Genomic DNA, 57671 nt, shown 5'->3' on the forward strand with positions numbered 1-57671 from the left:
GCGGGTCACCTGCACGCTGGCGATCGAACCCAACCCCGCGGTCGATGGAGCCGACGTCCTGCGCCTCAATGGCGACGGGCTGGAGCCGGTCTCGGTCGAGATCGACGGCGAAGGCGCGAGCGACTGGCGGATGGAAGATGGCGATCTCGTGATCCCGCTCGCCCACGAACGACACGAGGTCACTGTCGTGACCCGGATCGCGCCGGCCGAGAACAGCCAGCTCATGGGCCTCTACGCCTCGAACGGGATGCTCTGCACCCAGTGCGAGGCCGAGGGCTTCCGCCGCATCGCCTTCTTCCCCGACCGGCCCGACGTGCTCAGCACCTATACCGTGCGGATGGCGGGCCCGAAGGACCAGTTCCCCGTGCTGCTGTCGAACGGCAACCGGGTCGCGACCGGCGAGGGCGAGGACGGAACCCATTGGGCCGAATGGCACGATCCCTGGTCCAAGCCGAGCTACCTCTTCGCGCTGGTGGCGGGCGATCTCGTCGCGCGCACCGACAGCTTCACCACCATGAACGGCCGCGCGGTCGAACTGAACATCTACGTGCGCGAAGGCGACCTGCCGCGCACGCAGCACGCGATGGAATCGCTCAAGAAGTCGATGAGATGGGACGAGGAGACGTTCGGGCGCGAATACGACCTCGACCTGTTCAACATCGTCGCGGTGGGCGACTTCAACATGGGGGCGATGGAGAACAAGGGCCTCAACGTCTTCAACACCAAGTACGTCCTCGCCGATCCGGAAACCGCCACCGACGGCGACTACGACGGGATCGAGGGCGTGATCGCGCACGAATACTTCCACAACTGGTCGGGCAACCGCGTGACCTGCCGCGATTGGTTCCAGCTCAGCCTGAAGGAAGGCTTCACGGTGCTGCGCGACCAGCTCTTCAGCCAGGACATGCAGGGTGAGGCGGTCAAGCGGATCGAGGACGTGCGCCTGCTCCGCAGCATCCAGTTTCCCGAGGATTCGGGCCCGCTGGCGCATCCCATCCGCCCCGACAGCTTCCGCGAGATCTCGAACTTCTACACCTCGACCATCTACAACAAGGGCGCCGAGGTCATCCGCATGATGCGCACGATGGCGGGGCCGCAAGCCTTCCGGCAGGGCACCGACCTCTATTTCGAGCGCCACGACGGCGAGGCGGCGACCTGCGAGGATTTCGTGAAGGCGATGGAGGACGGGGCGGGGCTCGACCTTGCGCAGTTCCGCCGCTGGTACAGCCAGGCCGGCACACCGAAGGTCGAGGTCGCGCTGGCGCACGACGGCGATACGGCGACACTGACGCTCGGGCAGGAAATCCCCGCGACCCCCGGCCAGCTCGCCAAGCTGCCGATGCCGATCCCGCTGAAGCTCGCGCTGTTTGACCGCGCGACCGGCAAGCACCGCGGCGAACAGCTCGTCGTGCTCGACGGCGCCGACAAGACGATCGCGTTCGACGGGTTCGCCGATGCGCCGGTGCTGTCCATCAATCGCGGCTTCTCGGCCCCCGTGTCGATCGAGCGCGCGGTGTCCGCGGACGATCTCGTGTTCCTCGCCGCGCACGATGACGACGCCTTCGCCCGGTACGAGGCGATGCAGGAACTGATCGTCGGGCATCTGGTCGCCGAAGTCGGCGGCGGGCTGTCCGATACGGACCGCGATGCCGGGCGCGCGGCGATCGGCGGGGCGCTCGAGGCTATCCTCGCCGACGAGGGCCTCGACGACCAGATGCGCGGCGAGCTTATGATGCTGCCGAGCCAGACCTACATCGCCGAACAGCTGCTGGTCTCGGACCCCGGGCGCATCCACGCCGCGCGCGAGGCGCTGAAGGCATGGCTAGGCGTGCGGCTGGAGGATGCGCTCGCGGCGCTCCACGAGCGGGCGAGCAAGCTGTCTGACGGCATGACCGCCGAGGCCCGCGGTGCGCGCAAGGTGAAGACGCAGGCACTCGTCTACCTTGCCGCGGGCAGCCCCGAACGGGCCGCGAAGATGGCCGCGGCGCAATACGACGCCGCGACGACGATGACCGACCGGCAGGGCGCGCTGATGGTGCTGTGTGGGCTCGACGGAATCGAGCGGACGAACAAGCTGATCGATTTCTACAACCGCTACCGGAACAACGCGCTGGTGATCGACAAGTGGTTCAGCCTGCAAGCCGCCTCGCTCCACCCCGCCGCGATCGAACACGTGAAGGCGCTGGCGAAGCATCCCGACTTCTCGCTGCGCAACCCCAACCGGGTGCGCAGCCTGTACATGGCGTTCGCCGGCAACCCGCACGCATTCCACGACGCGAGCGGCGAGGGCTACCGTATCATCGCCGACCTCATACTCGCGCTCGACCCGCTCAATGCGCAGACCGCCGCGCGCTTCGTGCCGCCGCTCGGGCGCTGGCGGCGGGTGGAGCCGGGCCGCGCGGCGATGATGCGAAGCGAGCTGGAACGGATCGCCGCGACCGGGGGCCTGTCGCGCGATACCTTCGAACAGGTGAGCCGCTCGCTTGGCTGACCTCATCGAAGCGCGGGCGCTGGCGGGTCTGCCGCACGGCTTTTCGGACCAGGACGGGCTCACCGCCGCCAACCGCCCGCTGCCGGGTCCGCTGGTGACGGTGCGGCAGGTCCATTCGCCCGATGTCGCGACGATCACCGGCCCGTGGGACGACGGCGCCGCGCCGCCGGCTGCCGATGCGCTGGTCACCGAGGTGCCCGGCCTCTTGCTCGGCATCGTCACCGCCGACTGCGCGCCCGTTCTCCTCGCCGATCGCGAAGCCGGCGTCGTCGGTGCGGCGCACGCGGGCTGGCGCGGCGCGGCGGGCGGGGTGATCGGCAACACGGTCGCCGCGATGATCGCGCTGGGCGCCCGGGCCGAACGGATCGCGGCCGCCATCGGACCGTGCATCGCGCAGGCTTCGTACGAAGTGGGCGCGGACATGCACGATGCGTTTCCATCCGGGGCGGAACGGTTCTTCGCCCCGGGAAGCGCCGGCCACTGGCAGTTCGACCTGGCCGGCTTCGTCGCCTGGCGGCTTGCCGAATCGGGCGTGGGCATCGTCGAGGTCGCGGAACGCGACACCTACGCCGAGGAAGGCACCTTCCGGTCCTATCGCCGGGCGACCCATCGGGGCGAACCGACCGGCGGGCGGCAGATCTCGGTGATCGGGATCGCCTGACGCAAAGGTGCGGAGCCGGGGGCGCCAGAGCGGTCGGAATTGCGCCACAATGGCGGTTGGCAAGGTGGCAACTTGCGTTTATGCGCGCCGCAAACCGGCACTGGGGGCGGGCGCGTGCCCATCCTGCGAGTGAACCGCGAAACAGGGGCATTGCAGCTTCGGATCGTGGCCGGTCGGCAAGTATCTATCCGCTCGTTTCGTCGCGGGCGCTCAATCGTTAGGGCAAGGCACCACCGATGGCTGACACCACTGGCACCGCGAACCCCGACGCCATCCCCGGGACCGTTGCGGTCGAGGGCGAAGGCGGCGGAGACCATGTTCGCCGGCGCGACTTCCTGAACATCGCGGCGGTCGCCGCGGCGGGCACCGGCGGCGTGATCGTCCTCCTTCCGCTCATCAGCCAGATGGCCCCCAGCGCCGACGTGCTCGCGGAAAGCAGCACCGAGGTCGACGTCTCGGCGATCCAGCCGGGCCAGGCGATCAAGGCGATCTTCCGCAAGCAGCCGCTGTTCGTGCGCCGCCTGACGCCGCAGGAAATCCAGATGGCCGACGCCGTTCCGCTGGGCGATCTGCGCGACCCGCAGACGCTGGAAGAGCGGACCAAGGAAGGCCATACCGACATGCTCATCACGATGGGCGTGTGCACGCACCTTGGCTGCGTCCCGCTGGGCGCCGCCGAAGGCGAGCCGCGCGGCGAGTTCGGCGGCTATTTCTGCCCGTGCCACGGTTCGCACTACGACACCGCCGCGCGCATCCGCAAAGGTCCGGCGCCCACGAACCTCGAGGTTCCGGACTACGAATTCATCAGCGACACCGTCGTCAAGGTCGGCTGAGGCGAGAGAGAGCACCCACCATGAGCTTCCCCTGGGCCAAGCATTACGAACCGCAGACCGCGTTCACCAAGTGGATGGACGAGAAGCTGCCCCTGCCGCGCCTCGTCTACGGCGCGATCGGCGGCGGCTATCCGGTGCCGCGCAACCTCAACTACATGTGGAACTTCGGCGTGCTCGCCGGCTTCTGCCTGGTGCTGCAGATCGTCACCGGCGTCGTGCTGGCGATGCACTATGCCGCCAACGGCCTGGTCGCCTTCGCGTCCACCGAACACATCATGCGCGACGTCAACTGGGGCTGGATGCTGCGTTACGCGCACGCCAACGGCGCCAGCTTCTTCTTCATGGTGCTGTACCTGCATATCTTCCGCGGGTTCTTCTATTCGAGCTACAAGGCTCCGCGCGAGATGGTGTGGCTGCTCGGCGTGGTGATCTTCCTCCTCGCGATGGCCACCGCGTTCATGGGCTGCGTGCTGCCGTGGGGCCAGATGAGCTTCTGGGGCGCGAAGGTCATCACCGGCCTGTTCGGCGCTATTCCCGTCATCGGCGAGCCGATCCAGATCTGGCTGCTCGGCGGCTACGCGCCCGATAATGCGGCGCTCAACCGCTTCTTCTCGCTGCACTACCTGCTGCCGTTTGTGATCGCCGGCGTCGTGGTGCTGCACATCTGGGCGCTGCACATTCCCGGTTCCTCGAACCCCACCGGCGTCGAGGTGAAGCAGGAATCCGACACGATCCCGTTCCACCCGTACTACACCGCGAAGGACGGGTTCGGACTCGGCGTGTTCCTGATCCTCTACTGCGCCTTCCTGTTCTTCATGCCGAACATGCTGGGCCACCCCGACAACTACATCGAGGCGAACCCGCTCAGCACCCCGGCGCTGATCGTTCCGGAATGGTATTTCTACCCGTTCTACGCGATCCTTCGTGCGTTCACGGTGGACCTGCACATCCCGTTCACGAACATCGTCATCATCGAGGCGAAGCTCCTGGGCGTCATGGCGATGTTCAGCGCGATCCTGGTGTGGTTCTTCCTGCCCTGGCTCGACAAGGGTCCGGTCCGCAGCGGCCACTACCGTCCGCTGTTCCGCAAGTTCTTCTGGTTCGGGCTGATCCCGTGCATGGTCGCCCTGTTCTACCTCGGCGGCGCGCACGCGGAAGAACCGTACATCATGCTCAGCCAGCTGGCTTCGGCGTACTACTTCCTCCACTTCCTCGTCATCCTGCCCATCGTCAGCATGATCGAGCGGCCCGAACCGCTGCCGTATTCGATCACCGAAGCGGTGCTCGGCGAGGACAAGACCGCGGTGCTCGGCGAGAACGCCGAACCGGTCGGCGTGTGACACGGCCCTAGGGAAAGCGACAAGACAATGATCCGTATCATCGGAATCCTCGCCGGCGTGTTCTTCGCGGTCATGGCGATGTGGGCCTTCTTTACCGGCCTCTTCACCGTCATTTCGGAAGGCAAGTTCGTCGAGCCGACGGCCGAGCACGAGTTCCACCTGCCCCCGCGCGACGCGAACCTGCCCTCGGACGGGCTGTTCGGCCGCTTCGACCGGGCCCAGCTGCAGCGCGGCCTGCAGGTGTACAAGGAAGTGTGCGCCGGGTGCCACGGCCTGAAGTACGTCGCTTTCCGCGATCTCACCGCGCTCGGATATTCCGATGCCGAGGTGAAGGCGATCGCCGCGGGCTTCCAGGTTCCCGGGGTCGATCCCACCACGGGCGAGGCGAACACCCGCCCGGGCCTGCCGACCGACTACTTCCCCGATCCTTATCCCAACGACGTCGCCGCGCGCGCCGCCAACAACAACGCCGTGCCGCCCGACCTGTCGCTGATGACGAAGGCGCGCCACGACGGCTCGAACTACGTCTATTCGCTGCTGACGGGATACCGGAACCTCGACACCTTCACGATCGGCGGGAAAACGGTGAAGGAGGAATTCCCCGAATTCACCACGCCGCCCAACGGCCACTTCAATCCGTACTTCGCGAACCTCAACATCGCGATGCCGCCGCCGCTGACCGCCGCCGGTCAGGTGACTTATGCCGAGGGCAACCCGGCGCCGACGGTCGACCAGATGGCGAAAGACGTGACCGCGTTCATGACCTGGACGGCCGAGCCCAAGCTCGAGAAGCGCCGCCAGGTCGGCTTCCCGGTGCTCGGCTTCCTGATCTTCGCCACCATTCTCGCCTACCTCGCCAAGAACCAGGTGTGGGCTGCGATCAAGCCGAAGAAGGCCAAGGTCGTCCGCTGAGGACGCACGGGGCATGACCCCGGACCAGTTGAAGGACCTCGTGCGCTCGGTGCCTGATTTCCCGGCACCGGGCGTTCTCTTTCGCGACATCACGACCCTCGTCGCGCATGGCGAGGGCCTGCGCGCCAGCGTCGGTCACCTGGCCGAACGGGCGCGCGGGGCGGACCTTGTCGCCGGGATGGAAGCCCGCGGCTTCATCTTCGGCGCGGCGGTCGCCATCGAACTCGGCATCGGCTTCGTCCCCGTGCGCAAGCCCGGCAAGCTGCCGGGGCCCACCATCGGCATCGACTACGATCTCGAATACGGTACCGACCGGCTGGAGATCGACCCCACCGCCATCCCGCCGGGTGCGCGGGTGGCGATCGTCGACGATCTCATCGCCACCGGCGGTACTGCGCTGGCGGCCGCCGAACTGCTGCGCCGCGCAGCCGCGAGAGTGGAGTCGGCGCTGTTCGTGATCGACCTGCCGGACCTCGGCGGGGCGGACCGGCTGCGCACCGCGGGTCTCGCGGTCGACGCCCTGATGGCGTTCCCCGGCCACTGATCGCGCGCGCTCGCCGGACCGGCGGGCAAAAGGCGGAAACCTTCGCCCCTCCCGGTGCATTTGCGTTCGGACGGGCTTTCTGCGACCGTCAGGGGGGTAGATGGAACAGGCACAGGCTCTGGTGATCGCGCTGGTCGGCGTGCTTGGTATCGGCGCGCAGTGGATCGCATGGCGAACCGGCTGGCCGGCGATCGTGCTCATGCTCATTGCCGGCTTTCTCGCCGGGCCAGTCCTCCATATCTTCGACCCCGAGACGACCTTCGGGCCGATGCTCGCCCCGATGATCTCGATCGGCGTGGCGCTGATCCTGTTCGAGGGCGGTCTCAGCCTGAATTTCCGTGAATGGTCGCACGCCGGCAGCGCGGTCTGGCGGCTCTTCGCGTTCGGCGTGCCGATCGGCTGGTTCCTCGGCAGCGTGGCGCTCAACATGGCGGGCCTCGTGTGGCCGGTGGCGATCCTGTTCGCCGGCATTCTGGTGGTGACGGGCCCGACGGTGGTCATTCCCTTGCTGCGCGAGGCGAACGTTCAGCAGCGCCCGGCCGCCATCCTCAAGTGGGAATCGATCGTCAACGATCCCGCCGGCGCGCTGTGCGCGGTCATCGCCTACGAATACTTCCGCAAGTCGGCGAACGGATACACGGCGCTGGAGATCGTGCCACCCCTGCTGCTGGCGGCGGTGCTCGCAGCCGTGCTCGGCTACGCCGCGGCGCGCGCGATCGCGTGGTCCTTCCCGCGCGGCGTGGTGCCAGAATTCCTGAAGGTGCCGGTACTGCTGACCGTGGTGGTCGCGGTATTCGTAGGCGCCGACCTCATCGAGCACGAGGCCGGCCTCATCTCGGTAACCGTCATGGGCGTCGCGCTCGCGAACATGAACGTGCAGTCGCTGCGCAGCATCCACCCGTTCAAGCAGAACGTGGCGGTGCTGCTGGTGTCGGGCATCTTCATCCTGCTCGCCTCCAGCCTGAAGCTGGAAGACCTGCGCTACCTCGAATGGCGGTTCGGGCTGTTTCTGCTCGCGTTGCTGTTCGTGATCCGTCCGGCGACGGTCCTGCTCAGCCTGATCGGCAGCTCGCTGCCGTGGCGCGAGCGATTGTTCATCGCGTGGATCGCGCCGCGCGGTATCGTGCTGGTGGCGATCAGCGGCCTGTTCGCGCTGCGCCTCGCGGACCTCGGCTATGCCGACGGCAACATCCTCATCGGCCTGAGCTTCGCGGTCGTGGTGGCGACGATCGTCGCGCACGGGTTCACGATGAACATCGTCGCGCGGTTGCTGGGCATCAAGGGATCGAGCCGGCCCGGCCTGCTGATCGTCGGCGCGACCCGCTGGACGATCGCGCTCGCCCGCCAGATGCAGGAACTGGGCACACCGGTCACCATCGCCGATTCGAGCTGGGAGCGTCTGAGCCGCGTCCGCCAGGCGGGCCTGCCGTTCTATCACGGCGAGATCCTGCACGAAGCGACCGAGCACGATCTCGATCTCGCGCCGTACCAGTCGCTCGTCGCGGCGACCGAGAACGAGGCGTACAACACGCTCGTCTGCAACGAGTTCGCGCACGTCTTCGGCCGCGATTCGGTCTACCAGTTGGGCGAGGAAGGCAACGAGCACGACAAGAGCCGCCTGCCCGAAAGCCTGCGCGGACGGGCGCTGTTCAAGGCCGGCTTCGGGGTGGAGGACCTCCTCGCCAAGCAGGCCGAGGGCTGGGTGTTCCGCAAGACGCGGCTGTCCGACCGGTTCGGCTTCGACGATGCGAAGGACCGGCTGCCCGAGGCGGGGCAGATGCTGCTGATCGTCCGGCCCGATGGCACGCTGCGCTTCTTCACGCACGCCACCCAGCCCCAGCCGCGGGCGGACGACACGGTCATCTCGTATTCCCCTGCCGCCGAACGCACGCCCGAAGCCGCCGCGGCGAAGAATGCGGCGCGCAAGGCAGCGAAGTCCGAACGGCCTGCCGAGCGGTCGCCCGACGGTTCGCCCGACCGGCCGCGGGAGGCCACCACATGACGGAGAAGACCATGCCCCGCGGACGCGTCATCGCAAGTTCCAGCCTGATCCTTGCCGCCGGACTCGCACTCGCCGGGTGCGACCGCAGCGACCCAGCGCCCGCGCCCGTCGCCACGCCTTCGGCCAGCCCGAGCGGCGACAAGGTTTCGATTATCCGCGACGACGTAGGGATCGAACGCGAAGCGGCGACCCCGATGGTGCCGCTGGAACTGTCCATAGGGTTCGGCGACGGCGGCAGCGAGTTGCCGGAACCGGCCATTGCCGCCCTGCGCGAAGCGCTCGCGTCCGAACAGATGAAGGCCGGCGGCGCGATCACATTGGGCGGGCATAGCGACAGCGCGGGCAGCGACACCGCGAACGAGCGCGCCTCGAAGGCTCGCGCCGAAGCGGTGCGCGACTGGCTGGTCGAGAACGGGGTGGACGAAGGCCGGATTACCGTGATCGCGTTCGGCGAGCAGAACCCGGTCGCCCCCAACGCGCGCCCCGACGGCACCCCCGACGAGGCCGGCCGCGCGAAGAACCGCCGGGTCGACATGACGATCGCGGTACCGCCCGGCACCCCGCCGGCGGTGCAGGAACCCGAAGGCACGCTGGTCGACGAACTGGCCGGCCCCGACCCGTCACCCGAACCCGTCACGGGCCCGACATCGAAAGAGTGAGTTGACGGCTGCGCCCGCCCCGTGGCAATCGCGCGGCTCCGGTCGTCATCTGAGGGAGCGACCACGAGCGGGCGGGTATAGCATAGTGGTAATGCTCTAGCCTTCCAAGCTAGCTAGAGGGGTTCGATTCCCCTTACCCGCTCCAGCCCCCTCCTTCAAAGTCGCGACCCGATCGAACCGGCAGGTTCGCGGTGCCCGATTGCTCGTCGGTTTCGACGACGGTTGTTTCGGGCTGGGTTACACTGGCATAGGCCGGGGATGTTCGCGGCCATCGCTCCCGTCCGAAGCCTGCTTCTGGGCATCATGCTTCTGATGCTCGGCTCGGGTTTCATGACCTCGCTGATCGGCGTGCGGCTTCAGGCGGACGGTGCATCCTCTCTGACGATCGGGTTCGTGGCGACCAGCTATTTCCTCGGCCTGTGCATCGGTTCGATGCGCGCCGGCCTGCTCGTACAAAGGGTTGGTCACATCCGTGCCTTCGCCGCATTCGTATCGCTCTTGTCCGCCAGCACACTCGGCTATGCACTGTGGCAGAATGCCGGCTACTGGACGGGTTTACGCCTGATCGACGGGGTTTGCGTGGCAGGGGTCTACGTCTGCCTGGAAAGCTGGCTGAACGACCGCGCGGAGCCGGCAACCCGCGGCAGCGTCCTGGCCGCCTACATGATCGCACTCTATTTCGGGCAGGGCCTGGGCCAACAATTGCTCAATGTAAGTGCTGCCGCACCTGCGCTCCCCTTCGTGATATCCTCATTGCTCGTCTCTCTTGCCGTACTGCCGATCGTGCTGACCCGCATGGCGGGGCCCGACCTACCCCCCGCAGGCATGATGCGGTTGCGGGAACTCTATTCCAGTTCGCCCCTCGGCACCGTGGGCGTCGCGGTGACCGGCATCATGCTCGGAGCTTTCTACGGCCTGGCGCCCGCCTATGCCCGCGAACTCGGCCTGCCGGTGTCCGCGACTGCGAGTTTCCTTACGGCGACCATTCTCGGCGGAGTAGCGCTGCAGTGGCCACTCGGCCTGCTTTCGGACAGGTTCGACCGGCGCCAAGTCATCATCGCCACCTTCGCCGGTTCCGCGGCGACGGCGGGAGGGTTGTGGGCAGTCGGTCCGGCGGGGATCGGAACCCTCGTCGCGGCCCTGTTCGGCGGGACTGCATTCGCTCTCTATCCCCTGTGCGTCGCACATGCCAACGATCGCCTGACGTCCGCGCAACGGGTGGGGGCAACCAGTGCGCTCGTCTTGATCTACTCGATCGGCGCCGTCTGCGGTCCGCTGCTCGGTTCTGCTGCAATGACGCTCGCAGGTTCGAACGGGCTGTTTGCGATGATGACCGTCGGGGCGGGGCTCGCCGTGGCTTTCGGGGTCTGGAGGACCTTCGTCGCCGGGCCGGTTCCGGAACACGAGCAATACTCCTACCAGCCTCTGCCGCGGACGACGCCTGTTGCCGCGTTACTCGATCCGGCCTCCGAGCCAGCCGAAAAGAACCGAGGGAATTAAATGGACGATCCCGTTCTCGAAGAAGCTGCGCCGTTGAACGCGAAGCCGCGCATCGCGGTGAACCCCACGGTCTTTTTCATATCCGCCGCGCTGATCCTGGCCTTCGCGCTGTTCGGCGCGCTGGCACCCGACCGCGCCGGACGGGTATTCGATTTCCTGCAAGCCGGCATCGTCGCGGATTTCGGCTGGTTCTACATAACCGCGGTCGCCGGCTTTCTGATTTTCGCGCTGTTCCTGATGATCAGCCGGTATGGCGACGTGAAGCTGGGGCCCGACGACAGCGAGCCCGAATACAGCTATCTGTCGTGGTTCGCGATGCTGTTCAGTGCCGGCATGGGTATCGGATTGATTTTCTTCGGAGTCGCCGAACCGATCCAGCATTACGCCATTCCCCCGGTCGGCGACGGAAAGACCGTGGAGGCCGCCCGTCAGGCCATGGTGCTGACGTTCTTCCACTGGGGGCTACACGCTTGGGCGATCTACGTAGTCGTCGGCTTGGCGCTGGCCTACTTCGCCTTTAGGCGCGGTCTCCCGCTGACGGTGCGTTCGGCTCTCCACCCCTTGATCGGAGACAGGATTTACGGTCCGATCGGGCACGCAGTCGATATCTTCGCCGTTCTCGGGACGATGTTCGGCGTCGCGACGTCGCTGGGACTGGGCGTGCTGCAGGTGAATTCGGGCTTCGCCTACCTGTTCGGTCTGCCGGTCGGCGCAGGGGTTCAGATCGCGCTTATCGCGGCGATTACGGGGATGGCCACGCTGTCGGTCGTGATGGGGCTCGACCGCGGGGTGAAGCGCCTGTCGGAACTCAACATCGTTCTGGCCGGCCTGCTGCTCGTGTTCGTGCTCCTCGCCGGTTCTACGGTCTTTCTCCTGCAGGCCTTCGTGCAGAATATCGGGACGTACCTGGGCGAGGTGATCCCGCGCACATTCCGCATGTATGCCTACGAACCCAATCCGTGGCTCGGCGACTGGACACTGTTCTACTGGGGATGGTGGATCGCCTGGTCGCCGTTCGTCGGGATGTTCATCGCGCGGATTTCGCGGGGGCGAACGATCCGTCAGTTCGTCGGCGGCGTGCTGCTGGTGCCCGTGCTGTTTACCTTCTTGTGGATGACGGTTTTCGGCAATACGGCGATCGAACTCGATATGACCGGAGTGGCGCCTGTCGCCGACGCGGTCGCGAACAACCTTCCCACCGCCTTGTTCGAAGTCCTCGGGCAGCTTCCGTTCTCGGCAATCGCCTCGGGTATCGCGACCTTGCTGGTCATCACGTTCTTCATCACTTCGGCCGACAGCGGAGCCTTGGTCATGGACCTCATCGCATCCGGCGGAGCGGAGAACCCACCGGTCTGGCAGCGAGTGTTCTGGGCGGTGTGTTCGGGCGGGATCGCCGCGGTCCTCTTGATGGCGGGGGGCCTCCAGGCACTGCAAACCGCCGCGATCACGAGCGCGCTTCCGTTTGCCTTCGTCATGATCTTCATCTGTTATGGGCTCCTGCGCGCCTTGCAGATGGAGGGGCGGAGCACGGCCACGGGTGCCGGTGCGGTCGCGATGCCACCCGCCGGGGGGGGCGGGCCGAGCTGGCAGCAACGGCTTGGCTCCATCGTCGAGCATCACGGGAAAGACGAATTGCTGGCCTATCTCGACGGGGTGGCGGCGCCTGCGATGTCGGCGGTGGCCGAACAGGTTGAAGAAGGCGGGCTTTCGTCCGCCATCTCTCGTAAGGACGAGTCCCTGACGCTCTCGATCGACCACGGCGAACGGGGCACTTTCGCCTATACCGTTCGGGTACGCGGCTTCCGCACCCCCAGCTTTGCATGGATCGAACCCGGCAAGGAAAAAGATCGCGAGGAGCGGCATTACCGCGTTCTCGGACGCTCCAGCGAAGACGCCCAGGGTCACGACATCACGGGATTTACGGCCGACCAGATCATCCACGACTTCCTTGCCCGGTATGCCCACTTCCGGCAGGCCACCCAGAGCATGCCCAACTGAAACTGCGATTGCCCCCAGCGGGGCGGGGTACCGTAGACCGCTTCGAGAGGTGTGCCCGTTCGGTGGCGTGGCCGCGCTTGCTCCTCCGTGTTCGAGCCCGCATGAGGGGCCGGTCATGACCAGCGACGCGCTCTCCATCGCCCAGACCTACCGCATGGCGGCCCGTGCCGCGCTGGCATCGCGGCTCGAAGCCGCGTCGATCGACGAGGAGCAGCGTGCCGCCCACGGCTTCGCGTGGATCGCGACCAGCGTCGCCGCGCTCGAGGCGGTGCACGAATGGGCCGGGCGAGCAGGCGATTCGAACCCGGTCGATCGGATGGTGGCGGACCTCGCGTTCGCGGAGACGCTGGGCCAGCTGGCGGGCGGTTTGCCGATGGGGCAGAACGAGATCTTCCGTCCCGAAGACCTCGGTCTGGAGGGCGAGGCGAAAACGCTGCGCGCCGCCGCACGCGACATGGCCATCGACACGAAGCGCCTGCGCACCGAACTGGTCGCCGCCCTGGTGCAAGGCGTGTGGCCCTCCGAGACGCTCCACGATCCCGAACTCGACGCCGTGCGCGACCAGTTCCGCCGCTTCACCGACGCCGAAATCCTGCCCCATGCGCACGGCTGGCACCTCGCCAACGCGCTGATCCCCGACGCGACCATCGCTCGGATGGCCGAACTCGGAACCTTCGGCGTGTGCATCCCGGAGGAATACGGCGGGCTCGGCCTCGGCAAGCTGGTGATGTGCCTCGTCAGCGAAGAGCTGTCGCGCGGATGGATCGGCGCGGGCTCGCTCGGCACCCGGTCGGAGATTGCGGGCGAGCTCATCCTCTTGGGCGGAACCGATGCGCAGAAGGCCGAATGGCTGCCCCGCATCGCGTCGGGCGACATCCTGCCGACGGCGGTCTTCACCGAGCCCGACACCGGCTCGGACCTCGGCTCGCTCCAGACCCGCGCGGTGCGCGGCGACGACGGCGGATGGCGGATCGACGGGACGAAGACGTGGATCACCCACGCCAGCCGGTCCGACCTCATGACCCTGCTCGCCCGCACCGTGCCGGACGCGAACGGATACGCCGGGCTGTCGATGCTGCTCGTCCCCAAGCCGCGCGGGACCGAAGCCGACCCGTTTCCGGCCGCCGGCATGACCGGCAGCGAGATCGAAGTGCTGGGATATCGCGGGATGCGCGAATACGCGCTGTCGTTCGACGGCATGACCGCGCCCGCCGACGCGCTGCTGGGCGGCGAGGAAGGCAACGGGTTCAAGCAGCTGATGCGCACGTTCGAAGGGGCACGCATCCAGACTGCCGCCCGTGCCGTCGGGGTCGCCCGCCGAGCGCTGGAGCAGGGGCTCGGCTACGCGGTGGACCGCAGGCAGTTCGGCAAGGCGATCGTCCATTTCCCGCGCGTGGCCGACAAGATCGCGATGGCGCTGGTCGACATGGTGACGGCGCGCGAACTGACCTACGCCGCCGCGCGCGCGAAGGATGGGCACAAGCGCTGCGACATCGAGGCCGGCATGGCCAAGCTGCTCGCGGCCCGCGCGGCGTGGAGCAACGCCGATGCCGCGCTGCAGATCCACGGCGGTAACGGCTACGCGCTCGAGTTCGAGATCAGCCGGGTGCTGTGCGATGCGCGCATCCTCAACATCTTCGAAGGGGCCGCCGAGATCCAGGCGCAGGTCATCGCGCGCGGCCTGTTGAAAGCGCAGAACTGATGAGGGCGACCGGGATGGGCGATTACACCGCATGGATCGGGCGCGAGGAAATGGCGAACGACAGGGTCGATGCCGGGCTGGTCGCGCGCTGGTGTGCCGCGCTCGACCGCGCTGCGCCGCAAGGCGGGTTCGCGCCGCAGGGCATCCACTGGTGCCTCGGCCTGCCCCGCGCCGCGACCGCCGATCTGGGCGCGGACGGCCACCCGCGGCGCGACGGTTCGCCGGCAAGCTTCCTGCCGCCGGTTGCCCTGCCGCGCCGCATGTGGGCGGGCAGCAGCGTCGAATTCCGCCGCCCCTTGCGCATAGGCGAGGAGGTCGAGCGGCGATCGGTCGTGAAATCGATCACGCCCAAGTCCGGCAGCGCGGGCGAACTCTGCTTCGTCGAGGTCGCTCACGAGACGTCCGGCGAGGACGGCCCGGCGATCGCGGAGGTCCAGACCCTCGTCTACCGCGAGGCCCCGCCCCCCGGTTCGCCCCCGGCTCCGCCTCCGGCGGGCGCGGGCCGCTTCGATGCTGGGGGGTGGAGCGCGGTGCGGACCCTCGTCCCCGATGCGCCGCTGCTGTTCCGGTACTCCGCGCTCACCTTCAACAGCCACCGGATCCACTACGACCTGCCCTACGCCCGCGAGGAGGAAGGGTACCGCGGCCTCGTCGTCCACGGGCCGCTTACCGCCACGCTGCTGCTCGATCTCGCCCGGCGTGAACTGGGCGAGCAGCCGCTGGCGCGGTTCGCCTTTCGCGGACTGTCGCCCGCCGTCCACGGCGAGCCGCTGCATCTTGCCCTGCGAACGGGCGACGGGGGCGAACTCGAACTCGGCGCGTTCGCCGGCGACGGACGACCGGTCATGAGCGCCACCGCCCGCGCCGCGACATAAAGCGCGCGGACCGACCGCAGGTGCCCTGTTCCCTTCCGGAGCGCGCGACCCTATCGCCGCAGCGACGAACTGGAGAAGACCCATGAAGACCCGCGCCGCCGTTGCCTTCGAAGCCAGGAAACCGTTGGAAATCGTCGAGCTCGACCTCGAAGGACCGAAGGAGGGCGAGGTCCTGGTCGAGATCATGGCGACTGGCATCTGCCACACCGACGCCTACACCCTCGACGGCCTCGACAGCGAAGGCATCTTCCCCAGCGTGCTGGGCCACGAGGGGGCCGGCATCGTGCGCGAGGTGGGGGCGGGCGTGACCTCGGTCGTGCCGGGCGACCACGTGATCCCGCTCTACACCCCCGAATGCGGCAAGTGCAAAACGTGCCTGTCGGGCAAGTCGAACCTGTGCACCGCGATCCGCGCGACGCAGGGCAAGGGCCTGATGCCCGACGGGACCACGCGCTTTTCGTACAAGGGCCAGCCGATCTACCACTACATGGGCTGCTCGACGTTCTCGAACTTCACCGTCCTGCCGGAGATCGCGGTCGCGAAAATCCGCGAGGACGCACCGTTCAAGACCAGCTGCTACATCGGCTGCGGGGTGACCACCGGGGTCGGCGCGGTGACCAAGACCGCCAAGGTGCAGCCGGGCGACAACGTGGCGGTGTTCGGCCTCGGCGGCATCGGCCTCAACGTGATCCAGGGCGCGAAGCTCGCCGGCGCTAACGTGATTCTCGGCATCGACATCAATCCCGAGCGCGAGGAATGGGGCCGCAAGTTCGGCATGACCCACTTCCTCAACACGAAGGGGATGAGCCGCGAGGACACGATCGCCAGGATTGTCGAGCTGACCGACGGCGGCGCAGACTACAGCTTCGATGCGACCGGCAACACCGAAGTCATGCGCACCGCACTGGAATGCTGCCACCGGGGGTGGGGCACCAGCATCATCATCGGCGTGGCCGAAGCGGGCAAGGAGATCGCAACGCGTCCGTTTCAGCTTGTCACGGGCCGCAACTGGCGCGGCACGGCGTTCGGCGGGGCAAAGGGCCGGACCGACGTGCCGCAGATCGTCGACATGTACATGGATGGCCTCATCCAGATCGACCCGATGATCACCCACGTCCTTTCGCTCGAGGAGATCAACAAGGGCTTCGACCTGATGCACGCGGGCGAAAGCATCCGCAGCGTGGTGGTCTATTGATGGAGCAGGTTTCGGCCAATCGCAGCCACGGCGGCACGCAGGGTGTCTATACCCACCCCTCGCGCGAGGCGGGCACGCCGATGACGGTCTCGGTCTTCGTGCCCGGCCATGCGCCCGGTGCGAAGCTGCCGGTGCTGTGGTACCTGTCGGGGCTCACCTGCACCCACGCCAACGTGACCGAAAAGGGCGAATACCGCGCCGCCTGCGCCGAACACGGCGTGATCTTCGTTGCGCCCGACACCAGCCCGCGCGGCGACGGCGTGCCCGACGACGCGGCGTACGATTTCGGCCAGGGCGCGGGGTTCTACGTCGATGCGACCGAGCAGCCGTGGGCCGCGAACTTCCGGATGCGGTCCTATGTCGAAACGGAGCTGCCCGCCCTCATCGCGGCGGAGTTTCCGATGGCCGACATGGACCGGCAGGGCATCACCGGCCACTCGATGGGCGGGCATGGTGCGCTGACCATCGCCTTGCGCAATCCGGACCGCTTCCGCTCGGTCAGTGCGTTCTCTCCGATCGTGAACCCAATGGACTGCCCGTGGGGCGAGAAGGCGCTCGGGGGGTATCTGGGGGACGACCGCACTGCGTGGCGCGCATACGATGCCTGCGCCCTGATTGAGGACGGCGCCCGGCTGCCGGACCTGCTGGTGGACCAGGGCACCGCCGACGATTTTCTCGAAGACCAGCTCAGGACCCACCGCCTCGCCGAAGCGTGCGACGCGGCCGGCATCCCGGCGACGATCCGGATGCAGGAGGGGTACGACCACTCGTACTACTTCATATCGACTTTCATGGCCGACCACGTCGCCTGGCACGCCGAGCGGCTGGGGTAGGGCGCGAGCGAACGGCCGGCGAAGGCCCGCCGTCAGTCGGCGACGGGGAGCTCGACCCGGAACGTGCTGCCCTCGCCGGGCGCACTCCTGACCAGGCAAATCTCGCCGCCGTGGAGTTCGGCCAGCTGCTTCACCAGCGACAGCCCGATGCCGAGGCCGTCGCCGACGATCCCAAGATCGTGGTCGGCCTGCTCGAACATGTCGAAGATCAGCGACTGGTGTTCGGCCGGGATGCCCACGCCGTTGTCGGAGATGGTGATGTGCAGCCGGTCGCCCGCACGCGCGGCGACGACGTCGATCCGCCCGCCTTTCGGCGTGTAACGGGCCGCGTTGCCGACGATGTTACCGACGATCTGGACGAAGCGCGCGGGATCGACGTCGAGCATCACCGTCTCGTCCGGCGCTTCCACCGTCAGGGTGTGGCCCGCCGCCTCGATCGACGGCCCTGCCACCGCCAGCGCGGCCGGCAGCACGTCGGCCAGCGCCAACGATTCCCGGCGGAGCGCGATCTTGCCCTGTTCGATGCGGTTGATGTCGAGCAGGTCGTCGACCAGCCGGGTCACGTGGGACAGCGTCTGCCGCATCGAGGCTTGCACGGTCTCGATCGCGGCCGGGTCGCTGGCCCGTTCGAGAATGTTGAGGCCGGCCGTCAGCACCGCCAACGGGTTGCGCAGCTCGTGCGCGAGCACCGCGAGGAACCGGTTCTTCTGCCGGTCGGCAGCCTGAAGCGCCGCGCTGAGCGTCGCCAGCTCGTCGCGCTGGACGGTGATCTGCCGGCGCTGGAGGAAGAGGTCGAGGAAGACGTCGGCCTTCGAACGCAGGATGTCGGCCTCGATCGGCTTCTGGATGAAATCGACCGCCCCCGCCTCGTACCCGCGGAACCGGCGCGCCGCATCGCCGCTGCCGGCGGTCACGAAGATGATCGGAATATGCCGCGACCGTTCGTTGGCGCGCATGAACTCGGCCAGCTCGAACCCGTCCATGCCCGGCATCTGCACGTCGAGCAGCGCGAGCGCGTATTCGTTGGCGAGCATCAGCTCGAGCGCATCCTCGCCGCTGCGCGCCGTATGCAGGACCAGCCCGTCGCGCGCGAGCAGCGCCTCGAGCGCGAGCAGGTTCTCGGGCAGATCGTCGACCAGGAGGAATTTCGCAGGTTCGGTCATCGCTCGGTCATCGTCAGGAGGGCGGCGGGAATGTCTTCGAGAGGCAGCGCGCGGGCGGCGGGGCAGGCGGCGCGGGCAGCCTCGGGCATGGTGACAACTTCGGCGGTGGCGGGCTCCTGGACGAAGGCCGTGCCGCCCGCCGCGCAGACCGCCGCGAGCCCGCGCGCGCCGTCGTGATTGGCGCCGGTGAGCACGATGCCGGCGAGCCCCGCCCCGAACGCGTCGGCGGCGCTTTCGAACAGGACGTCGATCGCGGGGCGCGAATGGTTGACCGTCTCGTCCGACGACAGCGCCAGCGTCGATCCGGCCTCCACCAGCAGGTGATAGTCAGGCGGCGCGAAATAGATCGTGCCGGGCACGAGCGGTTCCTTGTCCTCGGCCTCTTTCACCGGCAGCCGGCACTTCTTCGCGAACAGCTCGACCAGCGCGTTCTCCTTTCGCGGGGGAACGTGGACGACGACCATGACAGGGGCGGGAAAGCCCGGCGGCAGGGCGGGCAGGACGATGGACAGTGCCTGCACCCCGCCCGCCGACGTGCCGATGACGACCGCGGCCAGGGTCATCGCAGGGCCTTTCGGTAGATCTTCTCGGTTCGCACGAACTCGGTGAACAGGTCGGCATGGGCGGAGAAGCGCAGGCTCTCCTTCGATCCGATGCCGAGGAAACCGCCGCGCGCAAGCGATTCGCCGAACAGGCCGACGACGCGGTCCTGCAGCTCGCGGTCGAAATAGATGAGGACGTTGCGGCACGACACGAGGTGCATCTCGCCGAACGCGGCGTCGGTCACCAGGCTGTGGTCGGAGAACACCGTCCGTTCGCGCAGCGACTTGTCGAACACCGCGCGGCCGTAGTCGGCGGTGTACCAGTCCGACAGCGAGGAACGGCCGCCCGCCAACCGGTGGTTCTCGGTAAACAGGCGGATGCGGTCGAGCGGATAGACGCCGGCCTGCGCCGCCCTGAGCGCGGCCGGGTTGATGTCGGTCGCGTAGAAAATCGTGCGGTCGGCGAGCCCTTCCTCGGCGAACAGGATCGCCAGCGAGTAGAGCTCTTCGCCCGCGCTGCAGCCCGCCACCCAGACCTTGAGCGAGGGATAGGTTCTGAGGTGGGGCACGACCTTTTCCCGCAGCGCGCGGAAGTAGGACGGGTCGCGGAACATCTCGCTGACCTGTACGGTGAGGAAATCGAGCAGGCGGGGCAGCAGCGTCTCGTCGCGGAGAACCGCCTCCTGGATCGCGGAGATCGTGCCGTATCCCAGCTGCGCGCGGGCCTGCAGCAGCCGCCGCTTGATGGAGGCGCGGGCGTAGTGGCGAAAATCGTAGTGATAGTGATGAAACACGGCGTCCAGCAGCAGCTGGATTTCGACGTCCTCGACGCTTTGCGCCATCACCGCGGCATCCATACCCGCACCAGCGACAGCAGCTTGTCCACGTCGATGGGCTTGGCCATGTAATCGTTGGCGCCGGCATCGATGCACTTCTGCTGGTCGTCGGGCATCGCCTTGGCGGTCAGCATCACGATCGGCAGCTTGCGCCACCGCGCATCCTCCCTGATCGTGCGCACGGCGGTAAGGCCGTCCATGACCGGCATCATCACGTCCATCAGCACGAGGTCGATCGTCTTGTCGGGATCGCCGTCGGCATCGGCCAGCGCATCGAGCGCTTCCTGCCCGTTGCGCGCGATCCGGGTCAGCGCGCCGCGCGGTTCGAGAACGCTGGTGAGCGAATAGACGTTGCGCACGTCGTCCTCGACGATGAGGATACGGCGACCCTCCAGCGCGGCGTCGCGGTGGCGCGCCTTCTCGATCATCCGGCGCTGTTCGGGGGGCAGGTCCGACACCACGCGGTGGAGGAACAGCGATACCTCGTCGAGCAGCCGCTCGGGCGATTTCGCGCCCTTGATGATGATCGAACTCGAATACCGGCGAAGCCTCTGCTCCTCGTCGGCCGACAGGTCGCGGCCGGTATAGACGATGACCGGCGGCAGCGCGGCGCCGTCCTCCTCGCTCAGCGTTTCGAGCAGGGTGAAGCCCGAGGCATCGGGCAGCGACAGGTCGAGGACCACGCAGTCGTAGTGCCCGCCGCGCAGTTCCTCGAGGCATTCGGCTGCCGTACCGACCCCCACGGTCTCGACATCCTGCGATCCCAGAAGCTTGCCGACCGCGTCGCGCTGGACCGCGTCGTCCTCCACGATCAGCACCCGGCGCATGCGCGACGCCAGCTTGTCCTGCAGCTTGCCCAGCACCTCGGCCAGCTGTTCGCGCGGGGCGGGCTTTTCGAGAAAGCCGATCGCGCCCAGCGCCAGCGCCGTCTGGCTCTGGTCGGACCCCGAGACGACGTGCACCGGGATGTGGCGCGTTTCCTCCTGATGCTTGAGCCGGTCGAGCACGGTGAGCCCCGACTGGTCGGGCAGCCCGATGTCGAGCACGATCGCGTTCGGCCGGTATTCGCGGGCAAGCTCGATCGCCTCCTCTGCGGTGCCGGCGATTATGCACTGGAAGCCCATCTCGCGCGACAGGTCGCACAGGATGCCGGCGAAGGCGGGATCGTCCTCGATCACCAGCAAGACCCGCTTGCCCTCTGCCAGCGCGCCGCGATCGTCGTCGACGATGGCCGAGGCCGAAGCTGCGGCCGGCCCCGTCCGGCCGTGGGCAAGGGCCGGAGCGTAGGCCAGAGCGGGGGAGGCGGACGGTGCGCGACCGGGCGCGTCGTCCGTATCGCCAGTGGGGGCGACCTGGCGCGCTTCTACCAGCGCGGGATCGTAAACCACCGGGATCGTTACGGTGAAGGTGCTGCCCTTTCCTTCCTCGCTGTCGAGGCGGATCGTGCCGCCCAGCAGCCGCACGAGCTCGCGCGAGATCGACAGACCCAGTCCGGTGCCGCCGAACTTGCGGCTGATCGTGCCGTCGGCCTGGCGGAACGCCTCGAAGATCGCGTCGCGCTGGTCCTGCGCGATGCCGATGCCGGTGTCGGCGACCGCGATATCGACGGTGTCGCCCTCGCCCTTCGCAAGCGTTAGCGCAACACTGCCCGCCTCGGTGAACTTGATCGCGTTCGACAGCAGGTTCTTGAGCACCTGTTCCAGCCGCATCCGGTCGGTCTCGATCGAGCGCGGGGCACCGGGCGCGACCTCGATGGCGAGGTCCAGCCCGCGCTGCTGGGCGAGCGGATCGAACACCTTGCGCAGGTCGGCGACGAGGCGGTCGGTCGCGACGGGGGCCGCGGCGATCTCGACGTGCCCCGCCTCGATCTTCGACAGGTCGAGGATATCGTTGATGAGGGCGAGGAGATCGTTGCCCGACGATTCGATGGTGCGGGCGAACTTCACCTGCTCGTCCGACAGGTTGCCTCCGGTGTTATCGGCCAGCAGTTTCGAAAGGATCAGCAGCGAGTTGAGCGGCGTGCGCAGCTCGTGGCTCATGTTGGCGAGGAAGTCGGACTTGTACTGGCTCGCCTGTTCGAGCTCGCGGCTCTTGAGCTGGAGGCGCGCGGCGGCGCGGGCGATATCGTCGCGCTGGCCCTCCAGCAGCTCGGCCTGTTCTTCGAGCTGGGTGTTGGTCTGCTCCAGCTCGATCTGCTGGAGTTCGAGGCGGGCCTGCGTTTCCTTCAACGCGTTGCCCTGTTCCTCCAGCTCCTCGTTGGAGACGCGCAGTTCCTCGGTCTGGGCCTGCAGCTCGCCGGCCTGCCGCGTGGTTTCTTCCAGCGCATCCTGCAGGCGTTCGCGAAACCGCGCCGAGCGCAGCGCGACCCCGATCGAGCCCGCGATCGTCTCGAGCAGTTCGCCGACACGGTCATCGGGCGCGTCGAAGAAGCCGAGCTCGATCACGGCGTTGACAGTGCCTTCGTTGAAGGCGGGCGCGACAACCAGATGGCGCGGTACGTCGTTACCGAGCGCCGATCCGATCTTGAGATAGCCGGCGGGAAGGTCGGTGAGGGTGGTCGGCTTCGCGTCCGCGGCGACCTTGCCGAGAAGTCCTTCGCCCACCGTGAAGGTCTCGGGCACTTGCGCGGTATCGGGTACGCCCAGCACGGCGGCGCGGTTGAAGGTGCCGCCTTCGCCCTTGAACAGCGCGGCGGCGTTCGCCCCCGTCCGCTCGGCGAGGAAGGCGAGGACGGCGGAGGCCAGCTGGGGGACGGTCTTTTCGCCACGCATCATTTCGGACAGGTCCACCCGCGCCGTCTGCAACCAGGCCTGGCGGGCGCGGATACGGTTGCTGCGCGCCAGGAGGATGAAGATCGCGATGGTCAGGCCGATGCCGATGAGGCTCGTGACGACCGCGCTGACGACCGCAGTTCGCGATGCGGCCGCCAGATCGGCTACGCGTTGCTGGCGATCGGCCGTTTCCACGCGCTTCATCTGCGCCACTTCGGCGCGGATGGCGTCCATGGCGATCTTGCCGCGGTCGCCGTCGGTCAACGCGATGGCAGCGGCGAAGCCTTCGTCCTGACGGGTCCGGATTGCCGTTTCCGACAGGCGGAGCGACCGTTCGACTGTCGAACGCACCCCGGCGAGGTTGGCGTGCTGGACGCTATCGCCCTGCGTCAGCCTTTCGAGATCGGACAGGTTCGCCCGCGCCGCCGTCACGCCGGCGGCGTACGGTTCGAGATAAAGTTGATCCCCCGTCAGCAGGTAGCCGCGCTGTCCGGTTTCCGTGTCGAGGGCGGCGACGAGAATATCGTCGAGCGTCGTCAGGACCGCGTGCGTGTTCCGGATGCGCGCCTCGTTCGCGCGCATGTCGAGGATGTTGGACCAGGCGGCGATCGCGCTGACGAGGAAGAAGGCAATGCCGAGGACGAGGCCGGCGATGGCCCAGCCTGTGGCGTTGTCGCGCAATTTCAAAGTGGTCGTACGGGTCTGCAAGATACCGCATCCTGGCAAGTTCGCGCGAGCCATAGGGACGGGGACCGTCGCCAAGCAACCTCAATCGGCCCGCGGCTGCGCAAGCGACCGGTGTTCAACGGCGCTGTGCCGGTCTAGGGGCCGCGCGCGCTTATGCCGTCCACCTTCCACGAAACCGATCTCGCTCGCCTCGAACGCCGCGGGCGCAGGCGCACCCTGGCGTTGGCCGAGGGTGTCGACTTCTCGTCGAACGACTACCTCGCGCTCGCCGGATCGCCCGAACTGCGTCAGGCGGCGCAGGACGCCTTGCGGCGCGGGGTTCCGCTGGGCTCCGGCGGATCGCGCCTCCTGCGCGGCAATCACGCCGAGCACGAGGCGCTGGAGGATGCCGCAGCCCGGCTGTTCGGGTCGGCCGGCGCGTTGTGGGCCGGATCCGGTTATTCGGCCAACAGCATGCTGCTGGCCGCGCTGCCGCAGCCGGGCGACCTCGTCGCTTACGACGCGATGGTTCACGCCAGCGCGCACGAGGGCATGCGCCTGTCGCGCGCCGAATGCCGCGCCTTCGCACACAACGACCCCAGCGCGGCCGCCGACACCATCGGCGCATGGCGGGCAGAGGGCGGGCGGGGGACGCCCTGGATCGCGTTCGAAACGCTTTACAGCATGGACGGCGACACCGCCCCGGTCGCGGAATTCGCGGCGCTTGCCGAGCGCGAGGGCGCGATGCTGCTGGTGGACGAGGCGCACGCGGTCGGCGTCTGCGGACCCGGCGGCAGGGGGCTCGCGGCCGATCTTCACGGGCGCGCCGACACCATCGTGCTGGCGACCTGCGGCAAGGCGCTGGGGTGCGAGGGCGCGCTGGTTCTCGGCCCACGACTCTACCGCGACTTCCTCGTCAATCGGGGGCGGGGCTTCATCTTCTCGACCGCGCCGTCTCCGTTGATTGCGGCAACCCTGCGCGCCTCGCTGGCAATCGCGGCGCAGGCGGACGACCGGCGCGAGCGGCTGCGCGCGCTCGTCCGCCATGCCGCCGGCGTCCTCGAACCGCTGGGGATCGAGCCGAGCGGGTCGCACATCCAGCCCATCGTCATCGGCGACGATCTCCGCACGATGGAGATCGCAGGGCTCTTGCAGGCACGCGGGTTCGACGTGCGCGGCATCCGCCCGCCGACCGTCCCGGAAGGCACGGCGCGGCTGCGCGTCTCGATCACGCTCAACGTCGGCGAAAGCGACATCGACGACCTCGCCCAGGCATTGAAGGACATCCTGTGACACGACCCATCGTGGTGACCGGAACCGATACCGACATCGGCAAGACCGTGTTCGCCGCCGGCCTCGCGGCCTTGCTCGGCGCGCACTACTGGAAGCCTGTGCAGGCCGGGCTGGCGGATGGCAGCGACAGCGCGCGGGTGGCCGCGCTCGGCCTGCCGCCGGAAAAGGTCCTGCCCGAGGCATACCGCCTCACCACCCCTTGCTCGCCCCACCGGGCTGCCGAGATCGACGGCATTGCCATCGATCCCCGTGCGCTCGCGCTGCCGCGGGTTGATGGTCCGCTGGTGGTGGAGGGGGCGGGCGGCGCGCTGGTCCCGGTGACGCGCGGCCTTCTCTACGCCGACCTGTTCGCGCGCTGGGAGGCCCCGGTCGTCGTCGTCGCGGCGACTGCGCTCGGCACGATCAACCACAGCCTGCTGACGATCGAGGCCTTGCGTGCGCGCGGCGTGTCCATCCTCGGCATCGCCTTCGTGGGCGATGCGGATCCGGACAACGAGGCGACCATCTGCGCCATCGGCCAAGTGGCGCGTCTCGGCCGTCTCCCCTGGCTCGATCCGCTCGATGCCGACACGCTGGCCGCCGCCTTCGCCAACGCATTCGATCCGGGGCACTTCGCATGACCGGCTCGCCCATCTGGCATCCCTTCACGCAGCACGGCCTCGGCGAGCCCATCCCTGAGGTGGCGCGGGCCGAGGGCTCGCTGCTCCATCTCGCCTTGGGCGAAACGGTGATCGACGGCATTTCGTCGTGGTGGGTGACGACGCACGGCCATGCCCACCCGCGCATCGCCGAAGCCATCGCCCGGCAGGCGGGAGAGCTCGACCAGATCATCTTCGCCGGCTGGACCCACGAGCCGGCCGAACGGCTGGCTGGGGGCCTGCGCCGGATCATGCCCGCGAACCTCACCCGCGTGTTCTTTTCCGATTCCGGATCGACCAGCGTCGAGGTCGCGCTGAAGATGGCACTCGGATACTGGCTGAACCGGGGCGAGGACCGCCACCGGATCGTGGTGATGGACGGTGGCTATCATGGCGATACCATCGGGGCGATGTCGGTCGGCGCGCGCGGTGCCTTCAACCGCGCCTACGAACCGCTGCTGTTCGATGTCGTGTCGATCCCCTTTCCGCGCAGCCACGCCCGGCAGGCTACGCTCGACGCACTGGATACGGCCTGCCGCGAAGGGGCCGCCGCCTTCATCGTCGAGCCGCTAATACTCGGCGCGGGGGGCATGCTGGTTTACGACGCGCAGACCCTGGCCGAAATGCGCCGCATCTGCGCCGCCCACGGCACGCTGTTCATCGCCGACGAGGTGATGACCGGGTGGGGCCGGACGGGAACGCTCCTCGCGTGCGAACAGGCGGGGATCGAACCCGACATCCTGTGTCTGTCGAAGGGGCTCACCGGCGGGGCCATCCCGCTCGCGGTGACGATGGCGAGCGAACCCGTCTACGAGGCGCACTTCAGCCCCGATCGCGGGCGGATGTTCTTCCATTCGTCGAGCTACACCGCCAACCCGATCGCCTGCGCGGCGGCCAATGCGAACCTCGCGATCTGGCGCGAGGAGCCGGTGATGGACCGGATCGCGGCGCTGGCCGAGCGGCAGGCGCGGCACCTCGCGCGGGTCGCCGGGCACCCGCTCGCGCGCAACCCCCGTGCGCTCGGCACGATCGCGGCGTTCGATGTCGGCGATGCGGAAGGGTACCTGTCGGACCTCGCGCCCCGGATGCTCGCGATGTTCCGCGAACGCGGCGTGCTGCTGCGCCCGCTGGGCAACACGATCTACGTCATGCCGCCCTACTGCACGACCGGGGAGCAGCTCGGTTCTATCTACGATGCGATCGAGGACGTTCTCGAAACGCTGGCCTGAGCCGGCTCAGCCGACCGCCATGTTGTCGATCAGCCGCGTTCCGCCGATACGCGCGGCCACCAGCAGGCGGGCGGGGTCGGCTCCGAGAGTGTCGAGCGGCTCGAGCGAGGCCGCATCGGCCAGTTCGGCGTAATCGACGCTGTCGAACCCGGCCTGGAGCAGGTGCGCCTCCAGCGCCGCCAGCGTCGGGGCGACGGCACTGCCGCCTTCCACCGCCGCGATCGCCTCGCGCATGGCCATCGGCAGCGCGGCGGCCTGCGCGCGCTGTTCGGGCGAGAGATACCGGTTGCGGCTCGACAGGGCGAGCCCGTCGCTTTCGCGCACGGTCGGCACGCCGAGAATCGCACCCGCATGCGGCTGCATAAGGTCGAGATCGCGCGCCATGCGGCGGATGACCGCAAGCTGCTGCCAGTCCTTTTCGCCGAACAGCGCCGTGTCGGGGCGGACCTGATTGAACAGCTTGCACACCACGGTCGCCACGCCGTCGAAATGGCCCGGCCGCGCCGCGCCGCACAGGCCATCGCTCACGCCCGCGACGGATACGTTGGTGGCGAACCCGTCGGGGTACATCGCCACGGGCACCGGCGCCCACAGCAGCTCCACCCCCTCGGCCTCGAGCAGGCGGCAGTCTTCTTCGAACGTGCGGGGATAGGCATCGAGATCCTCGCCGGGACCGAACTGCTTCGGGTTGACGAAGATCGACACGGCCACCGCGTCCGCATGGCGCCGCGCCTCGCGCACCAGCGTCAGGTGCCCTTCGTGCAGCGCGCCCATCGTGGGCACCAGCGCGAGCCTGCGTCCGCCCGTGCGCAGGCCGTCCACCGCGCTTCTCAACACTTCCAGCGTGTTTGCGATTTGCACGCCCTGCCGCCTCTCGATTATCCTGTCCGCAATCGCCCTAGACGGGCCAAACCGGGATTGCACGTGACCAAAACCGCCCGCTGCCAAGCGCATCGCATCGTCTTCGCCAACGAGAAGGGCGGGACCGGCAAGTCGACCACTGCGGTCCATATCGCCGTCGCGCTCGCCTATCGCGGCGCCCGCGTCGCCGCCATCGACCTCGATCCGCGCCAGCGCACGCTCTACCGCTATCTGGAAAACCGTGCCGAGACCGCCGCCCGCCGCGGCATCGAACTCCCGACCGCTCGGTTCGAGGTGTTCGAAGGCGGTACGCCCGAAGAACTGGAAGCCACCGTCGCCACGCTGGCGGAAGGCTGCGACTTCGTCGTGTTCGACACGCCGGGCCGCGACGATCCGCTGGCCCGCCATGCCGCAACCGAGGCGGATACGCTCGTGACCCCGCTCAACGACAGCTTCGTCGATTTCGACCTCATCGGGCAGGTCGACGCCGAAACCTTCAAGGTCCGCAAGCTGTCGTTTTATGCCGAGCTTATCTGGGAAGCACGGCTGAAGCGCGGCCGCAGCCAGATCGAACAGAACCGCCGCGAGATGGACTGGGTCGTCGTGCGCAACCGCACCGGCCACGTCGAGGCGCGCAACATGGCGCGCATCGAACAGGCGCTGAAGGAACTGTCGAAGCGGGTGGGTTTCCGCGTCGCGCACGGCCTGTCCGAACGCGTGATCTACCGCGAACTGTTTCCCAGCGGCCTCACCCTGCTCGACAAGGGGCATCTGGGCGAACTCGGTACCAGCCACCTCGTCGCGCGGCAGGAACTGCGGGCGCTGGTTGCCGCGCTCAACCTGCCGGTGGCAAAGCCGAAGGAAGCCGAACTGGCGCTCGCCTGACGGGCGCACACGTTAAATCCTGTCCTACACGCGCGGGGGCGTTTATGGCGCGGGAAGTGCCTGTTCGTTCCCCCCGCTTCCCCCCCTTCCAATGCCACCGGCGGAAGGTGGCACGAGCGACCGCCGTTTTGCGCGCAAATCGCGATATTGGCAGGAAAAAACCGGGCCCGGCGGTTTCGGAAGAAACCCACGATATGTGTGACAGCGCCGCTGTCCGGAAGGCGATGCTCGCATGCTGAAACTGTTTGTCATCGCCGCCGTGATATCCCTTGGATGCCGCTGGATGCTCGGCGACTGGCCGTGGGCCTACCTGCAGGCGAAACCGACACGGGGCCGGGCCGTTCTGGATGCACGCAAGCTGCTCGGCGTGCGGCACGGGGCCTCGCGCGGCGAGATCGTCGATGCCCACCGGCGGCGCGTCGCGGCGGTGCACCCCGACCGCGGCGGAACGAACGACCAGGTGCACGAGGCGAATGCCGCCCGCGACCTGCTGCTGGACGACCTGTCCGAATAAACCTGAGGAGCCGATCTTGAGCCATACCTTCGATCCCACGACCTTGCGCGAATACGACATCCGCGGGGTGATCGGCGAAACCCTCGGACCCGACGACGCGCGCGCCATCGGGCGCGGCTTCGCCACCCTGTTGGCCGCTGCCGGGGGCCGGAAGGTTGCGGTGGGCTACGACGGGCGGATCAGCTCGCCGATGCTCGAGCATGCGCTGATCGAAGGGCTCACCGCCTCGGGCTGCGACGTCGTGCGGGTGGGCATGGGCCCGACCCCGATGCTCTATTATGCCGAGGCGTCAGCCGAAGATGTGCAGGGCGGCATTCAGATAACTGGCAGCCACAATCCCGCCAATTACAACGGCTTCAAAATGGTATTTATGGGCCGGCCGTTCTTCGGGGCGGACATCCAGCGGCTCGGCGAGATGGCCGAGAGCGGTGAATGGGCCGACGGTTCCGGCGAGGTCGAGAGCCGCGAGATCATGGGCGAGTACATCGAGCGACTGGTGGGCGGGCTCGGCGACGTCGGCCACGATCGGCTGTCCACTCTTCGGATCGGCTGGGACGCGGGCAACGGCGCCGCGGGCCCCGCGCTCGAGGCGCTGACCGCCCGGCTCCCGGGGGAACACCATCTTCTCTTCACCGAAGTCGACGGGAATTTTCCCAACCATCATCCTGATCCCACTGTTCCGGAGAACCTCGAAGACTTGAGGCGGCTTGTCGCGGACAAGAACCTCGACTTCGGAGTGGCTTTCGACGGCGACGGCGACCGGATCGGTGCCATCGACGGCGAAGGCCGCATCATCTGGGGGGATCAACTACTGATGATCTACGCCGAAGACCTCCTGGGAAGACTACCTAGTGCAACGATCATCGCCGATGTGAAGGCGAGCCGCGCGCTGTTCGAACGGGTCGCCGAACTCGGCGGAAAGCCCCTGATGTGGAAGACCGGGCACAGTCTCATCAAATCCAAAATGAAGGAAGTTTCCTCGCCCTTGGCCGGGGAGATGAGCGGGCACGTGTTCTTCGCCGACGAATACTACGGCTTCGACGACGCGCTCTATGCCGCAGTCCGTCTGATCGCGGCCTCGGCGCGGCTAGGCAAATCGGTCACCGAACTGCGCAGCGCGATGCCCGATATGGTCAACACGCCGGAACTGCGCTTCCAGGTCGACGAAAGCCGCAAGTTCGCCGCCATCGAGGAAGTGAAGGCGCGCCTCGCCGGATCGGACCTCGAGGTCGACGGCACCGACGGGGTGCGGGTGACGACGCCCGACGGCTGGTGGTTGCTGCGCGCCTCGAACACGCAGGACGTCCTCGTCGCGCGGGCCGAAAGCGACAGCCAGGAAGGGCTCGACCGCCTGGTCGCGCAGATCGACGACCAGCTCGAGGCGAGCGGGCTGGAGCGGGGACCGCAAGCGGGGCACTGAACGCGGTCGCCGGATGAATGATATTCGGCGAACACGAAAAAGGGGCCCGCAATCGCGGGCCCCTCATTGGTTCGATCCGATCGATCAGACTTCGGTGGTACCGGTCGTGTCGTTGGTCAGCGTCCGGTCGGTCGATGTCCGATCGGTGCCGTTCCAGTCGTTCGAGTTGCGGTCTTGCACGCGCAAGTTGTTCTGCACGTGCTTCACACCCGAAATGTCATGAACGACGTCTTCGGCCCGGCGCTTCGCCCCGCGATCGTCGACGGTCCCGTCGAGCGTGACTTCACCGCCGTTCACGGTCACCTGGATGTTACGGGCATCGAGATCCCAATCCTCGGTCAGGCAATCGCAGGCATCCTCGAGAATGCGCTCGTCCGACCGCGTGTAGCCCGAAGGGCCGTTGCCTCGATGATCCATCTTGCGGCGGCGCGCGGCATCCTCGTCACCGAACCAACTGGCGATCTCGTCACCGGCCCGCTCGAAGAATCCGCGGTCGCCGTCACCGCGATTTCCGGTGCGATCGTACGACCGGTTGCGGTCGTAGTCCGACGACGAACCGTAGCTCGAACCGTAGTCCGAACGCGTCCCGTAATTGCTGCGATCGCCGGAGAAATCGCGGCCGCCCTGGCTCTCACTGGTGTAGTAGCTCATGCCGTTGTCGTAGCGGTTGCCGCCGTAGTTGCCGCGGTCGCCGCCACCGTAGCTGCGGTCGTACGAGCCGGACGCGCCCTGATTGTAGCTGCTCCGCGACGAGCCACGACCGTAGTCGTCGCTCGAATACGACGAACCAGAGGACTGCCGGCTGTCGCCGTACTGGCGATCATAGCGGCCGCTCTGAGACCAGTCGCCGTCCTGCGAATAGGAATTACCGTCGTCGAACTGCTCGGCCTGACGCGATCCGTAGTAATCGGAGGTGTCCCGGTACTGGTTGCGATTGCGATTGCGGCCCTGCCGGTCGTACTGGTTGCTTCTATTGCGGTCATCCATGTGGTGGCTCCTGTCTTGTGAAAAGCTGCCGTTCCCATCGGCGGATCCGCTCGGCCGGCAGCATTGCCGGGATCGCGCCTCGTTACATGGGCTCAACGGACCGGCCGGACCTCCGGTTTCCCCGTTCATCGCAGGGCAATTTCGATTCGGCGCATTCACGGGCGGTACGTTTCCTATACAAAATCAAGAAGTTCACTGACGCCGCTCGTCAGGGCATTTCGGGCCGCTGGAGCTTTGCAACGTCTCGTGCTTTTCCCTTTCGATGAGTGATCGCGTGCCCCCCGAAATCGAGAACTGGTTCGCGGGTCGGGGCTGGCGGGTGAGGCGCCACCAAGCCGAGATGCTCGCCGCCAGCGATGCCGGACGTCATGCCTTGCTCGTCGCCGACACGGGCGCCGGCAAGACGCTGGCGGGTTTCCTGCCGACCCTCGCGGCATTCTCCCCCAGCCGCGGGAATGTGCCGGGCGAGGGCATTCACACGCTCTACGTCAGTCCGCTCAAGGCCCTGGCCCACGACGTCCAGCGCAACCTCATCGCGCCGATCGAGGAGATGGGCCTGCCGATCCGGGTCGAGACCCGCAGCGGTGACACCCCGTCCGACCGCAAAAAGCGACAGCGCCTGAAACCGCCTCACGTCATGCTCACCACACCCGAGAGCCTGTCGCTGTTGCTGAGCTATCCCGACAGCCTGACGCTGTTCGCCGGCCTCAAGCGGATCGTCATCGACGAAATTCACGCTTTCGCCACCGGCAAGCGCGGCGACCTGCTCGCGCTGGCGCTCGGTCGCTTGCAGGCCATATCGCCCGGACTTAAGCGCGCCGCGCTCAGCGCCACGCTCGCCAATCCGGAAGGGTTTCGCGAATGGCTGGCGCCGTGGGGGGAAATCGATGCGGTCGACCTCGTCATCGGCGAACCGGGTGCCCCGGCCGAAGTGGAGATCCTTCTGCCGCAGGAGGAGCGCGTGCCGTGGGGCGGGCACGCGGCGACATGGTCCATCCCGCAGCTCTACGAGGAGATCAAGCGCAACCGCACGACGCTGATCTTTACCAACACGCGGTTCCTTGCCGAATACATCTTCCAGAACCTGTGGGATGCGAACGAGGACACTTTGCCCATCGGCGTACACCACGGTTCCCTCAGCACCGAGGCACGGCGGAAGGTGGAGGGGGCGATGGCCCGGGGGGAGCTGCGCGCGCTCGTGGCCACCGCCAGCCTCGATCTCGGTATCGACTGGGGCGACATCGACCTCGTCGTGCAGATGGGCGCGCCCAAGGGGTCCTCGCGCCTGTTGCAACGCATCGGCCGCGCCAACCACCGGCTCGACCAGCCCAGCCGCGCGATCCTGGTGCCCGGCAACCGCTTCGAGTTCCTCGAAGCGACCGCCGCCAAGGAAGCGGTGGACGAGGGTCAGCGCGACGGCGAGGACTTCCGACCCGGCGGGCTCGACGTGCTGGCTCAGCATGTCATGGCCTGCGCCTGCGCCGGACCGTTCGACGAGGATAAATTGCTCGCCGAGGTGCGGTCGAGCCTCGCCTATGCCTGGCTCTCGCCGGCGGACTGGGAGCGCGTGCTCACCTTCGTCGCGACCGGCGGCTATGCCCTGAAAGCCTATGACAAGTTCCGCCGCATCGTGAAGGATGAGGGCGAGGCCGGCCATGCGGTCTGGCGTCTTGCCCATCCCGAGCACGCGGCGCGGCACCGATTGAATGCGGGCATCATCGTCGACAGCGAAATGCTCGACGTGCGGTTCAAGAACGGCCGGTCGCTCGGCAAGGTGGAAGAACGCTTCGCCGCGTCGCTGAGCCCCGGCGACACGTTCCAGTTCGCCGGGATCAACCTCGAGGTCGAGCGGATCAAGGACATGGAACTGACCGTTCGCGCCAGCAGCAAGGCGGCGATCATCCCGAGCTATGGCGGGCAGCGCCTGCCACTCACGACGCATCTGGCCGACCGGGTGCGCGAAATGCTGATCGATCGCAGCGGCTGGGCGCGCTTTCCCGACGACGTGCGCGAATGGCTGGAGGTGCAGGACTGGCGATCGTCGATGCCGGGGCCGGGCACGCTGCTGGTGGAGAGCTTCCCGCACGGGCAGAAGCAGTACCAGGTCTACTACACATTCATCGGGTGGAACGCGAACCAGAGCCTCGGGATGCTCGTGACCAAGCGGATGGAAGACCGCGGCATGATGCCGCTCGGCTTCAACGCCAACGATTACTGCCTTGCCGTGTGGAGCGTGAAGCCCGTCGCAGATCCCGCGCCGCTGCTCTCACCCGACATTCTGCAGGACGAGTTCATCGAGTGGGTGCAGAATTCGCATCTCCTGCGGCGTGCATTCCGCGAGGTCGCGGTGATCGGCGGACTGGTCGAACGGCAGCATCCGGGAAAGAAGAAAACCGGCAAGCAGGTGACCTTTTCGACCGACCTTATCTACGATGTGCTCCGCAAGTACGAGCCGGACCATGTTCTCCTCGAAGCGGCATGGGCCGATGCGCGCACGCGGATGACTGACATCGGGCGATTGGGGGACCTGCTCGATCGGGCTGCCAGTGAGCTGGTCCACGTCGAGCTCGACCGGGTCAGCCCGTTGGCGGTACCGGTGATGACGCTGATCGGCCGCGAGCGGATGCCGGAGGGAGCGGCGGACGACGAGCTGTTGTTGGAGGCCGAAACGCTGGCAAGTGCCGCGATGCGGGTAGACGATCGGATCGAAGACACCGATCAGTAGGCAACCACGTCGCATGTGCGCGGCGAAGGGAAGCGGAACTCGCGTATGTCGGGTGGTGCTTCGAACCGGCGGTACCGTCCGGTGTCCGCAAAGCGGAAGCAGCGGTCGATAAGGCCCGCCTCCCGAACGATACCGAGTATGGCGAGCGCCGAGGCGTAGGCGACATCCGGGGACGGGTCGAACAGGAGGGTGGGCTGCGGGTTCTGCGAGTGGGTCTGCAGGAGGATGGCGCGCAGTTCGATGCGGTCGACGGTTTCGCCATTCCAGCGGACCGTGCCGTCGCGGTCGATCGCCAACCTGTTGTAGGCGGGCGAAAGGACGCCGATGTGATCAGGCGGGACAGGTATCGGCAGGTTGACCAGGAGCGCATGCGATACGGGCGGCCTGAGGGCGGCGAAGACGAGGGTCATCGTGAGGAGGACGCCAGCGAGGGGCGCCAATCCCAGCGTCGATATCGGACGTCCGTGATCGAACGCCGGGCGATGCGTAAAACTTGACGTCCGGGCGGTGGGCATCTCAGTCGGAACGGGCGGCTGGTCGGGGGAAGTCCCGGAAGGCTTCGTTGCCGACGAAACCGAATTTGGTCACCCCGCTGGCCTTCACGATGGACAAAGCGTGCGCGGCGGCGTCGTAGCTTGCGCCGGCCGCGGGCGCGAACTGGAGCTCGGGCTCCACGGGCAGGCGGCGGGTCGCGGCGAGCGTGGACGAGAGGGCGCCTTCCGCTATCGGCGCTCCATTCCAGAGAAGTGTATCGTCGTTGTCGATCGACAGCCGGTTTCGAACCGGGTCCACCGAAACAGCCTCGCAATCCGCTCCGCAAGTTGGGAGATCGACCGCGAGCGAATGCGTCGCGGCGGGGATCGTGATCACGAGCATGACGAGCAGAACAAGAAGCACGTCGATCAGCGGCGTCGTGTTGATGTCTGCGAGTGGTTGTTCCGGCCCGATCTCGACTGATGACGTCCGGCGCGATGCCGCCCAGGTCAATGTACTCATGGCGATCCTCCTTGAATCAAGGCGGGGACGTTATGATACATTATCTCGCAAGCATTGCAACCCCAAGCCCGGTTTGTTGAAAGGGCGCTCAGGTAAGCCGGTGGGAGACGCTCGGTTTTACAGCAAAAGAAAAAGGGGGGCGGATTGCTCCGCCCCCCTTGAGATGTCCCTGCGCCCGAAGCTTACTTGGCGAAATCGCGGTACTTCTCGTTGCCGACGAAGCCGAACTTCGAAACACCGGATCCCTTGATCACGTTCAGCACGCGGATCGAGAGGTCGTAGCTGGCCTGCTGATCGGGTTCGAACTGCAGTTCCGGCTCGGGCGTGATCGCCTTGGTGGCTTCGAGATTGCGGACCAGTTCCCCGTCGTTGATCGGGGTGCCGTTCCACAGGATCTCGTCGGTCGGGCTGAGCACGATCTTGTTTTTGATCGGATCGATCATGTCCGGCGGCGGCGGTGTGTTGTTGGGCACCGGGAGGTCGATGTCGACCGAGTGCGTAGCCACCGGAATGGTAATGATGAACATGATCAGGAGCACGAGCATGACGTCGATCAGCGGCGTCGTGTTCATCTCCATCATCGGCGAGCCATCGTCCTTGCCGCCTGACATTGCCATGCTGGTTTACTCCTGAATTCGTGTCTGTCTCGAACCGTCCGGCCTCAGCCGTTCGGATCGACCGGGTTCGAGATGAAGCCGACGGTGGGGTAGCCCGCCGCCTGCACGTTGTAGATCGTTCCCGCGACGCAGCGCCACGGCGCGTTCACGTCGCCGCGGATGTGCACCTGAGGCACGTCCTCGGGGTTCTTCATCAGTTCTTCCGGCCCGCCCGCAGCCTGGACGATTGCGTCGAGACGATCGAACGACTGATCGTAGAGTTCCTTGGAATCGACCGGGGTGGTGTTGTTGAAGTAGACCCGGCACTGGCCGTTCCGCGAAGCGCCGGTGTAACCCGGTTCACCCGCGCTGCGGCCGGCATCGTCGGTCGTGCTGACGGTCAGCAGCAGGTTCTCCACCTTGTCCTTCGATTCGGTCGAAGGCATGACGGGAATCTTCAGCTTCTCGATCGTCTGGATGGCGATCGGAACCGCAATCAGGAAGATGATCAGGAGAACCAGCATCACGTCGACGAGCGGCGTGGTGTTGATGTCCGACATCGGGGTCTCGACTCCACCGCCGCCTGCGGAAATAGCCATGGGCTTCCTATCCTATCTCGTTCTTGCGTATTCTTGCGGATGGGCGGGGGGCAGCCGGCGGGCGGCCCCCCATCCGTATCCGATCAGGCCTTCGTCGTGGTCGTCGTCGTGGTACCGGCGGCCGGACGCGAGGCCGGGGCGGTTGCGGCGGCCTTGCCGGCCTGCTGCGTCGAGGTGGCGGTCATCACCGCGGGGCGCACCGCACCGCGCGAGTTGATGTTGGCCAGCACGTCGGTCGAGAAGCCCGAGAGCAGCTCGGCGATGCGCTTGTTACGCGCCTGCAGCCAGTTGTAGGCGAGCACCGCGGGCACCGCCACGAGAAGGCCGATCGCGGTCATGATGAGCGCTTCGCCGACCGGGCCGGCGACCTTGTCGATCGAGGCCGAACCGGCAAGGCCGATGTTGATAAGCGCGCGGTAGATGCCGATAACCGTGCCGAGCAGGCCGACGAACGGAGCGGTCGCACCCACGGTCGCGAGGAACGGCAGGCCGCCCGCGAGCTTGGCGTTGATCGACGCTTCCGAACGGGCGAGCGAGCCGTGGAGCCAGTCGTGCGCTTCCATGGCGTCGGTCATCTTGCCGTGCGATTCCTCGGCCGACAGACCGTCGTCGACGAGCTGGCGCCAGGCGCTGTTCTTGTCGAGCTTGCCGGCGCCTTCGCGCAGCGAGTTGGCGCGCCAGAAGTTCGTGCGAACCTGCTTGTACTGGTTCATGATCTTCTGCTGTTCGATCCACTTGGTGATGAGGATGTAGAACGAGCCGACCGACATGATGACGAGAATGGCGAAAATCGACCAGGCGATCACGCCGCCCTGTTCCATCGCTTCGATGAAGCCGAATTGGTTGGCCGGAGCGGCCGTGCCGTTTGCCGCCGCAGCGAGAAGTTCAATGTACATTAGCGAAGTCCTCTCAAGGAAATTGAAATTTGGAACAGCCCGGAGTTACTCCGGAATCTGCCACCGCACCGTGTTGCTGTAATTGCTGCCGACCTTGGCGCCGGTCGTGTCCGTGGCCGGATTGAAGCGGGCGCGGCGCTGAATGAGCGAGCATGTCGCATCCTTCAGCGGCTGCGGCGCGCTGCCGCCTGTCACGTTGCACGATTCGACCTGTCCATTGGCTCCGACGCGGAGCGCGAAACTGACCGTGCCCGAGTATTCGGAGTTGATCCACGACGAGCGGTAGTCCGAATCCGACAGCCAGCTGCCGGGGCTGCCGCGAACGGTCGCGGGCTTCGCGACGGCCGGAGGCGGCGGGGGCGGCGGGGGTGCCGGCGGCGGCGGGGGCGGCGCGACGGGGGCCGGCGGCGGCACGCGCAGCACCGGCGGTGCGGGCGGCGGGATCGTCGGCTGGGTCTGGATCGGCGGCGGTGCCGGCGCAATGTTGATCGGCGGCGGCGGCGCGACCGGAGGCGGCGGCGCCACTTCCTTCGGCTGCTCGGGCGGCGGCGGCTCGTCCTCGGGCGGCGGCGGCGGCTCCTCGATGTCCACCGTCGTTACGCGTTCGACGGCTTTTTTGATCGCCGAGTAGGCGAGCCCCGTCACGAGCGCGTATCCGATGGCGACGTGAATCAGGGCAACGATGACAATCGCGATAATGCGATTGGAACTCATCTGTTGGTCAGCGTAGGCCATTCAGTCGCATCACTCCATCGTCAGAACCAGGTCTGCGCACCCGGTCGAACAACGCGAGGGGTCGGCGCGAATCGATCTCGCCGCGCCCCACGCAATCCCAAAATTCCACCCTGCCGGCCCATCGATCGCGACGGCCGAAGCCAACGCCGGATCCCCGATGACCCGGCCGCGGGCCTGTCCGGTTGTTGCTTTTATGATAGCCGGACATGCAAGGCCTTAACCGGACAGGAAACCCCAAGCAAACGCTTTTACGGTTAACTGCCAATTCAGTCCTCGACCGCTCAAACGGCAAACTATGCGAGATGGTTTCCATTCGTTCCGTCAGGCTCTAGCGAGGCGCCCGTTATGACACAGCACCCATTTTCCATTTGCGCCCGCGGCGTTCTCGCCGGTCTTGCCCTATCCCTCGCAGCAGCGGGATTGGCGCAAGGTCAGAGTGCCGTCACCGCCGCCGGCGCGCCCACCTATGCCGACCTCGCCGACCTGTCGGATGCGGCCGATCTGGTCGTCCACGCGAAGATCCGGAAGGCGATCACGGTTCCGGCCGAACGCGCCGCTTCGGTCGCCCCAAACCATGCGCGCATCTATGTCGAAGCCGAAACAGTCGCGCTGATCGCCGGCAACGCACCGCTAGGCGAATCGCTTCGGTACCTCGTCGACGTGCCGCTCGATGCGCGGGGCAAGGTGCCAAAGCTGAAGAAAGCGGAAGTCGTCCTGTTCGGGCGCACCGTGCGCGGGAAGCCCGGCGAATTGCAACTCGTCGGCCCGCAGGCGCAGCTGCCGTGGACCCCGGCGCTCGAGGCGCGGTTGCGTCCCATTCTGGGCGAGCTCGCGGCCGCCGACGCCCCGCCCGCGGTGACCGGGGTGCGCGATGCGCTGTCGGTGCCCGGCACGCTCGCCGGCGAATCCGAGACGCAGGTGTTCCTGTCGACCCGAAGCGGCGATCCGGTATCGCTGACCGTCGTCCGGCGGCCGAGCATGGCGCCGGTGTGGGGTGTGTCGTTCTCCGAGATCGTGGACCAGGCGGCGCGTCCGCCCGCGCGCGATACGCTGGCCTGGTACCGCCTCGCCTGCTTCCTGCCGGCGGCTCTCCCGTCGCAGGCCAATCTCGCCAGCGCGCCTGCCGACCGGGCCCGGGCGACCGCCGACTACGCGTTCGTGATGCGCGAGCTCGGATCGTGTCCGCGCAGCTTCGCAGCCGCCCCCGTGGCTTCGCGATAGTATCTCTTTCTTGGTCCATCGAAGCGCTCTGACCTAGGAGCGGCCTCCGACTGGAGGACTTGAAGATGGGTACACGGCGATGAGCGCGCCGCTTCGCGTGGCGCTGGCGGGCGTGGGGACCGTGGGGGCGGGCGTCGTTCGTCTGCTCGATACCAACGCCGCGCTCGTCGAGGCGCGGGCCGGCCGGCCGATCGAGGTGGTGGCGGTGAGCGCGCGCGATCGGTCGAAGGATCGCGGCATCGATCTCGGCCGCTTCGCCTGGTGCGACGACATGACCGCGATGGCCGCCCGCGACGACGTCGACGCCGTGGTCGAGCTGGTCGGCGGTGCGGACGGTCCGGCGCTGACGCTCGCGCGCAACACGCTGGCGGGGCGCAAGGCTCTCGTGACCGCGAACAAGGCGATGATCGCGCACCACGGGCTCGCGTTGGCCGAGGCCGCCGAGCGCGCCGGCGTCCCCCTCAGGTTCGAGGCCGCGGTGGCGGGCGGTATCCCGGTCATCAAGGGCCTGCGCGAAGGGGCTGCGGCAAACGCGCTCACCCGCGTGCAGGGCATTCTCAACGGCACTTGCAACTTCATCCTTTCGACGATGGAGGACACGGGCCGCGATTTTGCCGACGTGCTGGCCGAAGCGCAGGCGAGGGGGTTCGCCGAAGCCGACCCCACGCTCGACATCGAAGGCATCGATGCAGGCCACAAGCTGGCGATCCTTGCCGCGCTGGCGTTCGGCATCCGGCTCGACCTCGCCACCGTGGCCTGCGACGGCATCGCTCGGGTGCGTGCGGCCGACATCGCGCGTGCCCGCGATCTGGGCTTCGTCATCCGGCTGGTGGGCGAGGCCGACGTGGAGGCGACCGGCGCGGGGGCGCCCCGGCTGCTCCAGCGCGTGCGCCCGTGCCTCGTCCCGCAGGATCATCCGCTCGCCCATGTCGACGGGCCGACCAATGCGGTCGTCGCGGAAGGCAATTTCTCAGGCCGGTTGCTGTTTCAGGGAGCGGGCGCGGGCGACGGGCCGACGGCGAGCGCGGTGGTCGCCGACCTCATCGACATCGCGCGCGGCATGGAGAGCAGGGCGGGCACGGGCTGTCCGTTCTCGGTCCCGGTCGCCGATCTCGTCGCGGCCGATCCCGCCGATGCGGGCGCGCGCACCGGGCGCAGCTACATCCGCTTCACCGTGGCAGACCGCACCGGCGTGCTGGCCGAGATTACCGCCGCGATGCGCGATGCGGGGGTCTCGATCGAAAGCTTCATCCAGCACGGCCAGCCCGACTCGCACGGCAACGTGCTGGTGGCGATGGTCACACACGAGGGGCCCGAACGGTGCGTCGACAAGGCGACCGAGTTGCTTGACGGATCGCCCAGCCTGACCGCGCGGCCGCTGGTCATGCCTATCCTGGAGGCGTGACCCCGTCCTCCTCGCCGCGGCCCCGCGCCGGGGCGAGCCCGCGGGCGGCCCGGTCGGCGTCGGAGCCCGGCGGCGCTTCGGGGATGGCGGCAAGGTCGATGATCAATGGCATCGGCGGCGGACACGGCGGGATGAAACAGCCGGTCGCCACGACCACGCCGGGGTATTTGGTTGCAACGTCGGGCGCGTCGGGAACGCCGTCTTTCGCGCCGGCCCCGGTCGGGTCGAGCTGAGCGCTCGATTGTACGCGGAACTGCGACTGGTCCTCCTGCTGCGCGCAAACCACTATCGATTCGCCCGGCTTGGGTGCGGGACACGCGCGCTTGGCCTTGGTATCGGGCGGGCCGTAGGCGGCCTTCGCATCGGCGATGACCTCCTCGGCGGTGACGGTGCCGGTCGGCGCATCCTGCGCAGCGACGGGGACGCTGGCAAATAGCGCGATCGCGCCGACGGCGAGCGCGATGGTTTTCACCGCGCCTTCTCCCCCCGTCCGATGCGCGCCGCGTCGGAGTCTTCCGGCGCTTCGGGAATCGCCGCGAGGTCGATGATCAGCGGCCGGTGCAGAGGTCCGCCGGTGCCGAAAGAAAAACACAAGAGCCCGGGACCACAGGCCGGGGGTGCCAGATTCGGTGCCCGCGGATTGCCGCGATTGACCGTCTTGGCTGCATACTCCCGCTCCGCTCGCTCGCGATCGAACCCGGCCCCTGCCGGATCGAAGGGACGCTCGGCGCAGACGACGATCTCCTCGCCCTCCTTCGGCGGCGGGCAGGCCGGGACTTGCCGCCTCGCTTGGCGTTCGCGTTCGGCTGGGTCCGACAGCGCGGCCCTGGCGCGGACCAAGACCTCTTCGGCAGTCATCGGCGTCGATTGCTCCCTGCTCCATGCGGAGGCAGGCGCGGCGAGGGCGATGGCGGTGGCGAGGGCCGATCCGGCCGCCTGTCTCGACAATCCCGCACTCCCTCTCTAGGCACCCCGCAAACTCCGCTGCAGGACTGAATTCCCCATGAACAACCCGTCTTCGTCCCCCCATTCGTCCAAGGGCCAACCCCAGCCGTCGAGCGTGCTCGACCGTGTCCTCGTGCTCGAACTGGTCCGCGTGACCGAAGCCGCCGCGATCGCGGCGAGCACCCTCATCGGGCGCGGCGACGAGAAGGCCGCCGACGCCGCAGCGGTCGAGGCGATGCGCAAGGCCTTCGATACCCTCGAGATCGACGGCACCGTCGTCATCGGCGAGGGCGAGCGTGACGAGGCCCCCATGCTCTACATCGGCGAAAAGGTCGGCGGCGCGCCGGGCCGCGGGCCGAAGATCGACATCGCGCTCGATCCGCTCGAAGGCACCACGATCACCGCCAAGGCCGGGCCCAACGCGCTGGCCGTTCTGGCCGCGGCGGAACATGGCTGCCTGCTCAACGCGCCCGATACCTACATGGACAAGCTCGCCATCGGGCCGGGCTACCCCGAGGGCGTGATCGACCTCGCCAAGTCGCCCACCGAGAACGTGCGGGCGGTCGCCGCGGCCAAGGGCGTGGAGCCGGCCGACATCATCGTCTGCGTGCTCGACCGGCCGCGCCATGCCGATCTCATCGCCGAACTGCGCGGGATCGGCTGCGGCGTGGTGCTGATCGGCGACGGCGACGTGGCGGGCGTGATCGCCACCACCGATCCCGACACCACGATCGACATGTACATGGGTTCGGGCGGCGCGCCCGAGGGCGTGCTGGCGGCGGCCGCGCTGCGCTGCGTCGGCGGCCAGTTCAACGGCCGGCTCGTCTTCCGCAACGACGACGAGAAGGCCCGCGCCCGCAAGTGGGGCATCCCCGACAGCGACTTCGGCCGCATCTACAAGCTGGAGGAACTGGCCAAGGGCGACTGCATCTTCGCCGCCACCGGCGTCACCAGCGGATCGCTGCTCGACGGCGTGAAGCGCCTGCGCGGGGGCAAGATGACCACCGAGAGCGTGGTGATGCGCGCGTCGTCGGGCACGGTGCGGTGGATCAAGGGCGAGCACCGGACGGGCTGATCCGGGCTGCCCTGTCACGCCGAAGGGGCGTATTTTTCGATACGGCGGGATCACTGCACGGCCCCCCCATCGTATCCCGCTTCGCCCATGGTGCGGGTCCGGCGTAGCAGGCGGAAAAGCGTGGGGTTGCAAGGCTTTCGCGCGATTCCCGTCATCGCACCCAGATGGATGACAGGCTTCAAGAGGTCCGTTTCCAGCCGCGCGAGCAGTGTCGCCATTGTCACCTTGCGATTGTCCTCCCGCGCGGCACCGGGGTGGCCGGAACCCGGCAGCGTGAGCACCCGGTCCCACGCGAAGGCGAAGCTTTCGGCCCCCGCCCGCGCCCGCAGGCGATAGGCGCTCGCCCGGCTCATCCCCACGGCTCTCGCCGCCGCGGAGACCGACCCGGTGACATAGAGCTGCGCCAGAAACGCACACTGCCGCACCTCGCTCCACCCGTCATTGCGCGCCCGGACCGGGACCGGGCGGAACCAGCCGGGGCGACGGCGAAGGCGATGGACGCGCGGCGTGCTCATCGACGAGCTTAGGCCACAGGTGGGAGGGTGTAGGAAAGTCCTTTGAGGACGGCGGCTTTGCGGCCGGGGCCCCGGTGACCCAAATTCCGCAATTGGGGTGGGAAGCGGACGTAACAAACCGTCACGCCCTTTCCATGCTGAGGAGACGAAGATACGGATTCCTAATGCGATGGTGGAAGAAAGTGGTCATAACATTCGGCTCATTTGCCGCGTGGTTATGTGGGCTAATCGCGTTTGGTGAGCGGGATTACGAGAGCCAATATTTTTGGGTTACCGGCTGCGCAATGGCTATTGGTTTCGCAATAGCCCCACTCTGGCGCTTTCGCAGCGAGGTCTGGTATTGGCCCACCGTCGTTTCGCTCGGCATCGCGCACTTGGCCGTGCTCTATAGCCAACCGGATTTCATTTCTAATCCCGACCTCCCTGCAAGAGGTATGGTCCAAGGGCTGTTCGTATTGGATTGCTTAGCCAGTTGGGCCGTTATGATCGCCGTCTGCTATTTTTTCATTCGGAAGTTCCCATGGCAGGTGCCCAGCGAGTAGGAAGCGGCTGGAGTTGAGGCTACGCCCATTTGCTCTTGTCCGGAACGCAGCGTTTCGTTTGATGTCCGCAACGGGGTCGTAACCGGACATCCCCTTTGTGGCGTCGCCTTCCACCCCCGCGGTGGCGGGTATGGCGACATGCCGTCAAGCCATGTTGCATCCCCCGCCCCTGCCGCTAAGCCGCCCCCATCGATTCCCCGCCCCAAGGACCTCCGCCGATGAAGATCATGTCCGGCAACGCCAACCTGCCGCTCGCCCGTGCGATCGCGGGGTATCTCGAGATGCCGCTGGTCGATGCCGGGGTGCGCCGCTTCGCCGACGAGGAGATCTTCGTCGAGATTCATGAGAACGTGCGCGGCGAGGACCTGTTCATCGTCCAGTCGACGAGCTTCCCGGCCAACGACAACCTGATGGAGCTCCTCATCTCCATCGACGCGTGCAAGCGTGCCAGCGCCAAGCGGATCACGGCGGTGATCCCCTACTTCGGCTACGCCCGGCAGGACCGGAAGCCCGGCCCGCGCACGCCGATCAGTGCGAAACTCGTCGCCAACCTCATTACCGAGGCGGGCGCCGACCGGGTGCTCGCGGTCGATCTCCACGCCGGCCAGATCCAGGGCTTCTTCGACATCCCGACCGACAACCTGTTTGCCGCGCCGACGATGGCGGCGGACATCCAGGCGCGCTACGGCAGCCGCGACCTGATGGTCGTCTCGCCCGACGTTGGCGGCGTGGTGCGCGCCCGCGCGCTCGCCAAGCGGCTCGACAACGTGCCGCTCGCGATCGTCGACAAGCGCCGCGACAAGCCGGGTTCGTCCGAGGTGATGAACATCATCGGCGAAGTGAGCGGGATGCATTGCATCCTCATCGACGACATCATCGATTCGGGCGGCACCCTGTGCAACGCGGCGCAGGCGCTGCTCGACGATGGCGCCGCATCGGTCACCGCCTACATTACCCACGGCGTGCTGTCGGGCGGCGCGGTAGCGCGGGTCGACGGTTCCGCGCTGGAAGAACTCGTCATCACCGATACGATTCGCGCGACCGACTCGGTGACCGACAGCAACCGCATCCGCACGCTCACCATCGCCCCGCTGATCGGCGAGGCCGTGCGCCGCATCGCCGACGAAAGCTCGGTCAGCTCGCTGTTCGACTGACTGGGGCGGGCAGGCATGAGCATGGACACCGACATCGCCCTCGCGCACCGGCTCGCCGATGCGGCGGGGGCGGCGATCCGCCCGTTCTGGCGCGGGGAGATCGGGCTGGAGGCGAAGGACGATGCCTCGCCCGTCACGCTGGCAGACCGCGCGGCGGAAGACGCGATGCGCCGCATCCTCGCCGCCGAGGCGCCGCGCGACGGGATCGTGGGCGAGGAGTTCGGAAACGAGCGCGAGGGCGCGAGCCGGACTTGGGTGCTCGACCCCATCGACGGGACGGTCAGCTTCGCCGCGGGCCGCCCGATCTTCGGCACGCTCATCGCCCTCCTGCGCGACGGGTTTCCGGTGCTCGGCGTGATCGACCAGCCGATCGGCGGCGAACGCTGGGTCGGCGCGGCGGGGCGGCCCACCACCTTCAACGGCGCCGAGGTGCGCACCCGCCCCTGCCGCGACCTCGCCCAGGCGGTGCTCGCCAGCACCGGGCCGCAATATTTCGACGACCATTCGGCCGAGCACTTCATGGCGCTGGCGGCCAAGAGCGCGCACAAGCGGATGATCTGGGGCGGCGACTGCTACAATTACGGCCTTCTCGCGTCGGGCCAGATCGACCTTGTCTGCGAAAGCGGATTGAAGCTCTACGACTTCGCCGCGCTGGTCCCGGTGGTGGAGGGCGCGGGCGGGACGATGGCCGACTGGAACGGCGAACCGCTGCACGCCGCATCGGAAGGCCACGTCATCGCACTGGGCGATCCCGCCCGGCTGGACGACGTGATCGAGGCGCTCGCCTGCGGGCACTGACGCGTTAGCTTTATCCTAAACCGCACGCGCTAGACAGGCGCGCATGGCTACCCATGCTATCGAACCGCCGCGGACGAACGGCCTGCGCCTGCCATGGGCGCGACTGCTCGCATGGGTGCCGCTCGCGGTGACGCTGGCCGTCGCTGCCCTCGAACTGTTGCTCGCCGATCGCAAGTTCGGCCTGTTCACCGGCGGTTTCGGGACGAGCCGCGCAGCCGATACTTTCGGCGAGCGGGTGCAGTTCGTCGCGGGGTATGCCGCTGCGATGGCAATCGTCGGGCTCGCCGGCTGGTCCCTCGCCCTCCGCCTGACCCGGGGGCGTGCCGGGTGGGCCCCCGCATTCGTCTTCGCGCTGCTGAACGGTGCGCTGTTCGCCGGCGTCCTTGCCGCGAAGTACCAGCTGGCGGCGTATTTCAGCGACGCGATGGGCTTTGCGCTGATGAAGCAGCTCGGCGGGGGAAGTCTCGTCGATGCGCTGCTTTACTCCTCGAGCGAGATCGGCCTCGGCCTGACGGCACTCGCGGCACTCGGGATCGCGGCGTGGATCGCGGCGAAATTCGTCGCGCGCATCGTTCCGGCGGACCTGCCGCGCCCGACCGGGCCGAGCCGGCGTATCCGGGTCGCGATCGTCGCCGCATTCCTTGCGCTCGCCATCGCGATTCCGCGCGGAGGGGGCGACGCGGCCTATGCCCTGCAGCGGACGCTGGCGTGGGGCACGCTGACCGGCGCGCTCGACCTCGCGACCGATTTCGACCGCGACGGATACGGGCTGTTCGGCATCCAGCACGACGGCGCGCCCTTCGACGCCGCGCGCCATCCACTGGCGCTCGACGTGCCGGGCAACGGGATCGACGAAGACGGCTACGGCGGGGACCTCGCGCTGGTTCCGCTGGCCGCCCCGCTCGGCCCGCAACTGTTCACCGGGCGGCGGCCCAACGTCGTGGTCGTGGTGTTCGAATCGACACGCGGGGACGTGCTCGGCAAGCGTTTGAACGGACAGCCTGTTGCGCCCCATCTCGAGGCGCTGGCTGCCGCGGGCGCCGCCGCGCCGGCCTACAGCCACGTCGGTTTCACGACGGAGAGCCTCAAGTCGCTGTTTTCCGGCGCGCTCGCCCCGCACGAGGGCGACCCCTCTCTTCTGCGCGATCTCAAGGCCAGCGGCTATCGCATCGGGGTGTTCTCGGGCCAGCCGGAGGACTTCGGCGGCATTTCGAAAACCGTCGGGATGCGGGACAGCGCCGATGTCTACGTCGATGCCGAGACGCTGCGCGACAAGCGCGCCTTCGACTTCGCCGCGCAAGGCAGCCTGCTCGTCGACGAGAGCCACCTGCTCGGTGCGTTCGACCGGACGCTGGGCCGCGAGGACTGGGCCGCGAAGCCGCATTTCGCCTACTTCAATTTCCAGTCGCCGCATTTCCCCTACGACCATCCCGGCGTCGATCGCCGGCTGACGGACGACCCGCTGCCGCGCGGCGACATTACCGCTGCCAATGCCGCCCGCGTTCGCGACACATACTGGAACGCGGTGGCGAATGCCGACCGCTGGCTGGGCGAACTCGTCGCCCGGCTGAAAGCCATGGACGTCTGGAACGACACGATCCTGATCGTCACCGGCGACCACGGGGAGGAGCTGTTCGAGGGCGGCTTCCTCGGCCACGGTCACGTAATCGATGCGGAGCAATTCCGCACCCTGCTCGCCGTGAACCGGCCCGGCATGCTGCCACCGGGCCCCATCGGGCTCGCCGATTACCGCGCGATCCTGGCGGCAGCTATCAGGGGCGGCAAGCCACCTGCGGTGACGGTGCCGCCCTTCATGCACGTCGGCGCGCTCGCCTCTCCGACGGCGATCGGGCTCGCCGAACCGGGCGGGCGGCTCACCAGTTTGCGCCTCGATACCGGCGAGGCCTGCTTCCGCGAACAGGGCCGCTGCGCGACTTACGCCTCGCTCGGCAAAGCGGACAAGGCGCGCGTCGATTCCGTGGTCGCACGCTGGGGGTCCGAACGTTGGCGCGACCATCTGCGCGGGAAAACCGCCGGGCACTAGGGCGCTGCCCCGGCGTTGGGGCGGCATGGACAAGGCCATCGCAATCACCGGCGGCGGGGCGGGCATCGGCCGCGCGACCGCGCTCCACTTCCATGGTCTCGGCTGGCGGGTCGCCGTGCTCGACACCGATGCCGACGCGCTGGCCGAATTGGCGGACCTGCTGCCGAAGGACCGCTGCCTGACCGTGCGCTGCGACGTGGGCAAGGAAACGCAGGTGAAGCGCGCGTTCGAGCGGATGGGCAAGTGGCTAGGTGACGACCCGCTCTCGGTCCTCGTCAACAACGCCGGGATAGCGGACCCGTATTGCGGACCGCTTGAAGACCTCGCGCTTGCCGACTGGCAGCGGTGGATCGACGCGAGCCTGACTGCTGCGTTCCTGTGCAGCCGCGCGGCGCTGCCGCTGCTGCGGCGGGCCGAAGCCGCGAGCGTGGTTAACGTGTCGAGCACCCGTGCGCTGATGAGCGAGCCCGAGACCTTCGCCTATGCCGCCGCGAAGGGCGGGCTCGATGCGCTGACCCACGCGATGGCCGTGACCCTCGGCCCGGCGGTGCGCGTCAACGCCGTGCTGCCCGGCTGGATCGAGACCGGCCCATGGCAGAAGGAAGCCGCGCGCACCGATCCCGACCATTCGAAGACGGCGCGCGAGCAGCATCCGGCGGGCCGGGTGGGCCGTCCCGAGGATATCGCCAAGGCGATCGAATGGCTGGCCGGGGCGGGTTTCGTGACCGGGCAGCGGATCGTGGTGGACGGAGGAATGACCGTGAAGATGATCTACGACGCATGAGGCGGCCCTTGTTCTTCTACGGCGTGCTGATCGCCGATATCGCCCCGCCGCGCGTGCAGCGCCTGCTCGCCGGTATCGGCCCCGGCCGCCCCGCGACCGCGCGCGGCACGCTGTATGCGGTCGACGATCCGGAAGGCGCGCACCCGGCGATGACCGAGGGCGAGGGCACGGTGCGCGGCATGCTGCACGAGGCTGGCTCGGTCGACCTTGCCGGGCTCGACGCATTCGAGGGCGCCGACTACCGGCGCTCGCCGATCGTCGCGGAGTGCGAGGGCGAGGCGGTCGCGGCCGAAGCGTATGTATGGGTTTCGGACACGGACGGGCTGGAGCCGATCCCCGACGGCGACTTCGCGCGCTGGCTGGCCGGCAGCGGCCTTGCCCCCATCGGGCACTGAACGGGTTGCCTTTGGTGCCCGCATCGCCTAGTGGCGCCGCCTTCACCGACACGTGATTCAGAGTCGGCCTGGCTATCTAGGGCTGCCAGGGCTGGTTCATGCGTGTCCCCGAAAGGAGACGAAATGCCCAAGATGAAGACCAAGAGCGGCGTCAAGAAGCGCTTCAAGCTCACCGCCACGGGCAAGGTCAAGCACGGTGTCGCCGGTAAGCGCCACCGCCTGATCAGCCACAACGCCAAGTACATCCGCCAGAACCGCGGGACCACCGTGATCGCCGACGCCGATGCGCGCACGATCAAGAAGTGGGCGCCCTACGGGCTCGATTGAGGGAGTACTGACAGATGGCACGCGTCAAAAGGGGTGTAACCACCCGCGCCAAGCACAAGCGGATTCTCGACCAGGCCAAGGGCTATCGCGGTCGCCGCAAGAACACCATCCGCGTCGCGCGGCAGGCGGTCGAGAAGGCCGGCCAGTACGCCTATCGCGACCGCAAGGTGAAGAAGCGCAGCTTCCGCGCCCTGTGGATCCAGCGCATCAACGCGGCGGTCCGCGCCGAGGGCCTGACCTATTCGCAGTTCATGCACGGCGCGAAGCTCGCCGGTATCGAACTCGATCGCAAGGTCATGGCCGACATCGCGATGAACGAAGGCGCCGCCTTCGGTGCGATCATAGCGCAGGCGAAGGCCGCCCTGCCGAACTGATCCGGTAGCGGTCGCACGACTGTTGCACGACATTCAGGGCGCCGTGGGCATTCGCTCGCGGCGCCCTTGACGTAAGCGCGGACCGTGCATAGCGTCCAAAACATACAAGAACGGGTCCTTCGGGTCGCAATGGGGTCGCACCCTATCCGACTGGACCACACGCAATGGCCGACCTTCCGAGGATCGGCGTGCATTTCTTCCGTCTGTCGGAAGCATTGCAGCCGTATTTCACCGCGCTGTACCTGACGGTCGTCGAGGCCGGGGACGAACTCGTCACCGACTGGCTGCACCCGGAATGGGCGACCATGCGCTTTACCGAAGGTCCGCCGCCGGTCGCCAGCATCGGGCCCGGCGAAATGGTGCCGCAGTGGCCGTTCGTCGCGGGCGGGCCGACCAGCATGGCGACTCATTTCAGTGTAGGGACGAGCCGCGTCTGGGGGCTCGGCCTGCAACCGGCTGGCTGGGCGAAGTTCATCGATACGCCCGCCGACGCACTTGCCAACATCACGGTCGACGGCAGCACCCATCCCGCGTTCGCGCCGTTCGCGGGCATCCTGCCGATCGTCCTGGAGGCGGGCGCGTCGGACGCCGAAAAGGCCGCGATGATCGACGCGCACTTGCTGCGGCAGGCCGACCGGCCCGCGGTGCGCGAAGCCGAGATCGCGGCCTGCCAGGAACTGCTCCGCGATCCCGCGATCGGCGAGGTGTCGGTCCTGCAGGACCGCCTCGGTATGTCGGCCAAGTCGCTGGAGCGGTTCTGTTGCCGCTATTTCGGGTTCACGCCCAAGCTGCTGCTCCGCCGCCAGCGCTTCAACCGGAGCCTGGCGCAGTACTTGCTCGATCCGGCACTCAAGTGGATCGACGCGCTCGACGCGCAATACCACGATCAGGCGCAGTTTGTGCGGGAGTTCCGCGCCTTCATGGGCATGACCCCGAGCGAGTACGCCGCACTTCCGCACCCGATTCTCGATCCCATCATCCGCCAGCGCATGGCCGATGCCGGCGCGCTTGCAGACAAGGACGGCGCTTCTGACTTGCCGACCATCGCACGATACCGGCGGGCCTGAGCGCAAGACGGATCGGTCATGCGAAGCGAGCTCGAGGACGGAAAGAGCCCGGGCGTCTCGGTCCGCTATTTCCTGCCGCACCCGTCACTGCGACCGGCGGGCAGCGCGATGCAGGTTCTCCAGCGCCCGGCGGGCATTGCGAAGCCTTCGCCCCGCCACTAGGGCACCGGCGATGGATACGACCGACGAAACCCGGCTCAGCGAGACCCTGGCGGCGATCGATGCCGCGGGGGATACCGACACTCTCGAAACGCAGCGCGTCGCCGCGCTGGGGAAGGCGGGCTGGGTCAGCGCGCTGTTGAAGACCCTCGGCAGGATGAGCCCCGAAGAGCGACAGGTCGCCGGCCCGCGTATTCAGGCCATGCGTGCGGCCATCGCCGATGCGATCGAGGCCAAGAAGACCGCGCTGGAAGATGCCGCGATGGAGGCGCAGCTCGCCGCCGAAAGGCTCGACCTCACGCTGCCCGCTCGCGCTCGCCCCAAGGGCTCGATCCACCCGGTCAGTCAGGTGATGGACGAACTGGCCGAGATCTTCGCCGACATGGGCTTCTCGGTCGCGAGCGGGCCCGAGATCGAGGACGACTGGCACAACTTCACCGCGCTCAACATGCCCGAAAGCCATCCGGCGCGGGCGATGCACGACACGTTCTACTTTCCCGATCAGGGGCCGGTCGTCGCCGGTTCGCCCACGCGCATGTTGCTGCGCACTCACACCTCGCCGGTGCAGATACGCAGCATGGTCGAACGCGGCGCGCCCTTGCGGATCATCGCGCCGGGCCGGGTCTATCGCTCCGACAGCGACGCCACGCACACCCCGATGTTCCACCAGATCGAAGGCCTCGTGATCGACGAGGGCATTCACCTCGGCCACCTCAAGTGGACGCTGGAAACCTTCCTCAAGGCGTTCTTCGAGCGCGAGGACATCGTCCTGCGCCTGCGCCCGAGCTACTTCCCGTTCACCGAACCCAGCGTCGAGGTCGACGTGGGCTGGCAGGATGTGAGCGGCCGCCGCGTGCTGGGCGGCGACGGCGACGCGCCGGGGCACGGCTGGATGGAGCTGCTCGGGTCGGGCATGGTCAACCGGCGCGTGCTCGAGTTCGCCGGGCTCGATGCGGACCGCTGGTCGGGCTTCGCATTCGGCGTGGGCGTCGACCGGCTGGCGATGCTGAAATACGGCATGGACGACCTGCGCGCCTTCTTCGACGGCGATGTCCGCTGGCTCGAGCACTACGGGTTCGATCCGCTCGACGTGCCGACCCTTTCCGCCGGTACGGGAGCCCCGGCATGAAGTTCTCGCTCGAATGGCTGAAGGCGTTTCTCGACACCGAGGCAAGCGCCGCCGAGATCGCCGCCGCGCTCAATCGCATCGGGCACGAGGTCGAAGGGCTGGAAGATCCGGCCGACACGCTCGCGGGCTTTCGCGTGGCCAAAGTGCTCACCGCCGCGCCGCATCCCGATGCCGACAAGCTGCAGGTCCTGACCGTCGATACCGGTGAAGGGGACCCGCTGCAGGTCGTCTGCGGAGCGACTAACGCGCGCGCCGGCATGAAGGGCGTGCTGGGGCTGCCCGGCGCGGTCGTTCCGGCGAACGGCATGGAACTGCGCAAGAGCGCGATCCGCGGCGTCGAATCGAACGGCATGATGTGCTCGGTCCGCGAGCTGGAACTGGGCGACGAGCACGACGGCATCATCGAACTGCCCGCCGACGCCCCGGTGGGCGAGGCATTCGCCGCCTACCACGGCGCGTCGCCGGTGTTCGACGTCGCGATCACGCCCAACCGGCCCGACTGCATGGGGGTTGAGGGGATCGCCCGCGACCTCGCGGCGGCGGGGATGGGTACCTTCAAGCCGTGGCGCGCCGCGCACACGGACGGAAGCTACCCCTGCCCGGTCGAGATCCGCACCGACGATCCCGAAGGCTGCCCGGCGTTCTACGGCCGGGTCATCCGCGGTGTCGCCAACGGGGCGAGCCCCGACTGGATGCAGGCGCGGCTGCTATCGGCAGGCCAGCGGCCGATCAGCGCGCTCGTCGACATCACCAACTACCTCTCGCTAGGCTTCGGCCGCCCGGCGCACGTCTACGACCTTGCGAAGTTGACGGGCCCCGTGGTCGCCCGCCGCGCGCGGGACGGCGAGACGGTCGAGGCGCTGAACGAGAAGACCTACGCGCTGACCCCGGCCATGACGGTAATTGCGGACGAGGCCGGCGTCCACGACATCGGCGGCATCATGGGCGGCGAACATTCCTCGGTCACGCCGGAAACGACCGACGTGCTGCTCGAGATCGCCTACTTCGATCCCGAGCGCATCGGCGCGACCGGCCGCGCGCTCGGCATCGCGAGCGATGCGCGCACGCGGTTCGAGCGCGGGGTCGATCCGGCGTTCCTCGACGCGGGGCTGGACCTCTTAACCGACCTCGTCGTCCGCACCTGCGGCGGGACCCCAAGCGAGGTGGTTCGTGCAGGATCGCCGCCCAGCGAGCCCAGGACGGTTGCCTACGACCCCGCGCTCGCCGCGCGGCTGGGCGGGGTCGACATCGCCGCCGGCGACCAGCGCATGACGCTGGAAGCGCTCGATTTCGCCGTGTCTTCGGACTGGCAGGTCACCGTGCCGCTGCGCCGGCACGACGTGGAAGGGGCCGCCGACCTCGTCGAGGAAGTGGTGCGCATCCACGGGCTCGATCATGTGCCGAGCACGCCGCTGCCCCGCGCCGACGGGGTGGCGAAGCCGACCGCCACGCCCGAACAGCAGCGCGAGCGCAAGGTCCGCCGGGCCGCCGCTTCCGCCGGGCTGCACGAGGCGATCACCTGGTCGTTCGTGTCGGAGGCCGAGGCTGCTGCAGTCGGCGGCGGGGACTGGACGCTCGACAATCCCATCAGCGAAGACCTCAAGGTCATGCGCCCCTCGCTCCTGCCCGGCCTGCTGTCGGCGGTGCGCCGGAACTTCGACCGCGGAGCGGATAGCCTGCGACTGTTCGAGATCGGCCGCCGGTATCTCGCCGGGGGCGAGCATCCGACGCTCGTCGCGGTTCTTGCCGGCACGCGCGACGCACGCGCGTGGGACGGCGGCAAGGCGCGCGGGTTCGATGCCTACGATGCCAAGGCGCTGGCGTTCGAACTGCTCGAGGCCGCCGGTGCGCCGGTCGGCAATCTGCAGGTGATGGGAGAGGCGGGCGACGCCTACCACCCTGGCCAGTCGGCGACGCTCCGGCTCGGGCCGAAGAACGTGCTGGCCAGTTTCGGCATGCTCCATCCGCGGACGCTGAAGGCGTTCGACATCGACGGTCCGGTGGCGGCGGTGGGCATCCATCTGGATGCCATTCCGACGAGGAAGAACGCCGGGTTCGCGCGGCCCGCCTATGCGCCGCCTGCGCTCCAGTCGGTGACCCGCGACTTCGCCTTCCTGGTCGACGCTGCGCTGCCCGCGGGCGATCTCGTTCGGGCGGTACGCGGCGCGGACAAGGGCGCCATCGTCGCGGCGCAAGTGTTCGACGACTTCCGCGGACAGGGCGTGCCCGAGGGGCGCAAGTCGCTGGCAATCGAGGTTACCCTCCAGCCCGGCGACAAGAGTTTCACCGATGCCGAGATCAAGGCGATCTCCGACAAGGTGGTCGCCGCCGCCGCGAAGCTGGGGGCCGAGCTGCGCGGGTGAGTGGGCCGATCGCGATCACGTCGGGCGAGCTGACCGCGACCGTTTCTCCGCTCGGCGCCGAACTGCTGTCGCTGACCGACGCCGCGGGGCGGGAATACATGACCGACGCCGATCCGCGCTGGTGGACCGGACATGCCCCCATCCTGTTCCCGATCGTGGGCGCGCTGGAGGGCGAGACCTACCGGCTGGGGACCCGCGAATACGCGCTGGAAAAGCACGGTTTCGCGCGCAAGAGCCAGTTCGTGTGCGAGCGGCACGAGCGTTCCGGCTGCGCACGGTTCGCGCTGGAGGACAGCGCCGCGACGCACGCGGTCTTCCCGTTCGCATTTCGCCTCGAGCTTAATTTCGAGATCGAGGACCGGACGCTCTCGATCACCGCCACGGTGACCAACCGCAGCGACGCGTCGATGCCGTTCTCGTTCGGTTTCCACCCCGCGTTCGCCTGGCCGCTGCCCGGCGGCATGGCGAAGGACCAACACCGCGTCGTGTTCGCGAAGCCCGAGCCCGGACCCGTGCGCCGGATCGGTAAAGGCGATCCCGTCCTGTTGCCCGACGCCCTTACGACGCCGGTCGACGGCGACACGCTCGTTCCACGGGCTCGACTGTTCGAGGCTGACGCGCTGATCTGGACCGAGCTCGATTCGCGCAGCCTGCGTTTCGGGGCGGACGGCGGCGCGTGGCTCGAGCTGGAGTTTCCCGATTGCCCCCATCTCGGCATCTGGCAGAAACCGGGGGCGCCGTTCCTCGCGCTCGAGCCGTGGCACGGTTACAACGACCCGGCCGGCTTCGACGGCGACTTCCGCGACAAGCCGGGCAACATGACGCTCGCCCCCCGAACGTCCGCGCGCTTCCTGCTTTCGATCACTGTCACCCCGCCACCGGAGAATACCCCATGAAGACCGCATTCGTATCCGGCGCGACCGCCGGGATCGGCGAGGCCACCGTCCGCACGCTCGTCGCCTCGGGCTGGCGCTGCGTCGCGACCGGGCGGCGGGCCGAGCGGCTCGATGCGCTCGTCGCGGACCTGGGTGCGGACAAGGTGCATCCCGCGGTCTTCGACGTGCGCGATGCCGAGGCCATGAACGCCGCGATCGCCGCGCTGCCGGAAGCGTTCGCGGGCATCGACCTGCTCGTGAACAACGCCGGCCTCGCGCAGGGGCTGTCACCCGCGCAGGAGGCGAATCTCGCCAACTGGCAGACGATGATCGACACCAACGTCACCGCGATGGTGACGCTGACGCGGCTGCTGCTGCCGACGCTGATCGCGCGCAAGGGCGCGATCGTGACGATCGGCTCTGTCGCCGGGAATTACGTCTACCCCGGCGGCAACGTCTATGCCGGATCGAAGGCGTTCGCCAACCACTTCACACTTGCGCTCCGCGCCGACCTCCACGGCACCGGCGTGCGGGTGACGAGCATCGAGCCGGGCATGGTGGAGACCGAATTCACCTTGGTGCGCACGGGAAGCCAGCAGGCCTCCGACGACCTCTATCGGGGCGTGAACCCGATGACGGCCGACGACATCGCGATGATGGTGAAATGGGTCGCCGAACTGCCGCCCCACCTCAATATCAACCGGCTGGAGCCGATGCCCGTCAACCAGGACTTCGCCGGCTTCCGCGTGGCGCGCGACTGAACTGGACCGGCACGCGGCGCACGGGTAAGCGCGCGGCCCATGAGTTCCACCGTTTCCAGCAACCGCCGCACCTTCGCGATCATCTCGCACCCCGACGCGGGCAAGACCACGCTGACCGAGAAGCTGCTGCTGCAGGGCGGCGCGATCCACCTCGCGGGCGAGGTCAAGGCGCGTGGGCAGGCGCGGCGCGCGCGCAGCGACTGGATGAAGATCGAACAGCAGCGCGGCATTTCGGTCACGTCCTCGGTGATGACGTTCGAGAAGGACGGCACCGTCTTCAACCTGCTAGACACCCCGGGCCACGAAGACTTCTCGGAGGACACCTACCGCACGCTGACCGCGGTCGACAGCGCAATCATGGTGATCGACGCAGCCAAGGGCATCGAGCCGCAGACCCGCAAACTGTTCGAGGTGTGCCGCCTGCGCAGCGTGCCGATCATCACGTTCGTCAACAAGGTCGACCGCGAGGGGCGGCCGCTGTTCGAGATTCTTGACGAGGTGGCCGACGCGCTGGCGCTCGACGTCTCGCCGCAATCCGCGCCGCTGGGCATGGGCGGGCTGTTCACCGGCGTGCTCGACTTCGCCGACGATACGGTGGCCAAGCCCGAGGGCGACAGCCGCGAATACCTCGGGCGCCGCGAACCGCTGGGCGAGCTGCCGGACGACCTCGCCGAAGAGATCGAGCTCGTGCGCGAAGGCTATCCCGCGTTCGATCTGGAGGCGTTCCGCCACGGCGACCTTACCCCGGTATTCTTCGGCAGCGCATTGAAGAACTTCGGCGTCGAGGAGCTGATCGCGGCGATCGACCGCTGGGCCCCGCCGCCGCGTCCGCAGCCCGCGGGCGAGGAACAGATTGATCCGTCGCGCGACGAGGTGACCGGCTTCATCTTCAAGGTCCAGGCCAACATGGACCCCAACCACCGCGACCGGATCGCCTTCATGCGGCAGGTCTCGGGCACCTTCAAACGCGGCATGAAGCTGACGCCATCGGGGCTCGGCAAGCCGATCGCGGTGCACAGCCCCATCCTGTTTTTCGCGCAGGACCGCGAGATCGCCGACACGGCGGAGGCCGGCGACATCATCGGCATCCCCAACCACGGCACCCTGCGGGTGGGCGACACGCTGAGCGAGAAGAACACCGTCCGCTTCACCGGCCTGCCCAACTTCGCGCCGGAAATTCTGCGCCGCGTGGTGCTGCGCGATCCGACCAAGACCAAGCAATTGAGGAAGGCGCTCGACGACCTGTCCGAAGAAGGCGTCATCCAGGTGTTCTACCCCGAGATCGGCGGCCAGTGGATCGTGGGCGTGGTCGGCCAGCTGCAGCTCGACGTGCTCGTCAGCCGGCTGTCGGCCGAATACAAGGTCGAGGCCGCGCTGGAGCCCAGCCCCTTCGCCACCGCGCGCTGGGTCAAGGGCGGCGACGCTGCGATGAAGCAGTTCACCGACTTCAACCGCGCGAACCTCGCCAAGGATCGCGACGGCGACCCGGTGTTCATGGCCAAGAGCCCGTGGGACGTGAACTACCAGGCGGAGAAGAACCCCGACCTCACATTCTCGGCGACGAAGGAACGCTAGGGGCGCCCGGCAGCTGGCGCGGGGAAGCGCAGTTCCGCCAACAGGCCGCCCTCCGGCTGGTTGGCGAGCACCAGCCGCCCGCCGTGCGCCTCCGCGATTGCGCGCGCGAGGGTCAGGCCGAGACCCGCCCCGCCGGTCTCGCGATTGCGGCTCGCCTCGCCGCGCACGAACGGTTCGGTGATCGTCTCGAGGCGGTCGGCGGGAATGCCGGGCCCGCCGTCGGTCACGGTGATGACCGCATCGCCGCCGTCCTTCGACACCGCCAC

At 67.8% G+C, this 57671-nt stretch carries 54 protein-coding genes and 1 tRNA gene (2 of these 55 running past the window's edge); 39 read left to right on the forward strand and 16 right to left on the reverse strand.

Annotation, left to right across the window (positions count from 1 at the left end):
- The 15 genes from pepN to fghA all read left to right on the forward strand — a co-directional run.
- Positions 1–2491 carry the 3' portion of an aminopeptidase N gene (gene pepN / locus D4766_RS08275; RefSeq protein ID WP_120717030.1) on the forward strand. It extends 164 nt beyond the left edge of the window, so 2491 of the gene's 2655 nt are visible here — the last part of the coding sequence; the start codon falls outside the window, past its left edge; it ends in the stop codon at positions 2489–2491.
- Positions 2484–3152, forward strand: coding sequence for a peptidoglycan editing factor PgeF (pgeF, locus tag D4766_RS08280; protein ID WP_120717031.1), 669 nt, complete (start codon positions 2484–2486; stop codon positions 3150–3152). Before pepN ends, pgeF begins: the two co-directional genes overlap by 8 nt.
- 236 nt (positions 3153–3388) lie before the next feature.
- Entirely contained in the window at positions 3389–3985 is a 597-nt protein-coding gene (gene petA, locus D4766_RS08285; RefSeq protein ID WP_120717032.1) for a ubiquinol-cytochrome c reductase iron-sulfur subunit, read from the forward strand.
- Between the two features lie 20 nt (positions 3986–4005).
- Complete coding sequence (locus D4766_RS08290; RefSeq protein WP_120717033.1) at positions 4006–5325, forward strand: cytochrome b; 1320 nt, start codon at positions 4006–4008, stop codon at positions 5323–5325.
- Positions 5326–5352: 27 nt separating this feature from the next.
- Positions 5353–6237 carry a cytochrome c1 gene (locus D4766_RS08295; protein WP_120717034.1) on the forward strand — a complete coding sequence of 295 codons (885 nt, stop codon included), beginning with the start codon at positions 5353–5355 and terminating at the stop codon, positions 6235–6237.
- Between the two features lie 13 nt (positions 6238–6250).
- Positions 6251–6781 (forward strand): adenine phosphoribosyltransferase, encoded by a 531-nt coding sequence (locus tag D4766_RS08300; protein ID WP_120717035.1) that lies wholly within the window; start codon positions 6251–6253, stop codon positions 6779–6781.
- A gap of 100 nt (positions 6782–6881) precedes the next feature.
- Positions 6882–8783, forward strand: a complete 1902-nt coding sequence (locus D4766_RS08305; protein ID WP_120717036.1) for a cation:proton antiporter — start codon at positions 6882–6884, stop codon at positions 8781–8783.
- Positions 8780–9442, forward strand: coding sequence for an OmpA family protein (locus D4766_RS08310; RefSeq protein ID WP_120717037.1), 663 nt, complete (start codon positions 8780–8782; stop codon positions 9440–9442). Before D4766_RS08305 ends, D4766_RS08310 begins: the two co-directional genes overlap by 4 nt.
- Before the next feature lie 71 nt (positions 9443–9513).
- Positions 9514–9587 (forward strand) — tRNA-Gly (locus D4766_RS08315).
- Between the two features lie 113 nt (positions 9588–9700).
- Positions 9701–10942, forward strand: coding sequence for an MFS transporter (locus tag D4766_RS08320; protein ID WP_120717038.1), 1242 nt, complete (start codon positions 9701–9703; stop codon positions 10940–10942).
- Positions 10943–12940, forward strand: coding sequence for a BCCT family transporter (locus tag D4766_RS08325; RefSeq protein ID WP_120717039.1), 1998 nt, complete (start codon positions 10943–10945; stop codon positions 12938–12940). It abuts the gene before it with no gap.
- 115 nt (positions 12941–13055) lie between these two features.
- Complete coding sequence (locus D4766_RS08330) at positions 13056–14642, forward strand: acyl-CoA dehydrogenase family protein (RefSeq protein ID WP_120717040.1); 1587 nt, start codon at positions 13056–13058, stop codon at positions 14640–14642.
- 14 nt (positions 14643–14656) lie between these two features.
- A complete protein-coding gene (locus D4766_RS08335; RefSeq protein WP_120718138.1) occupies positions 14657–15517 on the forward strand; it encodes an HTD2 family dehydratase in 861 nt (286 codons plus the stop codon).
- A gap of 82 nt (positions 15518–15599) precedes the next feature.
- Positions 15600–16712 carry an S-(hydroxymethyl)glutathione dehydrogenase/class III alcohol dehydrogenase gene (locus D4766_RS08340; RefSeq protein ID WP_120717041.1) on the forward strand — a complete coding sequence of 371 codons (1113 nt, stop codon included), beginning with the start codon at positions 15600–15602 and terminating at the stop codon, positions 16710–16712.
- Positions 16712–17545 carry an S-formylglutathione hydrolase gene (gene fghA, locus D4766_RS08345; RefSeq protein ID WP_120717042.1) on the forward strand — a complete coding sequence of 278 codons (834 nt, stop codon included), beginning with the start codon at positions 16712–16714 and terminating at the stop codon, positions 17543–17545. The genes D4766_RS08340 and fghA overlap by 1 nt, the downstream gene beginning before the upstream one ends.
- A 32-nt stretch (positions 17546–17577) precedes the next feature.
- Here fghA and D4766_RS08350 read toward each other — a convergent pair whose 3' ends face one another.
- From D4766_RS08350 to D4766_RS08365, 4 genes are read right to left on the reverse strand one after another with little or no spacing between them, the layout of a single operon-like run.
- Entirely contained in the window at positions 17578–18708 is a 1131-nt protein-coding gene (locus D4766_RS08350) for a hybrid sensor histidine kinase/response regulator (RefSeq protein WP_120717043.1), read from the reverse strand.
- Complete coding sequence (locus D4766_RS08355; protein WP_120717044.1) at positions 18705–19271, reverse strand: chemotaxis protein CheB; 567 nt, start codon at positions 19269–19271, stop codon at positions 18705–18707. Before D4766_RS08355 ends, D4766_RS08350 begins: the two co-directional genes overlap by 4 nt.
- Entirely contained in the window at positions 19268–20107 is an 840-nt protein-coding gene (locus D4766_RS08360) for a CheR family methyltransferase (RefSeq protein WP_199798081.1), read from the reverse strand. The genes D4766_RS08355 and D4766_RS08360 overlap by 4 nt, the downstream gene beginning before the upstream one ends.
- Complete coding sequence (locus tag D4766_RS08365) at positions 20092–23598, reverse strand: response regulator (protein WP_120717045.1); 3507 nt, start codon at positions 23596–23598, stop codon at positions 20092–20094. Before D4766_RS08365 ends, D4766_RS08360 begins: the two co-directional genes overlap by 16 nt.
- A 99-nt stretch (positions 23599–23697) precedes the next feature.
- Here D4766_RS08365 and D4766_RS14045 point away from each other — a divergent pair, with 99 nt between their 5' ends.
- Genes D4766_RS14045 through bioA form a run of 3 tightly spaced genes read left to right on the forward strand, consistent with a single transcriptional unit; the run spans position 23698 to position 26683 of the window.
- A complete protein-coding gene (locus D4766_RS14045) occupies positions 23698–24816 on the forward strand; it encodes an 8-amino-7-oxononanoate synthase (RefSeq protein ID WP_120717046.1) in 1119 nt (372 codons plus the stop codon).
- Positions 24813–25436, forward strand: a complete 624-nt coding sequence (bioD, locus tag D4766_RS14050) for a dethiobiotin synthase (protein WP_120717047.1) — start codon at positions 24813–24815, stop codon at positions 25434–25436. The genes D4766_RS14045 and bioD overlap by 4 nt, the downstream gene beginning before the upstream one ends.
- Entirely contained in the window at positions 25433–26683 is a 1251-nt protein-coding gene (gene bioA / locus D4766_RS08380) for an adenosylmethionine--8-amino-7-oxononanoate transaminase (RefSeq protein WP_120717048.1), read from the forward strand. Before bioD ends, bioA begins: the two co-directional genes overlap by 4 nt.
- A gap of 6 nt (positions 26684–26689) precedes the next feature.
- Here bioA and panC read toward each other — a convergent pair whose 3' ends face one another.
- Positions 26690–27544 carry a pantoate--beta-alanine ligase gene (gene panC, locus D4766_RS08385; RefSeq protein ID WP_120717049.1) on the reverse strand — a complete coding sequence of 285 codons (855 nt, stop codon included), beginning with the start codon at positions 27542–27544 and terminating at the stop codon, positions 26690–26692.
- A 63-nt stretch (positions 27545–27607) separates the two neighbouring features.
- Here panC and D4766_RS08390 point away from each other — a divergent pair, with 63 nt between their 5' ends.
- From D4766_RS08390 to pgmG, 3 genes are all read left to right on the forward strand, one after another.
- Positions 27608–28429: a division plane positioning ATPase MipZ gene (locus D4766_RS08390; RefSeq protein WP_120717050.1), complete on the forward strand. Its 822-nt coding sequence runs from the start codon at positions 27608–27610 to the stop codon at positions 28427–28429.
- A gap of 232 nt (positions 28430–28661) precedes the next feature.
- A complete protein-coding gene (locus tag D4766_RS08395) occupies positions 28662–28943 on the forward strand; it encodes a J domain-containing protein (RefSeq protein ID WP_120717051.1) in 282 nt (93 codons plus the stop codon).
- Between the two features lie 16 nt (positions 28944–28959).
- The gene (gene pgmG / locus D4766_RS08400) at positions 28960–30363 is read left to right on the forward strand and encodes a phosphoglucomutase/phosphomannomutase PgmG (protein WP_120717052.1); all 1404 of its coding nucleotides are present in this window, start codon (positions 28960–28962) and stop codon (positions 30361–30363) included.
- Positions 30364–30447: 84 nt separating this feature from the next.
- On the opposite strand, the gene D4766_RS13925 is transcribed toward pgmG, so the two are convergent.
- On the reverse strand, positions 30448–31350 hold the full coding sequence (locus D4766_RS13925; protein WP_199798082.1) for a BON domain-containing protein: 903 nt from the start codon (positions 31348–31350) through the stop codon (positions 30448–30450).
- A 262-nt stretch (positions 31351–31612) separates the two neighbouring features.
- On the opposite strand from D4766_RS13925, the gene D4766_RS08410 reads away from it, so the two are divergent.
- Complete coding sequence (locus tag D4766_RS08410) at positions 31613–34075, forward strand: ligase-associated DNA damage response DEXH box helicase (RefSeq protein WP_120717053.1); 2463 nt, start codon at positions 31613–31615, stop codon at positions 34073–34075.
- Here D4766_RS08410 and D4766_RS08415 read toward each other — a convergent pair.
- The 6 genes from D4766_RS08415 to D4766_RS08440 all read right to left on the reverse strand — a co-directional run bounded on the left by D4766_RS08415 (position 34069) and on the right by D4766_RS08440 (position 37897).
- Positions 34069–34515 carry an ExbD/TolR family protein gene (locus tag D4766_RS08415; RefSeq protein ID WP_162935712.1) on the reverse strand — a complete coding sequence of 149 codons (447 nt, stop codon included), beginning with the start codon at positions 34513–34515 and terminating at the stop codon, positions 34069–34071. The two genes, D4766_RS08410 and D4766_RS08415, sit on opposite strands and share 7 nt — an antisense overlap.
- Before the next feature lie 76 nt (positions 34516–34591).
- Entirely contained in the window at positions 34592–35071 is a 480-nt protein-coding gene (locus D4766_RS08420; protein ID WP_120717055.1) for an ExbD/TolR family protein, read from the reverse strand.
- Between the two features lie 182 nt (positions 35072–35253).
- Positions 35254–35688: an ExbD/TolR family protein gene (locus D4766_RS08425; RefSeq protein ID WP_120717056.1), complete on the reverse strand. Its 435-nt coding sequence runs from the start codon at positions 35686–35688 to the stop codon at positions 35254–35256.
- Between the two features lie 44 nt (positions 35689–35732).
- Positions 35733–36266, reverse strand: a complete 534-nt coding sequence (locus D4766_RS08430; protein WP_194955752.1) for an ExbD/TolR family protein — start codon at positions 36264–36266, stop codon at positions 35733–35735.
- A gap of 83 nt (positions 36267–36349) precedes the next feature.
- On the reverse strand, positions 36350–37162 hold the full coding sequence (locus D4766_RS08435; RefSeq protein ID WP_120717058.1) for a MotA/TolQ/ExbB proton channel family protein: 813 nt from the start codon (positions 37160–37162) through the stop codon (positions 36350–36352).
- Between the two features lie 45 nt (positions 37163–37207).
- Complete coding sequence (locus D4766_RS08440; protein WP_120717059.1) at positions 37208–37897, reverse strand: energy transducer TonB; 690 nt, start codon at positions 37895–37897, stop codon at positions 37208–37210.
- A gap of 420 nt (positions 37898–38317) precedes the next feature.
- Between D4766_RS08440 and D4766_RS08445 the strand changes: the two genes are divergently transcribed.
- Together D4766_RS08445 and D4766_RS08450 are read left to right on the forward strand one after the other, a co-directional pair.
- On the forward strand, positions 38318–39118 hold the full coding sequence (locus D4766_RS08445) for a hypothetical protein (RefSeq protein WP_234024750.1): 801 nt from the start codon (positions 38318–38320) through the stop codon (positions 39116–39118).
- Positions 39119–39197: 79 nt separating this feature from the next.
- Positions 39198–40523: a homoserine dehydrogenase gene (locus D4766_RS08450; protein ID WP_120717061.1), complete on the forward strand. Its 1326-nt coding sequence runs from the start codon at positions 39198–39200 to the stop codon at positions 40521–40523.
- Here the strand turns inward: D4766_RS08450 and D4766_RS08455 are convergent.
- Together D4766_RS08455 and D4766_RS08460 are read right to left on the reverse strand one after the other, a co-directional pair.
- Complete coding sequence (locus D4766_RS08455) at positions 40507–40995, reverse strand: hypothetical protein (protein WP_120717062.1); 489 nt, start codon at positions 40993–40995, stop codon at positions 40507–40509. The genes D4766_RS08450 and D4766_RS08455 overlap by 17 nt on opposite strands.
- Positions 40992–41381 (reverse strand): hypothetical protein, encoded by a 390-nt coding sequence (locus D4766_RS08460; RefSeq protein ID WP_120717063.1) that lies wholly within the window; start codon positions 41379–41381, stop codon positions 40992–40994. Before D4766_RS08460 ends, D4766_RS08455 begins: the two co-directional genes overlap by 4 nt.
- A gap of 145 nt (positions 41382–41526) precedes the next feature.
- On the opposite strand from D4766_RS08460, the gene glpX reads away from it, so the two are divergent.
- Positions 41527–42543, forward strand: a complete 1017-nt coding sequence (gene glpX / locus D4766_RS08465) for a class II fructose-bisphosphatase (protein WP_120717064.1) — start codon at positions 41527–41529, stop codon at positions 42541–42543.
- Between the two features lie 50 nt (positions 42544–42593).
- Here the strand turns inward: glpX and D4766_RS08470 are convergent, their stop codons facing one another.
- Positions 42594–43058: a hypothetical protein gene (locus D4766_RS08470; RefSeq protein WP_120717065.1), complete on the reverse strand. Its 465-nt coding sequence runs from the start codon at positions 43056–43058 to the stop codon at positions 42594–42596.
- 760 nt (positions 43059–43818) lie between these two features.
- Between D4766_RS08470 and D4766_RS08480 the strand changes: the two genes are divergently transcribed.
- From D4766_RS08480 to D4766_RS08540, 14 genes are all read left to right on the forward strand, one after another.
- Entirely contained in the window at positions 43819–44754 is a 936-nt protein-coding gene (locus D4766_RS08480; protein WP_120717067.1) for a ribose-phosphate pyrophosphokinase, read from the forward strand.
- 15 nt (positions 44755–44769) lie between these two features.
- The gene (locus D4766_RS08485) at positions 44770–45552 is read left to right on the forward strand and encodes an inositol monophosphatase family protein (protein WP_120717068.1); all 783 of its coding nucleotides are present in this window, start codon (positions 44770–44772) and stop codon (positions 45550–45552) included.
- 43 nt (positions 45553–45595) lie between these two features.
- Positions 45596–47596, forward strand: coding sequence for a sulfatase-like hydrolase/transferase (locus tag D4766_RS08490; protein WP_120717069.1), 2001 nt, complete (start codon positions 45596–45598; stop codon positions 47594–47596).
- A 25-nt stretch (positions 47597–47621) separates the two neighbouring features.
- Entirely contained in the window at positions 47622–48380 is a 759-nt protein-coding gene (locus D4766_RS08495) for an SDR family NAD(P)-dependent oxidoreductase (protein WP_120717070.1), read from the forward strand.
- Entirely contained in the window at positions 48377–48775 is a 399-nt protein-coding gene (locus D4766_RS08500) for a gamma-glutamylcyclotransferase family protein (RefSeq protein ID WP_162935713.1), read from the forward strand. The genes D4766_RS08495 and D4766_RS08500 overlap by 4 nt, the downstream gene beginning before the upstream one ends.
- 123 nt (positions 48776–48898) lie before the next feature.
- Positions 48899–49102, forward strand: coding sequence for a 50S ribosomal protein L35 (gene rpmI, locus D4766_RS08505; protein ID WP_067676085.1), 204 nt, complete (start codon positions 48899–48901; stop codon positions 49100–49102).
- 14 nt (positions 49103–49116) lie between these two features.
- Entirely contained in the window at positions 49117–49476 is a 360-nt protein-coding gene (gene rplT, locus D4766_RS08510) for a 50S ribosomal protein L20 (protein ID WP_120717072.1), read from the forward strand.
- 164 nt (positions 49477–49640) lie between these two features.
- The gene (locus D4766_RS08515) at positions 49641–50543 is read left to right on the forward strand and encodes a helix-turn-helix domain-containing protein (protein ID WP_120717073.1); all 903 of its coding nucleotides are present in this window, start codon (positions 49641–49643) and stop codon (positions 50541–50543) included.
- A gap of 18 nt (positions 50544–50561) precedes the next feature.
- Complete coding sequence (locus tag D4766_RS13830) at positions 50562–50705, forward strand: hypothetical protein (protein WP_162935714.1); 144 nt, start codon at positions 50562–50564, stop codon at positions 50703–50705.
- A 10-nt stretch (positions 50706–50715) separates the two neighbouring features.
- A complete protein-coding gene (gene pheS, locus D4766_RS08520; RefSeq protein ID WP_120717074.1) occupies positions 50716–51831 on the forward strand; it encodes a phenylalanine--tRNA ligase subunit alpha in 1116 nt (371 codons plus the stop codon).
- The gene (gene pheT, locus D4766_RS08525; RefSeq protein WP_120717075.1) at positions 51828–54194 is read left to right on the forward strand and encodes a phenylalanine--tRNA ligase subunit beta; all 2367 of its coding nucleotides are present in this window, start codon (positions 51828–51830) and stop codon (positions 54192–54194) included. Before pheS ends, pheT begins: the two co-directional genes overlap by 4 nt.
- On the forward strand, positions 54191–55090 hold the full coding sequence (locus tag D4766_RS08530; RefSeq protein WP_120717076.1) for an aldose 1-epimerase family protein: 900 nt from the start codon (positions 54191–54193) through the stop codon (positions 55088–55090). Before pheT ends, D4766_RS08530 begins: the two co-directional genes overlap by 4 nt.
- Positions 55087–55830 carry an SDR family NAD(P)-dependent oxidoreductase gene (locus D4766_RS08535; RefSeq protein WP_120717077.1) on the forward strand — a complete coding sequence of 248 codons (744 nt, stop codon included), beginning with the start codon at positions 55087–55089 and terminating at the stop codon, positions 55828–55830. Before D4766_RS08530 ends, D4766_RS08535 begins: the two co-directional genes overlap by 4 nt.
- A gap of 39 nt (positions 55831–55869) precedes the next feature.
- Positions 55870–57405 (forward strand): peptide chain release factor 3, encoded by a 1536-nt coding sequence (locus D4766_RS08540; protein WP_120717078.1) that lies wholly within the window; start codon positions 55870–55872, stop codon positions 57403–57405.
- Here the strand turns inward: D4766_RS08540 and D4766_RS08545 are convergent.
- Positions 57402–57671: the end of a sensor histidine kinase gene (locus tag D4766_RS08545; protein ID WP_120717079.1), read on the reverse strand. 1134 nt of this gene lie beyond the right edge of the window; the window shows 270 of its 1404 coding nt (coding positions 1135–1404); the start codon falls outside the window, past its right edge — the gene reads right to left on this strand; its stop codon occupies positions 57402–57404. The two genes, D4766_RS08540 and D4766_RS08545, sit on opposite strands and share 4 nt — an antisense overlap.

The organism is Tsuneonella amylolytica (genome assembly GCF_003626915.1).
GTDB lineage: Bacteria > Pseudomonadota > Alphaproteobacteria > Sphingomonadales > Sphingomonadaceae > Tsuneonella > Tsuneonella amylolytica.

Coding starts and splice junctions, on each gene's coding strand:
- petA (WP_120717032.1), top strand. CDS start 3,389: ATGGCTGACACCACTGGCACCGCGAACCCCGACGCCATCCCCGGGACC.
- D4766_RS08290 (WP_120717033.1), top strand. CDS start 4,006: ATGAGCTTCCCCTGGGCCAAGCATTACGAACCGCAGACCGCGTTCACC.
- D4766_RS08295 (WP_120717034.1), top strand. CDS start 5,353: ATGATCCGTATCATCGGAATCCTCGCCGGCGTGTTCTTCGCGGTCATG.
- D4766_RS08300 (WP_120717035.1), top strand. CDS start 6,251: ATGACCCCGGACCAGTTGAAGGACCTCGTGCGCTCGGTGCCTGATTTC.
- D4766_RS08305 (WP_120717036.1), top strand. CDS start 6,882: ATGGAACAGGCACAGGCTCTGGTGATCGCGCTGGTCGGCGTGCTTGGT.
- D4766_RS08310 (WP_120717037.1), top strand. CDS start 8,780: ATGACGGAGAAGACCATGCCCCGCGGACGCGTCATCGCAAGTTCCAGC.
- D4766_RS08320 (WP_120717038.1), top strand. CDS start 9,701: ATGTTCGCGGCCATCGCTCCCGTCCGAAGCCTGCTTCTGGGCATCATG.
- D4766_RS08325 (WP_120717039.1), top strand. CDS start 10,943: ATGGACGATCCCGTTCTCGAAGAAGCTGCGCCGTTGAACGCGAAGCCG.
- D4766_RS08330 (WP_120717040.1), top strand. CDS start 13,056: ATGACCAGCGACGCGCTCTCCATCGCCCAGACCTACCGCATGGCGGCC.
- D4766_RS08335 (WP_120718138.1), top strand. CDS start 14,657: ATGGGCGATTACACCGCATGGATCGGGCGCGAGGAAATGGCGAACGAC.
- D4766_RS08340 (WP_120717041.1), top strand. CDS start 15,600: ATGAAGACCCGCGCCGCCGTTGCCTTCGAAGCCAGGAAACCGTTGGAA.
- fghA (WP_120717042.1), top strand. CDS start 16,712: ATGGAGCAGGTTTCGGCCAATCGCAGCCACGGCGGCACGCAGGGTGTC.
- D4766_RS08350 (WP_120717043.1), bottom strand. CDS start 18,708: ATGACCGAACCTGCGAAATTCCTCCTGGTCGACGATCTGCCCGAGAAC.
- D4766_RS08355 (WP_120717044.1), bottom strand. CDS start 19,271: ATGACCCTGGCCGCGGTCGTCATCGGCACGTCGGCGGGCGGGGTGCAG.
- D4766_RS08360 (WP_199798081.1), bottom strand. CDS start 20,107: ATGGATGCCGCGGTGATGGCGCAAAGCGTCGAGGACGTCGAAATCCAG.
- D4766_RS08365 (WP_120717045.1), bottom strand. CDS start 23,598: ATGGCTCGCGCGAACTTGCCAGGATGCGGTATCTTGCAGACCCGTACG.
- D4766_RS14045 (WP_120717046.1), top strand. CDS start 23,698: ATGCCGTCCACCTTCCACGAAACCGATCTCGCTCGCCTCGAACGCCGC.
- bioA (WP_120717048.1), top strand. CDS start 25,433: ATGACCGGCTCGCCCATCTGGCATCCCTTCACGCAGCACGGCCTCGGC.
- D4766_RS08395 (WP_120717051.1), top strand. CDS start 28,662: ATGCTGAAACTGTTTGTCATCGCCGCCGTGATATCCCTTGGATGCCGC.
- D4766_RS13925 (WP_199798082.1), bottom strand. CDS start 31,350: ATGGATGACCGCAATAGAAGCAACCAGTACGACCGGCAGGGCCGCAAT.
- D4766_RS08410 (WP_120717053.1), top strand. CDS start 31,613: ATGAGTGATCGCGTGCCCCCCGAAATCGAGAACTGGTTCGCGGGTCGG.
- D4766_RS08420 (WP_120717055.1), bottom strand. CDS start 35,071: ATGAGTACATTGACCTGGGCGGCATCGCGCCGGACGTCATCAGTCGAG.
- D4766_RS08425 (WP_120717056.1), bottom strand. CDS start 35,688: ATGGCAATGTCAGGCGGCAAGGACGATGGCTCGCCGATGATGGAGATG.
- D4766_RS08430 (WP_194955752.1), bottom strand. CDS start 36,266: ATGGCTATTTCCGCAGGCGGCGGTGGAGTCGAGACCCCGATGTCGGAC.
- D4766_RS08435 (WP_120717058.1), bottom strand. CDS start 37,162: ATGTACATTGAACTTCTCGCTGCGGCGGCAAACGGCACGGCCGCTCCG.
- D4766_RS08440 (WP_120717059.1), bottom strand. CDS start 37,897: ATGGCCTACGCTGACCAACAGATGAGTTCCAATCGCATTATCGCGATT.
- D4766_RS08450 (WP_120717061.1), top strand. CDS start 39,198: ATGAGCGCGCCGCTTCGCGTGGCGCTGGCGGGCGTGGGGACCGTGGGG.
- D4766_RS08460 (WP_120717063.1), bottom strand. CDS start 41,381: ATGACTGCCGAAGAGGTCTTGGTCCGCGCCAGGGCCGCGCTGTCGGAC.
- glpX (WP_120717064.1), top strand. CDS start 41,527: ATGAACAACCCGTCTTCGTCCCCCCATTCGTCCAAGGGCCAACCCCAG.
- D4766_RS08470 (WP_120717065.1), bottom strand. CDS start 43,058: ATGAGCACGCCGCGCGTCCATCGCCTTCGCCGTCGCCCCGGCTGGTTC.
- D4766_RS08480 (WP_120717067.1), top strand. CDS start 43,819: ATGAAGATCATGTCCGGCAACGCCAACCTGCCGCTCGCCCGTGCGATC.
- D4766_RS08485 (WP_120717068.1), top strand. CDS start 44,770: ATGAGCATGGACACCGACATCGCCCTCGCGCACCGGCTCGCCGATGCG.
- D4766_RS08490 (WP_120717069.1), top strand. CDS start 45,596: ATGGCTACCCATGCTATCGAACCGCCGCGGACGAACGGCCTGCGCCTG.
- D4766_RS08495 (WP_120717070.1), top strand. CDS start 47,622: ATGGACAAGGCCATCGCAATCACCGGCGGCGGGGCGGGCATCGGCCGC.
- D4766_RS08500 (WP_162935713.1), top strand. CDS start 48,377: ATGAGGCGGCCCTTGTTCTTCTACGGCGTGCTGATCGCCGATATCGCC.
- rpmI (WP_067676085.1), top strand. CDS start 48,899: ATGCCCAAGATGAAGACCAAGAGCGGCGTCAAGAAGCGCTTCAAGCTC.
- rplT (WP_120717072.1), top strand. CDS start 49,117: ATGGCACGCGTCAAAAGGGGTGTAACCACCCGCGCCAAGCACAAGCGG.
- D4766_RS08515 (WP_120717073.1), top strand. CDS start 49,641: ATGGCCGACCTTCCGAGGATCGGCGTGCATTTCTTCCGTCTGTCGGAA.
- D4766_RS13830 (WP_162935714.1), top strand. CDS start 50,562: ATGCGAAGCGAGCTCGAGGACGGAAAGAGCCCGGGCGTCTCGGTCCGC.
- pheS (WP_120717074.1), top strand. CDS start 50,716: ATGGATACGACCGACGAAACCCGGCTCAGCGAGACCCTGGCGGCGATC.
- pheT (WP_120717075.1), top strand. CDS start 51,828: ATGAAGTTCTCGCTCGAATGGCTGAAGGCGTTTCTCGACACCGAGGCA.
- D4766_RS08535 (WP_120717077.1), top strand. CDS start 55,087: ATGAAGACCGCATTCGTATCCGGCGCGACCGCCGGGATCGGCGAGGCC.
- D4766_RS08540 (WP_120717078.1), top strand. CDS start 55,870: ATGAGTTCCACCGTTTCCAGCAACCGCCGCACCTTCGCGATCATCTCG.